Annotated in this window: 54 protein-coding genes, 1 tRNA gene and 1 pseudogene (1 of these 56 running past the window's edge); 30 read left to right on the top strand and 26 right to left on the bottom strand. The window is 66.8% G+C overall.

The genetic code is table 11. The features are described from left to right. The first annotated feature begins 500 nt into the window (after nucleotides 1–500). Nucleotides 501–944 (top strand): hypothetical protein, encoded by a 444-nt coding sequence (locus ABZ857_RS28530; RefSeq protein WP_357048407.1) that lies wholly within the window; start codon nucleotides 501–503, stop codon nucleotides 942–944. 114 nt (nucleotides 945–1,058) lie between these two features. On the opposite strand, the gene ABZ857_RS28525 is transcribed toward ABZ857_RS28530, so the two are convergent. After that, the gene (locus tag ABZ857_RS28525; protein ID WP_357048417.1) at nucleotides 1,059–2,669 is read right to left on the bottom strand and encodes a cellulose-binding domain-containing protein; all 1,611 of its coding nucleotides are present in this window, start codon (nucleotides 2,667–2,669) and stop codon (nucleotides 1,059–1,061) included. 757 nt (nucleotides 2,670–3,426) lie between these two features. On the opposite strand from ABZ857_RS28525, the gene ABZ857_RS28520 reads away from it, so the two are divergent. From ABZ857_RS28520 to ABZ857_RS28510, 3 genes are read left to right on the top strand one after another with little or no spacing between them, the layout of a single operon-like run. Then, nucleotides 3,427–3,678 (top strand): hypothetical protein, encoded by a 252-nt coding sequence (locus ABZ857_RS28520; protein ID WP_357048404.1) that lies wholly within the window; start codon nucleotides 3,427–3,429, stop codon nucleotides 3,676–3,678. A gap of 39 nt (nucleotides 3,679–3,717) precedes the next feature. Next, a complete protein-coding gene (locus ABZ857_RS28515; RefSeq protein WP_357048401.1) occupies nucleotides 3,718–4,593 on the top strand; it encodes an NUDIX domain-containing protein in 876 nt (291 codons plus the stop codon). A 48-nt stretch (nucleotides 4,594–4,641) separates the two neighbouring features. After that, nucleotides 4,642–5,742: a hypothetical protein gene (locus ABZ857_RS28510; protein ID WP_357048398.1), complete on the top strand. Its 1,101-nt coding sequence runs from the start codon at nucleotides 4,642–4,644 to the stop codon at nucleotides 5,740–5,742. Between the two features lie 61 nt (nucleotides 5,743–5,803). On the opposite strand, the gene ABZ857_RS28505 is transcribed toward ABZ857_RS28510, so the two are convergent. From ABZ857_RS28505 to ABZ857_RS28495, 3 genes are all read right to left on the bottom strand, one after another. Then, on the bottom strand, nucleotides 5,804–7,033 hold the full coding sequence (locus ABZ857_RS28505; RefSeq protein ID WP_357048395.1) for a family 16 glycosylhydrolase: 1,230 nt from the start codon (nucleotides 7,031–7,033) through the stop codon (nucleotides 5,804–5,806). A gap of 168 nt (nucleotides 7,034–7,201) precedes the next feature. Continuing rightward, on the bottom strand, nucleotides 7,202–8,047 hold the full coding sequence (locus ABZ857_RS28500) for an MBL fold metallo-hydrolase (RefSeq protein ID WP_357048392.1): 846 nt from the start codon (nucleotides 8,045–8,047) through the stop codon (nucleotides 7,202–7,204). 128 nt (nucleotides 8,048–8,175) lie between these two features. Next, nucleotides 8,176–9,216 carry an epoxide hydrolase family protein gene (locus ABZ857_RS28495; protein WP_357048389.1) on the bottom strand — a complete coding sequence of 347 codons (1,041 nt, stop codon included), beginning with the start codon at nucleotides 9,214–9,216 and terminating at the stop codon, nucleotides 8,176–8,178. A 37-nt stretch (nucleotides 9,217–9,253) separates the two neighbouring features. On the opposite strand from ABZ857_RS28495, the gene ABZ857_RS28490 reads away from it, so the two are divergent. Beyond that, nucleotides 9,254–9,814, top strand: a complete 561-nt coding sequence (locus ABZ857_RS28490) for a TetR family transcriptional regulator (protein ID WP_357048386.1) — start codon at nucleotides 9,254–9,256, stop codon at nucleotides 9,812–9,814. 130 nt (nucleotides 9,815–9,944) lie between these two features. Here ABZ857_RS28490 and ABZ857_RS28485 read toward each other — a convergent pair whose 3' ends face one another. Further along, complete coding sequence (locus ABZ857_RS28485) at nucleotides 9,945–10,625, bottom strand: alpha/beta hydrolase (protein WP_357048383.1); 681 nt, start codon at nucleotides 10,623–10,625, stop codon at nucleotides 9,945–9,947. Between the two features lie 138 nt (nucleotides 10,626–10,763). On the opposite strand from ABZ857_RS28485, the gene ABZ857_RS28480 reads away from it, so the two are divergent. Further along, nucleotides 10,764–11,963, top strand: coding sequence for an MFS transporter (locus tag ABZ857_RS28480; RefSeq protein WP_357048380.1), 1,200 nt, complete (start codon nucleotides 10,764–10,766; stop codon nucleotides 11,961–11,963). On the opposite strand, the gene ABZ857_RS28475 is transcribed toward ABZ857_RS28480, so the two are convergent. After that, entirely contained in the window at nucleotides 11,960–12,439 is a 480-nt protein-coding gene (locus ABZ857_RS28475; RefSeq protein ID WP_357048378.1) for a hypothetical protein, read from the bottom strand. The genes ABZ857_RS28480 and ABZ857_RS28475 overlap by 4 nt on opposite strands. An 80-nt stretch (nucleotides 12,440–12,519) precedes the next feature. Between ABZ857_RS28475 and ABZ857_RS28470 the strand changes: the two genes are divergently transcribed. After that, nucleotides 12,520–13,365 (top strand): PIG-L family deacetylase, encoded by an 846-nt coding sequence (locus tag ABZ857_RS28470; protein ID WP_357048375.1) that lies wholly within the window; start codon nucleotides 12,520–12,522, stop codon nucleotides 13,363–13,365. Nucleotides 13,366–13,399: 34 nt separating this feature from the next. Here ABZ857_RS28470 and ABZ857_RS28465 read toward each other — a convergent pair whose 3' ends face one another. After that, nucleotides 13,400–14,110, bottom strand: coding sequence for a helix-turn-helix domain-containing protein (locus ABZ857_RS28465; RefSeq protein ID WP_357048372.1), 711 nt, complete (start codon nucleotides 14,108–14,110; stop codon nucleotides 13,400–13,402). Nucleotides 14,111–14,334: 224 nt separating this feature from the next. On the opposite strand from ABZ857_RS28465, the gene ABZ857_RS28460 reads away from it, so the two are divergent. After that, nucleotides 14,335–15,153, top strand: a complete 819-nt coding sequence (locus ABZ857_RS28460; protein WP_357048369.1) for an oxidoreductase — start codon at nucleotides 14,335–14,337, stop codon at nucleotides 15,151–15,153. A 51-nt stretch (nucleotides 15,154–15,204) separates the two neighbouring features. Here ABZ857_RS28460 and ABZ857_RS28455 read toward each other — a convergent pair whose 3' ends face one another. Then, on the bottom strand, nucleotides 15,205–16,245 hold the full coding sequence (locus tag ABZ857_RS28455) for an alpha/beta fold hydrolase (RefSeq protein WP_357048367.1): 1,041 nt from the start codon (nucleotides 16,243–16,245) through the stop codon (nucleotides 15,205–15,207). A 13-nt stretch (nucleotides 16,246–16,258) separates the two neighbouring features. Next, entirely contained in the window at nucleotides 16,259–16,600 is a 342-nt protein-coding gene (locus ABZ857_RS28450) for a hypothetical protein (RefSeq protein ID WP_357048364.1), read from the bottom strand. 95 nt (nucleotides 16,601–16,695) lie between these two features. On the opposite strand from ABZ857_RS28450, the gene ABZ857_RS28445 reads away from it, so the two are divergent. Continuing rightward, nucleotides 16,696–17,217 carry a helix-turn-helix domain-containing protein gene (locus ABZ857_RS28445; protein WP_357048362.1) on the top strand — a complete coding sequence of 174 codons (522 nt, stop codon included), beginning with the start codon at nucleotides 16,696–16,698 and terminating at the stop codon, nucleotides 17,215–17,217. Here ABZ857_RS28445 and ABZ857_RS28440 read toward each other — a convergent pair. Beyond that, on the bottom strand, nucleotides 17,119–18,189 hold the full coding sequence (locus ABZ857_RS28440) for a WYL domain-containing protein (protein WP_357048359.1): 1,071 nt from the start codon (nucleotides 18,187–18,189) through the stop codon (nucleotides 17,119–17,121). The two genes, ABZ857_RS28445 and ABZ857_RS28440, sit on opposite strands and share 99 nt — an antisense overlap. Nucleotides 18,190–18,248: 59 nt before the next feature. Between ABZ857_RS28440 and ABZ857_RS28435 the strand changes: the two genes are divergently transcribed. Genes ABZ857_RS28435 through ABZ857_RS28425 form a run of 3 tightly spaced genes read left to right on the top strand, consistent with a single transcriptional unit; the run spans nucleotide 18,249 to nucleotide 19,404 of the window. After that, nucleotides 18,249–18,794, top strand: a complete 546-nt coding sequence (locus ABZ857_RS28435; RefSeq protein WP_357048356.1) for a DinB family protein — start codon at nucleotides 18,249–18,251, stop codon at nucleotides 18,792–18,794. Continuing rightward, a complete protein-coding gene (locus ABZ857_RS28430) occupies nucleotides 18,791–19,273 on the top strand; it encodes a hypothetical protein (protein ID WP_357048353.1) in 483 nt (160 codons plus the stop codon). Before ABZ857_RS28435 ends, ABZ857_RS28430 begins: the two co-directional genes overlap by 4 nt. Continuing rightward, complete coding sequence (locus tag ABZ857_RS28425; RefSeq protein ID WP_357048350.1) at nucleotides 19,270–19,404, top strand: hypothetical protein; 135 nt, start codon at nucleotides 19,270–19,272, stop codon at nucleotides 19,402–19,404. Before ABZ857_RS28430 ends, ABZ857_RS28425 begins: the two co-directional genes overlap by 4 nt. 70 nt (nucleotides 19,405–19,474) lie before the next feature. Here ABZ857_RS28425 and ABZ857_RS28420 read toward each other — a convergent pair whose 3' ends face one another. Further along, entirely contained in the window at nucleotides 19,475–20,209 is a 735-nt protein-coding gene (locus tag ABZ857_RS28420) for an alanyl-tRNA editing protein (protein WP_357048347.1), read from the bottom strand. Between the two features lie 347 nt (nucleotides 20,210–20,556). Further along, nucleotides 20,557–21,948 (bottom strand): MDR family MFS transporter, encoded by a 1,392-nt coding sequence (locus ABZ857_RS28415; RefSeq protein WP_357048344.1) that lies wholly within the window; start codon nucleotides 21,946–21,948, stop codon nucleotides 20,557–20,559. 788 nt (nucleotides 21,949–22,736) lie between these two features. Here ABZ857_RS28415 and ABZ857_RS28410 point away from each other — a divergent pair. The 3 genes from ABZ857_RS28410 (at nucleotide 22,737) to ABZ857_RS28400 (ending at nucleotide 25,791) form a co-directional block, all read left to right on the top strand. Further along, entirely contained in the window at nucleotides 22,737–23,906 is a 1,170-nt protein-coding gene (locus ABZ857_RS28410) for an endo-1,4-beta-xylanase (protein WP_357048341.1), read from the top strand. Nucleotides 23,907–24,238: 332 nt separating this feature from the next. After that, complete coding sequence (locus ABZ857_RS28405) at nucleotides 24,239–24,562, top strand: hypothetical protein (protein ID WP_357048338.1); 324 nt, start codon at nucleotides 24,239–24,241, stop codon at nucleotides 24,560–24,562. A 224-nt stretch (nucleotides 24,563–24,786) separates the two neighbouring features. After that, nucleotides 24,787–25,791 carry a hypothetical protein gene (locus ABZ857_RS28400; protein WP_357048335.1) on the top strand — a complete coding sequence of 335 codons (1,005 nt, stop codon included), beginning with the start codon at nucleotides 24,787–24,789 and terminating at the stop codon, nucleotides 25,789–25,791. Between the two features lie 41 nt (nucleotides 25,792–25,832). On the opposite strand, the pseudogene ABZ857_RS28395 reads toward ABZ857_RS28400, so the two are convergent. From ABZ857_RS28395 to ABZ857_RS28380, 4 genes and pseudogenes are all read right to left on the bottom strand, one after another. After that, nucleotides 25,833–26,166 (bottom strand): annotated as a pseudogene (locus ABZ857_RS28395) (NUDIX domain-containing protein). Between the two features lie 119 nt (nucleotides 26,167–26,285). Next, entirely contained in the window at nucleotides 26,286–26,681 is a 396-nt protein-coding gene (locus ABZ857_RS28390) for a helix-turn-helix transcriptional regulator (protein WP_357048332.1), read from the bottom strand. A 518-nt stretch (nucleotides 26,682–27,199) separates the two neighbouring features. Next, nucleotides 27,200–28,042: a hypothetical protein gene (locus tag ABZ857_RS28385; RefSeq protein WP_357048329.1), complete on the bottom strand. Its 843-nt coding sequence runs from the start codon at nucleotides 28,040–28,042 to the stop codon at nucleotides 27,200–27,202. Between the two features lie 203 nt (nucleotides 28,043–28,245). Beyond that, nucleotides 28,246–28,446: a tetratricopeptide repeat protein gene (locus ABZ857_RS28380; RefSeq protein ID WP_357048327.1), complete on the bottom strand. Its 201-nt coding sequence runs from the start codon at nucleotides 28,444–28,446 to the stop codon at nucleotides 28,246–28,248. Between the two features lie 308 nt (nucleotides 28,447–28,754). Between ABZ857_RS28380 and ABZ857_RS28375 the strand changes: the two genes are divergently transcribed. Together ABZ857_RS28375 and ABZ857_RS28370 are read left to right on the top strand one after the other, a co-directional pair. Further along, a complete protein-coding gene (locus ABZ857_RS28375; RefSeq protein WP_357048324.1) occupies nucleotides 28,755–29,006 on the top strand; it encodes a hypothetical protein in 252 nt (83 codons plus the stop codon). 514 nt (nucleotides 29,007–29,520) lie between these two features. Continuing rightward, nucleotides 29,521–32,427, top strand: coding sequence for an N-6 DNA methylase (locus ABZ857_RS28370; RefSeq protein ID WP_357048320.1), 2,907 nt, complete (start codon nucleotides 29,521–29,523; stop codon nucleotides 32,425–32,427). A 217-nt stretch (nucleotides 32,428–32,644) separates the two neighbouring features. On the opposite strand, the gene ABZ857_RS28365 is transcribed toward ABZ857_RS28370, so the two are convergent. The 4 genes from ABZ857_RS28365 to ABZ857_RS28350 all read right to left on the bottom strand — a co-directional run bounded on the left by ABZ857_RS28365 (nucleotide 32,645) and on the right by ABZ857_RS28350 (nucleotide 40,106). Next, nucleotides 32,645–36,058 carry a DEAD/DEAH box helicase family protein gene (locus ABZ857_RS28365; RefSeq protein ID WP_357048317.1) on the bottom strand — a complete coding sequence of 1,138 codons (3,414 nt, stop codon included), beginning with the start codon at nucleotides 36,056–36,058 and terminating at the stop codon, nucleotides 32,645–32,647. 45 nt (nucleotides 36,059–36,103) lie between these two features. Continuing rightward, nucleotides 36,104–37,213: a restriction endonuclease subunit S gene (locus ABZ857_RS28360; protein ID WP_357048314.1), complete on the bottom strand. Its 1,110-nt coding sequence runs from the start codon at nucleotides 37,211–37,213 to the stop codon at nucleotides 36,104–36,106. Next, on the bottom strand, nucleotides 37,210–38,727 hold the full coding sequence (locus ABZ857_RS28355) for a class I SAM-dependent DNA methyltransferase (RefSeq protein WP_357048311.1): 1,518 nt from the start codon (nucleotides 38,725–38,727) through the stop codon (nucleotides 37,210–37,212). Before ABZ857_RS28355 ends, ABZ857_RS28360 begins: the two co-directional genes overlap by 4 nt. A 653-nt stretch (nucleotides 38,728–39,380) precedes the next feature. Then, complete coding sequence (locus ABZ857_RS28350) at nucleotides 39,381–40,106, bottom strand: XRE family transcriptional regulator (RefSeq protein WP_357048308.1); 726 nt, start codon at nucleotides 40,104–40,106, stop codon at nucleotides 39,381–39,383. 164 nt (nucleotides 40,107–40,270) lie between these two features. On the opposite strand from ABZ857_RS28350, the gene ABZ857_RS28345 reads away from it, so the two are divergent. From ABZ857_RS28345 to ABZ857_RS28335, 3 genes are all read left to right on the top strand, one after another. Next, on the top strand, nucleotides 40,271–40,624 hold the full coding sequence (locus tag ABZ857_RS28345) for a hypothetical protein (RefSeq protein WP_142649213.1): 354 nt from the start codon (nucleotides 40,271–40,273) through the stop codon (nucleotides 40,622–40,624). Further along, a complete protein-coding gene (locus ABZ857_RS28340) occupies nucleotides 40,608–41,087 on the top strand; it encodes a GntR family transcriptional regulator (protein ID WP_357048305.1) in 480 nt (159 codons plus the stop codon). Before ABZ857_RS28345 ends, ABZ857_RS28340 begins: the two co-directional genes overlap by 17 nt. Nucleotides 41,088–41,151: 64 nt before the next feature. After that, nucleotides 41,152–41,703, top strand: coding sequence for an HD domain-containing protein (locus tag ABZ857_RS28335; RefSeq protein ID WP_357048302.1), 552 nt, complete (start codon nucleotides 41,152–41,154; stop codon nucleotides 41,701–41,703). Between the two features lie 158 nt (nucleotides 41,704–41,861). Here the strand turns inward: ABZ857_RS28335 and ABZ857_RS28330 are convergent, their stop codons facing one another. The 3 genes from ABZ857_RS28330 to ABZ857_RS28320 form a co-directional block, all read right to left on the bottom strand. Then, nucleotides 41,862–42,371 carry a hypothetical protein gene (locus tag ABZ857_RS28330; RefSeq protein ID WP_357048299.1) on the bottom strand — a complete coding sequence of 170 codons (510 nt, stop codon included), beginning with the start codon at nucleotides 42,369–42,371 and terminating at the stop codon, nucleotides 41,862–41,864. Nucleotides 42,372–42,517: 146 nt separating this feature from the next. Then, a complete protein-coding gene (locus ABZ857_RS28325; RefSeq protein ID WP_357048296.1) occupies nucleotides 42,518–42,994 on the bottom strand; it encodes an NUDIX domain-containing protein in 477 nt (158 codons plus the stop codon). Between the two features lie 2 nt (nucleotides 42,995–42,996). Further along, on the bottom strand, nucleotides 42,997–43,737 hold the full coding sequence (locus ABZ857_RS28320) for an XRE family transcriptional regulator (protein ID WP_357048293.1): 741 nt from the start codon (nucleotides 43,735–43,737) through the stop codon (nucleotides 42,997–42,999). Between the two features lie 150 nt (nucleotides 43,738–43,887). Between ABZ857_RS28320 and ABZ857_RS28315 the strand changes: the two genes are divergently transcribed. Beyond that, the gene (locus ABZ857_RS28315; protein WP_357048290.1) at nucleotides 43,888–44,106 is read left to right on the top strand and encodes a hypothetical protein; all 219 of its coding nucleotides are present in this window, start codon (nucleotides 43,888–43,890) and stop codon (nucleotides 44,104–44,106) included. 177 nt (nucleotides 44,107–44,283) lie between these two features. Here the strand turns inward: ABZ857_RS28315 and ABZ857_RS28310 are convergent, their stop codons facing one another. Then, nucleotides 44,284–44,640 (bottom strand): winged helix-turn-helix domain-containing protein, encoded by a 357-nt coding sequence (locus ABZ857_RS28310; protein WP_357048287.1) that lies wholly within the window; start codon nucleotides 44,638–44,640, stop codon nucleotides 44,284–44,286. Between the two features lie 107 nt (nucleotides 44,641–44,747). Here ABZ857_RS28310 and ABZ857_RS28305 point away from each other — a divergent pair, with 107 nt between their 5' ends. From ABZ857_RS28305 to ABZ857_RS28265, 9 genes are all read left to right on the top strand, one after another. Then, a complete protein-coding gene (locus ABZ857_RS28305; RefSeq protein WP_142649204.1) occupies nucleotides 44,748–45,089 on the top strand; it encodes a hypothetical protein in 342 nt (113 codons plus the stop codon). Next, entirely contained in the window at nucleotides 45,082–46,422 is a 1,341-nt protein-coding gene (locus ABZ857_RS28300; protein WP_357048284.1) for an FtsK/SpoIIIE domain-containing protein, read from the top strand. Before ABZ857_RS28305 ends, ABZ857_RS28300 begins: the two co-directional genes overlap by 8 nt. 15 nt (nucleotides 46,423–46,437) lie before the next feature. Next, entirely contained in the window at nucleotides 46,438–47,106 is a 669-nt protein-coding gene (locus ABZ857_RS28295; protein WP_357048281.1) for a DUF2637 domain-containing protein, read from the top strand. A gap of 17 nt (nucleotides 47,107–47,123) precedes the next feature. Continuing rightward, nucleotides 47,124–47,477, top strand: a complete 354-nt coding sequence (locus ABZ857_RS28290; protein WP_357048278.1) for a hypothetical protein — start codon at nucleotides 47,124–47,126, stop codon at nucleotides 47,475–47,477. Nucleotides 47,478–47,499: 22 nt separating this feature from the next. Next, entirely contained in the window at nucleotides 47,500–47,640 is a 141-nt protein-coding gene (locus ABZ857_RS28285) for a hypothetical protein (protein WP_357048276.1), read from the top strand. 97 nt (nucleotides 47,641–47,737) lie between these two features. Next, nucleotides 47,738–49,129 (top strand): replication initiator, encoded by a 1,392-nt coding sequence (locus ABZ857_RS28280; protein ID WP_357048273.1) that lies wholly within the window; start codon nucleotides 47,738–47,740, stop codon nucleotides 49,127–49,129. After that, nucleotides 49,126–49,317: a helix-turn-helix domain-containing protein gene (locus ABZ857_RS28275; RefSeq protein WP_357048270.1), complete on the top strand. Its 192-nt coding sequence runs from the start codon at nucleotides 49,126–49,128 to the stop codon at nucleotides 49,315–49,317. The genes ABZ857_RS28280 and ABZ857_RS28275 overlap by 4 nt, the downstream gene beginning before the upstream one ends. Next, the gene (locus ABZ857_RS28270; protein WP_357048267.1) at nucleotides 49,314–50,741 is read left to right on the top strand and encodes a site-specific integrase; all 1,428 of its coding nucleotides are present in this window, start codon (nucleotides 49,314–49,316) and stop codon (nucleotides 50,739–50,741) included. The genes ABZ857_RS28275 and ABZ857_RS28270 overlap by 4 nt, the downstream gene beginning before the upstream one ends. A gap of 464 nt (nucleotides 50,742–51,205) precedes the next feature. Further along, nucleotides 51,206–52,147, top strand: a complete 942-nt coding sequence (locus tag ABZ857_RS28265; RefSeq protein ID WP_357048265.1) for a hypothetical protein — start codon at nucleotides 51,206–51,208, stop codon at nucleotides 52,145–52,147. Between the two features lie 204 nt (nucleotides 52,148–52,351). Here the strand turns inward: ABZ857_RS28265 and ABZ857_RS28260 are convergent. Together ABZ857_RS28260 and ABZ857_RS28255 are read right to left on the bottom strand one after the other, a co-directional pair. After that, nucleotides 52,352–52,440: transfer RNA gene (locus ABZ857_RS28260), tRNA-Ser, on the bottom strand. Between the two features lie 98 nt (nucleotides 52,441–52,538). Beyond that, nucleotides 52,539–53,385: the 3' end of a MinD/ParA family protein gene (locus ABZ857_RS28255; protein ID WP_357048262.1), read on the bottom strand. It continues 1,742 nt past the right edge of the window; only the last 847 of its 2,589 coding nucleotides appear in the window; its start codon lies beyond the right edge, outside the window; it ends in the stop codon at nucleotides 52,539–52,541.

Raw genomic sequence — 53,385 nt, 5'->3', positions numbered from 1 at the left:
AGCTGGGCCCGCGTCATACACGACGACCTACCGGATCAGACCCTGCCGCAAGGGCGAATCCCAAATATTGATCACAACCCGATACGCGCCCTAGTGCGCTGTCCACCAACGTTCACCGGGGTGGAGGAGCGGAGCGGAAGGGAGCGAGGACCGCAGCGAAGGCCCACCCCGGGCCCCGCGGAAATTCCGAGCTCGCGAAGGAATTTTCGTGGGTGGAGCGGAGCGGGCTTCGCGAGGACCGGAGGTTCCTTCCGGCGCAGTGACCGACCCGGCCAAGGTTCGTGGACACCCCACTAGCCACCGGAAGGGGCCATCGAGCCGCCGTACAGTCCGTCGGACAGACCGGTGCGCTGCGAGGCCGCAGCGAGCAGAGTGGACACATGCGAAGTCGTTTCGTCATGGTCGCAGTAGTGACCGGGGTCACCGCCGCGTGCACGTCCGGCGCTTCGCCGACGAGGCGAGAGGCTGCGCCCTCGCTCTCTCCCGCAGCCGCTGCGACTGTGCGGTGCGACGACGCGATCGGCGGGCAACGCTCTCCCTCCGGCGATCTGCAGGTCGTCGGCGATGCTGTGGCCCTGCCGACGAGTAAGAGCAGGGCGCAGGCCCTCCAGGCGTCCGACGCGAAGTCGCCCGGCGGAGGTGCGGGGTTCTTCGCCAAGCAGGGCCTGCTCGTCCGGCGTGGAAGACATGTCGAGCTGACCGTGCCGGAGGGACTGACCGGCCGGTTCTGGCTGGTGTGGGGCAACCCGGGGTCGCCTGGTGCTCGTGTCGTCGTGGACCGCTGCGAAGCGCGGGACGAGTGGATCGCCTTCGCCGGGGGGTACATCGTCCGCGCGACCGGATGCCTTCCGGTACAGGTCCGCGTTGACGGCGGTGTGGCCCACGAGGTGCTCATCGGCGTCGGCGCGCCGTGCCCAGGGCAGCGGCCCGCTCCCCGGATCTGATGGCCCGGTCCGGCGATGGGCGGCTCGCCCCGCCGGTGCCCCTGGGAGAGGTCACGACCGGCAGGGCTGAGCCGTAGTCCGCCGGGGAGCGCAGCCGACTGACGAGACGACCGGTTACGGCGTGACCGGCCTGCCGCCGAAGGTCACGACGAGACGGCCGTCCGAGGCGTAGGACCAGCCCAGGGAGCCCGTGTAGGAGGAGCACCGGGATCCGTTCGAGCCGGACCAGAACTGGTTGGAGCTGTCGGCGTTACCGACGATCTTGTCGTTGGACCCGCTGCCGCTGCGGCAGGAGGTGTTGTTGCGGAACACCGAGGTGCCGGCGTCGAAGGAGAAGTTGCGCTCGGTGTTGTCGATGCCGACGTTGTCCGAGATCGACATCGTGCCGGGGTTGCTGTTGTAGGTGAACCCGTGGTGACCGTTGTGGTAGGCGATGTTGCGCCGGATGACGTGGTTGACGGAAATCTTGTCGCCGCCGAGCTTGTAGCCGTTGCGGTCGCCGTTGCCGGCCTGGCTGCCGTCGGTGAGGGTGCCGTTGTCGTAGGACAGGGAGTCCTCGATGGTGACCGGGTCGATGGCGCCTGTCTCCGTCTTGGTGTAGAGGTCCCAGCCGTCGTCGATGTTGTTGTGGGACACGGCGTAGCGGAAGACGTTGCCGGTGCCGGTGGTGAGCTTGGCGGCGAAGCCGTCGGCGTCCTCGCCGTCGGAGTCGGCGTTGTCGTGCGACTCCGCACTGAGGATGAGGTTGTTGGACGGCCACTGGTCGCGGGGAGTGTCGGAGGCGATCCGCCCGAGCTGCAGCCCGGTGTCGCGGTTGAACCGCGTCACGGTGCGCTCGATGATGTTGTTGCTGCCGCCGACGTAGATCCCGTTGTCACCGGCCCGCTCGACGACGATGCCGTACACATGCCAGTACGACCCATTCACGGCGAGCCCGCGGTTCGACGAGGACTCGCTCTGGGCCGAGAAGTTCAGCACCGGAGTCTCACCGGGGTAGGCGGACAGGGTCTTGCGGGCGTTCGAGGTGCCGTTGTTGCCCGGCGCGATGGTGACCGTCTGTGTGAGGTTGTACGTCCCGCCGCGCAGGTAGATCGTCCCTCCGGGGGCGACGCGGGTGATCGCCGCGGTGAGGGTCGTCGGGTCCGACTGCGTCCCCGCCGCGCCGTCCCTGCCGTTCGGCGACACGTACAGCGCACCACTCGACGGTGTGGTCGTGGGCGACGGCGAAGGCGAAGGCGACGGCGACGGCGACGGCGAGCGCGTGGGTGAGGGCGAAGGCGTGGGGGTGGGTGAGGGCGAGCGCGTGGGGGTGGCGGTCGGTGTGGGGGACGAGGTCGTGGTGGAGCCGGTGCAGGTGACGCCGTTCAAGGTGAACGAGGCCGGCTTGGGGTTGGACCCCGACCAGCTGCCGTTGAAGCCGATGGACAATGACGCTCCGGTCGCGATGGCGGCGTTGTAGTCCACGTTCTTGGCCGTGACGTTCTGCCCACTCTGGCTGTAGGTGGCCGACCACCCGGTCTCCACCTTCTGACCGCTGTCGGGGAAGGTGAACCCCAGGGTCCAGCCGTTGATCGCGCTGCCCAGGTTCTGGATCGTGATGGTGGCGGTGAACCCACCCGGCCAGTCGTTGGTCGTGTAGGTCACGGCGCATCCGGTCGCGGCCTGCGCCGTTCCGGCAGTGGCCACGCCGGCCAGAGCCGCGACTCCGGCGAGAGCGCCGATCATCCCGGCACCCGTTCTGATTCTGCTTCTCAAACCGAGCTCCTTGCAGGTCGTGCAGGGCCCCTGACCGAGGAATGACTCCTGGCCCCGCAAGGAATTCATCTACCTGAACTAAATCCATCTACAGGAACATCGCACATCAAGCTACGAGCCCATTGATCGCCGGTCAACGACGCGCCGCGACGGCTTTTCGCGTACGACGGCCCTCACTTGCGCAGAGACCGCCGCAGACGCCGAACGGGACAACGGGGCCGAGTGAAACGTTCAGGCGAGAAGCCGGAAGCAGGGCGGCGGCCGCAGGCGGACCGGCGTTCACCGGGCGACTGCCGTTGAAGACCCGAAGACCCCGCTCAACCGGGCGGCTGCTGTCGCGACACCTCATTCCTCACAACGGCGGCGACCCCCTGCCGGTACCGATGCACCGGCAGGGGACAGATCCGAGCCCATGGGAGACAGCCATCGGGCAACAGCCACCACCACCCGCACCGGCGACGGCGCGAGAAGGAGGAGAGAAAAGGGAGGACAACGCCCGCTCCTCCGGCCGCAGGAAGCGGGCGTCTCTCCAGATATGACATCTCCTGATTCTCCGGACAAAGGGGGAATCATGAGTGAGGGCTCAAACGCTAACGGGCTCCGGACTCCGCCTCGGAAAGGATCGCTTACCGGTTAATAACGATCGGCCTACGACCCCGTCACGCACTGGCGATCAACCACGGTCCACAGGTCAACTGCTTGTCCAGGATGGCGTGACGGGAGAGACATGTCCGGTTGGCAGCACTCCGCTCCCCTTCCCCCCGCTTGGCCCCCGGACCGGTTCGAGGTCCGCTCAACCCGGCCCGCTTCCGACAGGGGCGCGGCCGATCGCTACCACTTCGCGCTGACGGCCCACGAAGCCGCCACGCGCCTTCGGGACGTACGCCTCGCGACACAGATCCAGGTCGTCCGCATCGAGGACGGAGTGACCCTCTTCGATCTGGTCGCCGGGGTGGAGGTGCCCCTCGAACACTGGTGACCGTTAGAGCGATTCGGCAGGCTGCGGCAAGATGGGTGCATGGCGGCGAAGGACGGCGACGGCTGGGCCCTGTGCGCGCTGGGGCACCAGCACTGGGGACTGTACGGCGCCGCCGGCCTGCTCACCGTGCACCACACGCTCGACGGCATGCCGTACGTGCTGATGCAGAAGCGTGCCTGGTGGAGCCATCACGGCGGGACGTGGGGGCTGCCGGGCGGGGCGTGCGACAGCCACGAGGACGCCGTCACCGGCGCGCTGCGCGAGGCGCGGGAGGAGGCGGCGCTGGACGCCGAACTCGTCCGGGTGCGCGGGCTCTACGTCGACGACCACGGCGGCTGGTCGTTCCAGACGGTGATCGCCGAGGCCGAAGGGCTGCTCGACGCCGCGCCCGCCAACGGCGAGAGCGCGGACATGCGCTGGGTGGCGGCCGACGAGGTCGTGTCGAAGGAGCTGCATCCCGGCTTCGCCGACTCGTGGCCGAGGATCCGGCCCGCGCTGAGCCCGGTGGTCGTCGTCCTCGACCTGGCCAACATCATCGGCGCGCGCGCCGAGCACGGATGGTGGAAGGACCGTGCGGGGGCCGCGAACCGCCTGCTCAACGAGCTGATCCCGCTCTCCGGGCAGGGCCTGGGCGAGATGCCGGAAGGGATTCCCGCCCTGACCCGATGGTTCCCGCGCATGGTCGTGGTGCTCGAAGGGGCGGCGGCCCGCGCGGCCGATCCGGGGCCGGTGACCGGAGACCTGACGGTGGTGGTGGCCGGAGGCAGCGGAGACGACGCGATCGTGGAGACGGTGCGCGGCGTGCGGTCCTGGGAGACGGCCCTCGTCGTCACCGCCGACCGAGGGCTGCGCGAGCGGGTGACGGCCCTCGGCGCCTTGGTCGCCGGCCCCCGCTGGCTGCTCAAGCAGCTCTGAAATCCACAAATTCTCTACCATTCGTCCCATTTGGGCAGGATGGACCACATGATCCTGCTCTTCCGCCGACTGGCCACTACCTGGACCGCGACCATTCCGATCCTCGCCGTGGTGGTGCTCGCGCTGGCGTGGGGGCGGACCATACCTCCCGTCGTCGTGGTGATCGCGGCGCTCTTCCTCGCGAGTTCGGTGCTCGCGGCCGTGCACCACGCCGAGGTCATCGCCCATCGCGTGGGCGAGCCGTTCGGGTCGCTCGTGCTCGCCGTGGCGGTCACGGTGATCGAGGTAGCGCTGATCATCAGCCTCACCGCCTCCGGAGGACCGGCCGCGTCGTCGCTCGCCCGCGACACGGTGTTCGCCGCCGTGATGATCACCTGCAACGGGATCGTCGGCCTGTCGCTGCTGGTCGCGGCGCTGCGGCGGCGGGTGGCGGTGTTCAACGCGGAGGGGACCGGAGGCGCGCTGGCCACCGTCGCCACGCTGTCGACGCTGAGTCTCGTCCTGCCGACGTTCACCACGAGCACGCCGGGGCCCGCCTTCGCCCCGGCCCAGCTCACGTTTGCCGCGCTCGCCTCGATCGCGTTGTACGGCCTGTTCGTGCTCACCCAGACCGTGCGGCACCGCGACTACTTCCTGCCGGTGGAGCCCGGCGGCCAGGACGCGGACGCCGCCGAGCACGCCGACCCGCCGAGCACGCGCGCCGCCGTAACCAGCCTGGCGCTGCTGCTGAGCGCCCTGATCGCGGTGGTCGGCCTGGCGAAGGTCGAGTCCCCCGCCATAGAGGTGGCCGTACGCGCGGCGAGCCTTCCCCAGTCCGCGGTGGGCGTCGTGATCGCGCTGCTGGTGCTGCTGCCGGAGACCCTCGCCGCCGTACGGGCGGCCCGGCGCGCCCGGGTCCAGGTCAGCCTGAACCTCGCCTTCGGCTCGGCCATGGCCAGCATCGGGCTCACCATTCCGACGATCGCCGCGGCGTCGCTGTGGCTGGAGGGGCCGCTGCTGCTCGGGCTCGGCCCGGTGCACATCGTGCTGCTCGGGCTGACGGTGGTCGTGGCGACGCTGACCGTGGTGCCAGGCCGGGCCACCCTCCTGCAGGCGGGCGTCCATCTCACGCTGTTCGCCGCATTCCTGCTGCTGGCGGTGAGCCCATGAGCGAGGGTGACGTGAGAGGCGCCGGCCGAACAGCGCCGGGCCTCTCACGCCGGTCACACCCTCAACCGCGGGTCCACTTCTGGTTCGCTCCGCCGGTGCAGTCCCACAGCTGGAGGCGCGCGCCGTTGGCGGGGTTCACGTCCACGATGTCCACACATCGGTTCGCGGGGATGTTGACGAGGTCTCCGGCCGGGGTGAGCGTGAAGCGCTGGGCTCCGGTGCCGTTGCACGTGTAGAGCTGGATCGGCGTGCCGTTGGCGGTGCCCGCAGCCGCGGCGTCCATGCACTTGCCCATCGCGCGGACCGTGCCGTCGCCGTTGATCGTCCACTGCTGGGCGGGGGTGCCGTTGCAGTCGTACATCTGCAGCCGGGCGCCGTCGACGGGATTCGCGCTCGGGATGTCGACGCAGCGGCCGTTCAGGTTGGACTTCAGGGCGCCGCCGGTCCCGGATCCCCCGTCGTCGTTCCACGCGGAGACGCGTACGTAGTCGATCAGCATCGTCTGCGGGAACGACGTGGTCGAATCGGGGTCGCCCGGCCAGTAACCGCCGACCGCCACGTTCAGGATCAGGAAGAACGGGTGGTCGAACACCCACTGGTTGCCGCGGATGTCGGCCGGGGTGACGCGGAAGTACTCCGAGCCGTCGAGGTACCAGACGATGAGGTTGGGCGACCAGTCGACCCGGTAGTTGTGGAAGGCGTCGCCGAGCGGCGCGCCGATCGTCCGGTTGCCGCCGACGCCGCTGCCGCCCGAGTAACCGGGGCCGTGCACGGTGCCGTAGACGGTGTTGGGCGTCTTGCCGACGTTCTCCATGATGTCGATCTCGCCGGTGTTCGGCCAGTTGCCGCCGCCGAGCATCCAGAACGCCGGCCAGATGCCCTGGCCCTTGGGGATCTTGATGCTCGCCTCGAATCGCCCGTACGCCTGACTGAACTTGTCGGCGGTCAGGATGCGGCCGGAGGTGTACTGGCAGGTGCCGTAGTGGCACTGGTAGTTGGCGGGGTTCTCCTTGCGGGCGGTGATCGCGAGGTGTCCCTGCCCGTCGTGGTACACGTTGCGGGTCGAGTTGGTGTAGTACTCCAACTCGTTGTTGCCCCAGCCGCCGCCGCCGATGTCGAACTTCCACTTGGAGCCGTCGACGGACGTTCCCGCCGCGCCGTTGAACTCGTCCGACCAGGTGACGGGGCCGATGGCGGCTTCGGCCCGGTCGGCGCCCGTGCCGGCGACCAGGCCGCCGGTCAGGGTGACGACCATGGCCGCGGCCATGATGAGGAGCCGGGGTTTGCGCATGGAGATCTCCGGTTGGTGGGGGGATGCCAGCAGGATCTCCGGCCCGCGCCGTCGCCGTGTGCGGGGGCGCGCGCCGGGGTGTCCAGCGCTTCAGGCAAGCTTTAGAGCTTGAATTAAGATGCAACACCGTCACTGCGCGGGCTGTCAAGAGGCCTTGACTTGAACCTGTCAGCCGGGCCCGATGACCGGGCGGTGCGGGCGCACGCCGGCCCGCCGTACGGGAAGGCGGTAGGTCTCGCCGCGCATGAGGTAGTGGACCAGGTGCGACAGCCCCGCGCGCCGGACGTGCTGCTGGAAGTCCTTGAGCGGGGAGGCGAACGCCTCGTAGTCGTCGTAGTGGACGGGCAGGGCCGACTCCGGCTGCATCAGCCTGAGCCACTCCGTCCCCTGAGCGCCGTCCATGGTCACCGTCAGCCCGAGGATTCGCGTGCCGCCGAGGTGGACGATGCCGACGTCGATGTCGGGGAAACGGCGCGGGATCTCCGACAGGCACTCGTCCATGACCGTGTCGCCGCTGATGTGCAGGCGCAGGTCCACCTCGCCGGCGTGGGCGAAGTCGAGCACGCTCCCCATCACCGGCGGCATCAGCGCGTCCGCCGGGCCCGGCGCGTGCCGGGCGGGCGTGGCCGTCACCGTCAGCGTGCCGTCCCCGTGGCGCTCGTGGTAGTACTCCCAGGGTTCCAGGCCGATGGCGTGGCCGAACCCCTGGCGGCGCAGCCGGGCCGCCGCGTGGCGGGTGGTGACGATCGGCAGATCCTTGTCGAGGCCGTTCCTGGCGATCCTGTCCCAGTGGTCGCCGTGCATGTGCGACAGCACGACCAGATCCAGCGGCGGAAGCTCCGAGACCTCCATCGCCGGCTCGGTGCGGCGGCGGGTGCTCACCCCCCAGCCGAGATGGGCTCGCTGTCCCTGGTGCAGGAAGTTCGGATCCGTCAGCAGGGTGAACCCGTGAGAACGGATGATCATGGTGGCGTTTCCCACGAAGAACACGGTCGCGTCCGCTGGATCGGGCATGACGCCTCCCCTCTCCCAGACTTTCAGGCTACGTAAACCGCCACAAATCACCCGAAAGCGGGGGGCGGTTACCTAGCTGGCCCGTCAGCACATCAGCTGGTGGCGGCGACGGCGGCGCGAGCGCCGTTTCAGCCGCCCAGCTTGACCGCACGGTGTACGTCCCCGGCGTAAGCCTCGGGCTGTTCCCAGGCTGCGAAGTGGCCCCCGGCAGGGTGTTCCACATAATCGCGAACGTTCAGGAACGCCTCGGCGTAGCTTCGCGGCTCCGGTTTGATGTCGCGCGGAAACACGGAGAGCACGGTCGGCGTGTCGATCCGGTCAGGGAGGGCGACCGGTTCGACATAGGTGGCGAAAGAGGTGCCGATCGTGCCGGTGACCCAGTAGGCGGTGACCCAGGTGAGAAGCTCGTCCGTCGTGAAGGCCGACTCGTCGGACCAGGACTGCAGTTTCTCGACGATCCACGCCGCGAGGCCGGCGGGTGAGTCGCCGAGGGCGACGGCGAGCGTGTTCGGCCGCGTCGACTGCTCCGCGATGTACCCGCCCTCGCTACGGAACCACTGTGCCGACCGGCCGAGGTAGGCCGCCGCGTCGGGCGCGAGCTTGGCCGGGTCCGCCGTGAGCGCACGCTGCGGGGCGATGTTCGTGAGGTGCAGGGCGGCCACCCGGTCCGGGTGTTCGGCCGCGAGGACTTCCGCGACGGCGCCACCCACGTCGCCGCCGGACACGGTGTAACGCGAGTAACCGAGCTCGTCCAGAGCGTCCGCGACGATCCCGGCGATCCGGTTGACCGACATACCGGGAACGGTGAGCGGGGCCGCGAATGGGAAGCCCGGCAGCGCGGGAACCACCACGTGCGTGTCCGCGAGCAAAGGCAGGACGCGCTCGAACCGCAACACCGAGTCCGGCCAGCCATGCAGCAGCACGACAACCGGGGCGCCGGGATCCGCGGACCGCTGGTGGATCACACGCAGGTCGGTGTCGCCCGCCTGCACCGTCACCCAGGGGAACGCGCCGATGCGGCGCTCGTGCACGCCCCAGTCGTACCCGTTCGCCCAGCGTTCGAGCAGTTCGTCGAGGTGGGTGCCGCTGATGCCGCGCGTCTCGTCGTCACTCCAGGGGATCGTGACACGCCGCGTCCGCTGGAGTCGTTCCCGCATCTCGTCGTTCATGTGTATCAGCGTACACATGATGTGTATGCTCGTACACATGACCTCGCGCAATGCGGCCGCCACCAGGCAGCGGATCCTGGAGCACGCGCAACGCCAGTTCGCCCAGCACGGGTACGCGGCGACCACGGTCAAAGGCGTGGCCGACGCGGCCGGCGTGTCGCCCAACCTCATCACGCGCTATTTCGGCGGCAAGGATGGCCTTTTCCTGGCGGCGACCCGGGTGGAGATCCCGGTCTCCGGCTCCTTCGACGGCGACCGTTCCACACTGGGTTCGCGCCTCGCGGCGAGCATCGTCCAGCGCTGGTTCTGTGCACCCGGGGAGGATCCGCTGCTCGTGCTGCAACGCGCGTCCGGCGAACGCCCGGAGGCGGCGGAGGCGCTGGCCGCCTTCCTCGACACGAACTCGCTGGAGCCGCTGCACCGCTACCTGCGCGACAGCGGCCTGGACGATGCGGAGGCCCGCAGCCGAGCCGCAGCGATCGACGCCTTCGTGCTCGGCGTCTCGACCCGCCGCCGGGTCCTGCGTTCCGAGCTCGGCGACCCCGCTGATCTCCAAGCATGGCTGAGCGCCACCATCCAACGCCTCGCCGGCGGATGATGCACGACGGCAAGAATGACGGCGCGACCAAGAAGGTTTGAGGTGCGGGGGTCGGGCCGCCGCCACGACACCGCCCATCCGACAGGCCGGACGGCGTGTCATCCAACACCTGAACGTTCTTGGCCAGGCGCTAGCCGAGGAAGGCCGCGACCTCGCGGACGAAGGCCTCGGGGGCGTTCTCGTGAATCAGGTGCCCGGCCGGGATCGTGACGTGCTCCGCGCCGGGGATGCGGCGGGCCATCTCGGCGACCCGTTCCTGGGGGATGTGGCTGTCCGGCCCGCCGCCGATGACGAGCGTGCGGGCGGTGATCCGGCCCAGCCGCTCCAGCCACGCCGGGTCGGGGCGGTCGATCTGGGGCCTTGTCGCCTCCACCATGGCCCAGTCGAACGGCAGGGGCTCCTCCGGCCGTACGAGCGGGGGCGGCTCGCGCGGCACGGGGAGCGGGACGTCCTCCAGGACCAGCGTCCGCACGCGGCCCGGCCGCTCCGCGGCGAGCAGGTAGGCCACGATGCCGCCCATCGAGTGCCCGATCACGTCCACCGTGCCCAGCGACAGCGCGTCGAGGAAGGCGAGGACGTCGTCGCGCATGAGTTCCAGGCCGTAGTCTCCCGGCCAGTCGCTGGCACCGTGGCCGCGCAGGTCGAGCGCGTACACGCGGCGGTCGGCGGCCAGCGCACCGGCCACGCCGTCCCAGCCGGCCATGCCCTCGCCCAGACCGTGCAGCAGGATCAGCGGCGGGGCGTCGTCCGGGCCGTACGTCCGGTACGCGATCCCGATGCCGTCGGCCTGAACCACCGCGTGATCCGTCACATCGCGACGATAACCCCCTATGGGAGTAATAGGCACACCAAGTAGCATGACGCCGGAAAACGGGATCACCGTTGATCACGGATACGGCCGATCCCGCATGCCGGGTGGCCGGGAGGCTGCTCGTACGCGGGAGGTCAGGTGTCCGCACTGCGGCGTGGACTGTGGGCGCCGGTCGCCCTCTCCTACGTCACCTTCATCCTCGTCGGCCTGAGCGCCGGCGTGGGCGGGGTGCTGCTGCCGGCGCAGATCGACGACTACGGCCTCGACAAGGCCACGGTCGGCACGCAGTTCTTCACCTTCTCGGCCGGGTTCATGCTGGCCGGGTCGACCGCCGGCCCGCTGATCCACCGCTTCGGGATCCGGGCCTCGCTCATCCTCGGCGGCGGCACGTTCGTGCTGGCCGGCCTCTACTCGGCCGTACGCCCGCCGTTCCTGGCCTTCGTGGCGGTCCAGATCCTGGCCGGGTACGGCACCGGCATCCTCGAATCGGTGCTGAACGCCTACCTCACCGATCTGCCGGGAGCGACGACGCTGCTCAACCGCCTGCACGCGTTCTTCGGCGTCGGCGCGCTGCTCGGGCCGCTGCTGGCCACCTGGATCCTGACCTTCCTGCCGTGGACGGCCGTGTGGCTGGTCCTGGCCCTGGTGTGCCTGCCGCTGCTGGCCGGCTTCCATCTGACCCTGCCCGCCCGCGAGGCCCCGCCGCCCGCGTCGGCCGAGGAGCAGGCGGAGCGTCCGGGCCTGCTGGCCACCGCGTCGCGGCAGCCCGCCGTCCTGCTGGGCGCGGTGTTCCTGGCCGTGTACGTCGGCCTGGAGCTCAGCGTGGGCAACTGGGGGTTCACCTTCCTGGTCGACGAGCACGGGCAGGGAAGCCTGCTGGCCGGATACACCGTCTCCGGCTACTGGCTCGGGCTCGCTCTCGGGCGCTTCCTGATCAGCCCGGCGGCCACCAGGCTCGGCATGACCGCGACCGGGATGACCTTCGTCTGCCTGGCCGGCATCACCGTCAGCACGGTTCTGGCCTGGATCGCGCCGGGCGGCGTGGTGGCCAGCGTGAGCTTCGTGCTGCTCGGCTTCTGGCTCGGGCCGATCTTCCCCACGACGATGGCCGTCGCGCCGCGGCTCACCGTGACCCGGCTGGTGCCCACGGCGATCGGGCTGCTGAACGGAGTGTCGGTGGTCGGCGGCGCGGTGTTCCCGTGGCTGGCCGGGGCGATCGCGCAGGGCGTCGGGGTCTGGACGCTGCCGCCCTTCGCCGTGGCGCTCGCCCTGCTGCAACTGCTCTTCTGGTGGCTGGTGGTGGGCCGCATGAACCCGGCCCCCCGCACCGCCTCCTAGCGGCGGCGGGACGACCTGGTCAGTTCGAACGCGGCGACCGTGGCGAGGCCGTACCCGAGGTGGGGGACCAGGTCGGCCAACCAGCCGCTGACGCCCCACTCACGCGGGTCGGTCAGCCCGAGCGCGGTCATCGGCGCGCTGCCCGCGACCGCCGCGGCCATGCCCACCCCGGTCGCCGCGGCCGGGAGGCTGACCCCGCGCCGTACGGCGTGGCGGAACAAGCCGTAGGCCAGGCCCACACCGACGCCGGTGAGGATGCCGAGCATCGGCCCGAGCCCCTGCTCCCGGTTGCGGGCGTCCTCCTCCTCGCCGAGGTCGACGTGGAGCCGCTCGCTGACGGCGCCGGCCGCCTGCTCCGGCAGCGAGCTCGCCGGCCGCGCGCGCACCGCCATGTCCAGGTAGGTGATCGCGTTGAGCACGGTCGTCCCGGCCGCTCCCGCGACCGCTCCCGCCACCATGTCCCTATAAATCCCCATAGCGGTCGCCTAACCGGGCCGGGGCGGCTGAAACGGCACGCTCCCGCGCGCGGGTCAACGGGCGATATAGGGTCGTGCGGGTGACGGTAAACGACACCCCGGGGGACGGAATGGACCGAGAGCTCACCCTGATGGCCGTGCACGCGCACCCCGACGACGAGGTGATCGGCACCGGCGGGATCCTCGCCAAGTACACCGCCGAGGGGATCCGTACGGTCCTGGTGACGTGCACCAACGGCGAGCAGGGGGACGGCCCCGGCGGGGTGAAGCCGGGCGAGCCCGGCCACGACGACGCCGCGGTCGCCGAGCGGCGGCTGGCCGAGTTGCGCGAGTCGGTCGCCCACCTCGGCATCGATCACCTGGAGCTGCTCGGCTACCGCGACTCCGGCATGGACGGCTGGGACGGCAACGGCCACCCCGACGCGTTCGCGAACGTCCCGGTCGAGACGGCCGCCGCCAGGCTCGCCGCGCTGATGGAGCGCTACCGTCCCCAGGTGATCGTCACCTACGACGAGAACGGCAACTACGGACACCCCGACCACATCCAGGCCCACCGCATCGCGGTCGCGGCGGCCGAGATGACCGGCATTCCGGACAAGTTCTACTACACCGCCGTGCCGCGTGAGGGCATCCGGCAGATGTTCGAGTTCATGCGGGCGAACGGCATGGCCCCGGACGACTTCGAACTCCCCGACGACTTCGGCACGCCCGACGAGCTCATCACCAGCGTCGTGGACGTCTCGCCGTACGTGGAGAACAAGCTGAAGGCCCTGCAGGCGCACGCGAGCCAGGGCGAGAACATCCCCTTCCTGAAGATGCCGCCGGAAGCCCAGCACCAGGCCTTCTCGCGCGAGTTCTTCATCCGGACGACGTCCCGGGTGGCCGCCCCCGACCGGGAAGACGACCTGTTCGCCGGCCTCCGCTGAGTTCGCGCCCACTCGGCCGGCTCCGACCGGTCTCTCAAGGCCGGTGCCGGAGGGAGAGGACCTGCCGCCAGTGCTCGGCGGCCTGCGCCATGTCGTGGCTGAGGAGCTCGAAGAACCTGCTGGTCGTGTGCAGCCGCAGGCCCACCGGCGTGCCGGTGCCGAAGACGTCCGCCCCACGCCGTGTGGTGTCCGCCCACAGCGCCATCGACCTGGCGCTCTCCGACCAGGTGCGGTACCACACGTCGACGTCGACGTCGTAACGCTCGCGCCGAGCCTCACGTGTGCGGCTGACCAGGCCGCGCTGCTCGAGCCAGCGGATGGCCCTGGAGATCGACGCCGGGCTCACGTGGAGACGTTGGACCAGCTCCGCGGTGGTCAGGCTGGCGCCGTCGCTGACGAACAGCGCGGCGAACACCCTGGCCGTCAGCGGTGACATCCCCGTCTGGACCATCATGCCGGTGAAGTCCTCGGTGAACTCCTGGACCGTGCGGGCGTCCCGGTCCCCGTACGTGTCCGGGGGTTCGGGCGGGGAGACCGGCCGGCGACGGCGGGCGCGCCAGTTCGTCGCCTGCTGGGCGCGGTGGGCCCGATAACCGTGCGGGCCGCCATTGCGAGAGATCTCGCGGCTGACGGTGGACCTGGGCCGCCCCAGCCGCCGGGCGATCTCCGCGTAGGTCAGCCCGTCCCTCAGCCCTTCCGCGATGCGGCGGCGGTCCTCGAAGCTCAGGCGGCTTCGTGCGGCCATCCGATCCCCCTCGTCGTTCACCGGATCGTCCTGATCGGCTGCGGCCGGATGCGACACGACGGAGCATCCGGTGCATTCTGCGACAGCTCTTTGCACCAATCAAACGTCGCCCAGCTGCGCATACATGAAGAGCTCGTTGCCGTGACACAAAAGGCGTCCGTAGCCTCCCCAGTCGTGAACGGCGTCCGTGCCGATCCACGGAATCCCATCCGGGAGGTTTGATCATGAAGGTCGTACTCGTCACCGGAGCCTCGTCCGGCATCGGCAGGGCCACCGCGCTGGAACTCCTGCGGGCGGGCCACATCGTGTACGGCGCGGCCAGGCGGGTGCGGAACATGGACGTCATCGGCGACGCCGGCGGCCACGTTCTCCCGATGGACGCGCGCGACCCCGCCGACCTGGAGCGGGTCGTCCGCACCGTCGTCGAGGAGCAGGGCCGGATCGACGTCCTGGTCAACAACGCCGGCACCGTGGTGCACGGTGCGGCCGAAGACGTCCCCCTGGAGCTGGCGCGCGACCAGTTCGAGGTGAACCTCTTCGCACCGGCCAGGCTGATCCAGCTCGTCCTGCCGCACATGCGCGAGCGGGAGTCCGGCACGATCGTCAACGTGTCGTCGATCGGCGGCGAGATCGCGTTGCCGCTCGGCTGCTGGTACTACGCCGCGAAACACGCTCTGGAGGCGTACTCCGACTCGTTGCGCATGGAGGTCGAGCAGTTCGGCATCGAGGTCGTGATCATCCAGCCCGGGATCATCAAGACCGGGTTCGAGGATCGCACCGCGCAGGACCTGCGGGAGATCTCCGGTGCGACCGCCTACGGGTCGATGGCCGAGGCCATGGCCAGGCGGAGCGAGACGCAACTCGGCGTGGACAGCCAGGCCTCCGATCCCGGCGTCGTGGCCGCGGCCATCCGCGAGGCCGTCGAAGCCGGCAAGCCCAGGACCCGCTACGCCGTCGGCTGGATGGCCGACAAGCTGCTCGAACTCAACAGGACGCTGCCGGACCGCGAGTTCGACAAGCTCGTCACCGGCTCCATCAGGTAACCGGCCCCGCTTCGCGGTCGATCACTGCCCGGCGGGACGGCCGTACGGGGCTCACGGCGCGTCTCGCGCCGGGGACGACAGCTCCGCCGCGAGCCAGCCGGTGACGAGCTCCCTGACCTGGGCGTCGATCGGCTCGCGCGCCTCACGCCGGTACGCGCGCAGCGACGGCGATCCGGGCTGCCTGCGCAGGATGTGGCTGAGATCGGCGATCACATGGGTCTCGATCGGTCCCGGCACCAGCTCCGCCATGCGGGCCAGGTCCTCCGGGTTCACCTGGAGATCCTTGTCTCCCGTGAGGGCCAGCACCGGCGCCTGGATCCGGGCGAGGTCGGCCGCGGGATCGTGGTCGAGGAACTCGCGGGTCCACCGGGCGTTCACCCGGACTCCGCCGATGCGGGCGACGTCGGTCGTCGTACGGCGGATGCGCTCGTGGTTCTTCGTCACCTTGGCGACCAGGTCGGTGCGGGTGAGGCGCAGCACGGCGCGGACGAACGCCGGCAGGGTCGGCGCGAGACGCGCGGCCTGCCAGCGCAGCGTCTCCGCGCCGCTCCTGGCGGTGCCGGCCAGCAGCACGACCGCCGCCACCCCGGGGTCGTGAGCGGCGGGGTCGTGGGCGGCGGGATCGTGGGCGGCGGGATCGTGGGCGGCGGGATCGTGGGCAGCGGGATCGTGGGCAGCGGGATCGTGGGCAGCGGGATCGTGGGCAGCGAGGTTCGCCGCGATCAGCGCGCCCTCGCTGTGCCCGGCCAGCGCCACGCGCCCGGAGTCGATCTCCGGGCGTCCGCGCAGCGCGGCCAGCGCGGACCGGGCGTCGTCCATGTTGTCGCGCAACCCTGCCGCCAGGAAATCGCCGGTGCTGGCCCCCACCCCACGCTTGTCGTAGCGGAGGGACGCGATCCCGGCCACCGCGAACGCCTCGGCAAGCTGACGGGTCACCCCGAGGGGGAGGCGCCGGTGATCGGAGTCACGGTCGACCGGCCCCGAGCCGGGAACCAGCAGTACTGCGGGGAAGGGCCCGTCGCCGTCGGGCAGGGTCAGCGTGCCGGCGAGCCGCTCGCCGCCCGAGGCGAAGGCGAGGCCGATGTCGCGCATCATGTCGACCGTCTCAGGAGCAGGCGAGGGCGGCGACCACGGTGTGCGGGTCGTCCACGCCCAGCAGCAGGGAGGCGTAGCCGTGCCCGTCGAGGTGGATCCGCACCGCCGGCTGACCGTCGCGCACATCCACGAACTCCCTGCCCATCCGGCTGTGCCAGGTGCCGAGCTTGCGCCGGCCGGGCACGCCGAGGCCGGTCCGTACGCCGCGGGCCGCGCCGAGCGCGTCGTCCACGATCTCCGCGGACCGGACCATCGACCGCGGAACATGCAGGTCGGCGCGCAGGGCGGCGGCCTTCTCCACGGTGGTGAGCCGCACTTCGACGGCGTCGGCGGTGATGGTCACGGTGCTCATGGCACTCCTCGCAGGTTGTCGCTTCGGTGAGGACGATTGTTCTCGTTTATGAGAATGATGTCAAATGTGAGAACCATGTGTGGGAACATGGAGCCATGACGACGGCCGAGTTGCTGCTGCACCCCATCCGGCTGCGCATCGTCCAGGCGCTCCTGGGCGAGCGGATGCTGACGACGGCCGACCTGCGCGCGGAACTCCCCGACGTGCCGCCGGCGACCCTCTACAGGCAGGTCGCGGCGCTGGTCGAGGGCGAGGTTCTGGAGATCGCGGAGGAGCGCAAGGTGCGGGGCACCTTCGAACGGACCTACCGGCTGCGTACGGCCAACGCGAACGTCAGCGCCGAGGAGGCGGCCGGGCTGGGCGCGGAGGAGCACCGTCAGGCGTTCATGACGTTCGTCGCACTGCTGCTGGCCGACTTCGACCGCTACCTCAGCCGCGACGAGATCGACATGGGCCGTGACGGCGTGGGGTTCCGGCAGGCGGCCATGTATCTCAGCGACGAGGAGTTCCTGGACTTCCTACGGGATCTCAAAGAGGTGCTCGTCCCGAGGCTCGCCAACCAGCCCGCACCGGGCCGCACCCGGCGCCTCCTGTCCACCATCGTCATGCCGGCCTGAAACGTCCCCCGCCGAGGAGCGAGCGCCGGCCTGGAGGAGGCGCCGTCCCAGGGCTTCGGCGGCCTCCCGCAGTTCGCGTGACCCGACGATGCGGAAGGGCGCCCGGATCGCCGTGAGCTGCCGGACGTACCAGTCCGGTTCGTCCGTGCTGCCGACCAGGCGCGTGCTGGTCGCGTCGATCGGCTCGCGGCGGCCCAGGCTGCGCGGGATCCACTCGGCCACGGCGTCGGCGGGCGCGTCGACGACGACCTCCACCTTGTAGCGCCACCCCGCCGAGAGATGGTCTTCCAGCATCTCCGCCGGGTCGAGATCGGCCGGAGGGGCGACCGGAGCGTCGAGAACCTCGACGCCCGCCACCTTGTCCACCCGGAGCACCCGGCGGGCGTTCTTCGTGTGCGACCAGCACAGGAGATACCACCGGCCACGGCGTACGACGACGGCCCACGGGTCGACCTCCATGACCCGCTCCTCGCCTGGGCGGATGCGATATCCGAGCCGCAGCCTGCGCCGCGCGGCGCAGGCCTGGACGAGGACGGCGGTGCTCTCGGGGCTGGGAGTCCTGGCCCCGGGCTCGGGGTGTCTCGTGCTCAGGCTCCGCACCGCCTCGGCCGGCCCGGCGACCGCCTCGGGGAGCACCCGCATGATCTTGCCGAGCGCGCTGCCCACGGGATCGGCCGGGTCCGGCGAGTCACTGTGTCCATCCAGCACGGCCATGACCAGCCCGAGCGCCTCGGCCGGCGTGAACATCAGGGGAGGCAGCCGGAGCCCCCGGCCGACGCGGTATCCCCCGTAGGGGCCGCGTTCGGACTCGATCGGGATGCCTGCCTCGCGCAGGATGCCGACGTAACGCCGGGCCGCTCGCTCGGAGACGCCGAGCCGGCCGGCCAGCCGTTCCGCCGTGATGCCCGGGCTGTTCTGGATCAGTTCGAGGAGCAGGAGTGTCCGGGCGGTCGGGCTCTCGTCGTGTGTCATTCGGCAACCCGTCACATTCCGGAAGTGGATCGTCCGGAATGCACCGTAGCCTGTCCGCCATGACCGAAAACGTCCTTTATGAGCCGCCGGTCGCGGGCGACGAGATCGACACCTTGCTGGGCTCCCTCGAACGCCAGCGCCGGATATTCGCGTGGAAGTGCGGCGGGCTCGACGCGGCCGGCCTGCGGGCGACCGCCGCCGCGTCGTCCATGACCCTGGGAGGGCTGCTCAAGCACTTGGCCCTGGTGGAGGACGACATGTTCTCCCAGAAGCTGTTCGGGCGGCCGCCGTCGCCGCCCTGGGACACGGTGGACTTCGACGCCGACCCCGACTGGGAGTGGCGCACGGCCGCCGATGACACTCCCGAGCAGTTGACCACCTTGTGGCAGGACGCGGTGGCCCGCTCCCGGGCCGACGTACGGCAGGCACTGGCCGAGGGGGGCCTCGGACGGCTCGCGGCCTACACCAACTCCCGCGGCGAGACGCCCAGCCTCCGCCGCCTGCTGATCGACATGATCGAGGAGTACGCCCGCCACATCGGGCACGCCGACCTCATCCGCGAGTCCGTCGACGGCCTGGTCGGAGAGGACCAGCCGGCGGAATGAGGCAGGACATCCCTGAGCCGATTCCCGCCGAGCAGCTCGTCATCGTCCCCGCCAACCAGGCGTCGTGGGACGACCTGCAGGCGATCTTCGGCACGACGGACTGCCATTGCCAGCGCTACAAGATCTTCACCTACCGGTGGGGCTCGGTCTCCGACGCGGAACGTGCCGCGCGCCTGCGCGAGCAGACCGGCTGCGGAACCCCCGGAGCCCGGTCGACCAGCGGTCTCGTGGCCTACCTGGACGGTGAGCCGGTCGGGTGGTGCGCGGTCGAGCCCCGCACGGCCTACCCCCAGCTGACCCGCACCCGCGTCCCCTGGACCGGACGGCAGGAGGACCAAGCGGACGACAGCGTCTGGGCCGTGACCTGCTTCGTCACCCGCAGGGGCTTCCGCGGGCGCGGGGTGACGTACGCGCTGGCAACGCCACGATCGACTTCGCCCGCGGACGGGGAGCCCGGGCCCTGGAGGCATACCCGATGATCACTTGGCCGGGGGTCGAGATCACCTGGGGCGAGCTCCACGTCGGCAGCCGCGATGTCTTCCTCGACGCGGGCTTCACCGAGGTGAGCAGGCCGACCCTCAGGCGAGCCGTCGTGCGGATCGACTTCTGACCGTCCTGCGGCGTACGGCCCGGTCAGCCAGAGGTCCGGTCAGTCGGAGGGCTGCTCAGCCAGAGGCCGGTCAGTCGGAGATCGCGATACGGAGGCGGCGGAAACCGCGACCCTTGCTCTCGATCTTGGCGACCTTGATCCTGCCGATCTGCTTGGTCGAGGCGACGTGCGTGCCCCCGTCGGCCTGGGTGTCCAGGCCCACGATGTCGACGATCCGCACCTCCGGGATGTGCTCCGGCACGAGGTTCGTCGCGGTGCGGATGATGTCGGGGATCGCGAAGGCCTCCGCACGGGGCAGCACCCGTACGTCGATCCGGCGGTCGGCGGCGATCTCGGCGTTGCACGCGTCCTCGACCGCCTCCTTGAAGCCGGGCGGCACCTCGGGGAGGTTGAAGTCCATCCGGGCGGTCATCGGGTCCATGTTCCCGCCGGTGACCAGGGCCCCGTAGTCGCGGAACACCACGCCGCACAGCACGTGCAGGCCCGAGTGGGTGCGCATGAGCGCGGAGCGCCGCTCGTCGGCGACCGCCGCCCTTACGACGGTTCCGGCGGGCGGGATCGGATCGTCCGGCGCTGGGACGAGGTAGAGGTCGTCCCCCTTGCGCACGCCCTCGATGCGGGTCTCAACGCCCTGCCACAGCAGCACGCCATGGTCCGGCGGCTGGCCTCCGCCGCCCGGGTAGAAGGCCGATCGGTCCAGGACGATCCCGTCCGGCGTGGCCTCCAGCACGACGGCCTCGAAGGACCGCAGGTCCTGGTCGGCCAGCTCCAGCCGCCTCGTCCGCCCGTGAAGATCGAACGTCACCTCACCAATTTTAGGTCGTGTAGGGCATCCCAAGCCCCTGCCGCACGACGAGCAGATTCGCGAGCTCCGGCCAGGCCGGTCCGCAGAGGGCGTCGAAGACCAGGGAAAGCAGGGCGGCCCGGTTCAGGGGATCGACGGATTCGGGGGAAACGGCAGTTCACCCCGGTCGGCACGGGCGAGCAGGCCGGCCCGCAGCGCCCGTACGTGATGGCCCGGTGCGCGCCCGGCAGTCCTCGCGCGACCGCTGGTTGAAGGCGACGAGAGCGGCGAAGTCGGCCTGGCTCCGCACCGCGAGCGGGTCGGGCGCCCGGCAGGCGATGTTTCGCCCCACCACCGTCACGCCGCTTTCATCGGCCGGGTTCCTCGCTCTCGGCGACGCTGTCGGCACGAGCCGGTAGGAGCACGGCGGTGACGACCACGACCAAAGACAGCACCGCACCGATGATGAAGGCCAGCCGCATGCCGTCGAGGTTGGCGAGCGCCTCTGCGACTCCCGCGGATTTCAGGGCATCGGCTCGCGCGCTCATCACGGTGATGACGAGCGCGGTGCCGAAGGCCGCGGCGACCTGCTGCAGCGTGCTCAGGATCGAGCTGCCGTGGGAGTAGAGGTGTGGAGGAACCGCTCCGAGCCCGAGGGTGAACACCGGGGTGAAGGCCGCCGCCAGACTCACCATCAGCAACGCGTGCAAACCCAGGAGCTGCCAGTAGGGCATGGTCATCGTGACCTGCGTGAGGCCGGCGAGCGCGAGCGTGATTCCGACCGCGCCGGGAATGACCAGAACCCGGCCGCCGAAACGGTCGAACAGGCGGCCGACCGCCGGACCGAGCAGCCCCATCGCGAGGCCGCCCGGCATCACGAGGAGTCCGGTCTCCAGGGGGCTGAGCCCGCGGACGTTCTGCAGGTACAGCGGCAGCAGAATCATCGAACCGAGCATCGCCATGAAGGCCACCGACATGAGGATCAGCGCGACCGTGTAGGTGCGGTGGCGCAGGGTGCGCAGGTCCATCAGCGGCACGCCGCGCTTCTGCAACGACAGCTGGCGGACGACGAAGACGACGATGGCGACCAGGCCCGCCGCGACGACCGAGGCGGCAACGCGGACGTCACCGCCCTCGAACCGGCTGAGCCCGTATACCAGGCCGCCGAAGCCGCCGGCGGCGGTCACCACGCTCAACCAGTCGATGGAGCTGACCTGGGGATCTCCGACATTCTTGAGCTGCTTCAGGCCGCGCCACGTGATCACCGCGGCGATGGGGAGCACCACGGCGAACAGCAGCCGCCACGACCCGAATTGGAGGATCAACCCCGAGACCGTCGGGCCCATCGCGGGCGCGACCGAGATGGCCAGGCTGACGTTGCCCATCACACGGCCCCGGTCCGCCTCGGGCACCACCTGCATCAGTGTGGTCATCAGCAGCGGCATCATCACGGCGGTCCCGGACGCCTGGATGATCCGGGCGCCCAGCAGCACCTCGAACGACGGCGCCACGGCCGCCAACGCCGTGCCGAGCAGAAACAGACCCATCGCGGTGGCGTACGCGCGGCGGGTGGTCACCCGCTGCAGGAACCATCCGGTGATCGGGATGACAGCGGCCATAGTCAGCATGAAGGCGGTCGAGAGCCACTGCGCGGTCTGCTCGGTGATGTGCAGAGCGCCCATCAGCCGGGGGATCGCGTTGATCATAATCGTCTCGTTGAGGACGACCACGAACGTGGCGAGCACCAGCAGCCGGATCACGGCCGGGGTGCCTCTTGAAACGGCCGTCGCGGTTTTGGGTGAATCAGACAGGGCGATGGACACGGCACCTCGATCAGGGTTGTCGGGACATGACGAGGCCATTGCCGGCCCCAGCCTCGGGTCTCACAAGAAGTTGTGGGCGTAGAAAGCCTGACAGGCGCCACCGACAAAACTCATCGTTCGCAGCCAGCATCCCGGCAAGTCACCCGAAATGTCACTTGGTTTTCACCCGCACACGATGCGGCTACACACGGTAATGACCAACGGTGTCCGACGGGTGAACCCGCTGGTGAGGTACTGCTTCCGCCGGTCGAGCCGAGAGCGTTGGCTTCGACGTTCTCGGCCGAGACGCCGCAGTGATCCTGCCCGGCAAGGCCACCTCACACGATCGTCTCCCTTGCCCGACAAGGAGGGAGTCGCCGAAAGGTTTCGGAACGGCTGCTGCTCGCGTCACGCCAGAAGGAGAGCCGACCCTCACATCCCACTCCATGGAACCCGCGCCGTCCGTGAACATCGCTGGTGGTTGTGACTCTTGACGTACAACAGACGGGTTCCTATGGTCGGCATTGCTTTCGTAACACTGCCGAAACTTTCGGACAGCCTTCATTGGCCGAAGAGGAGTCGTCGTGGTCAACCGAAGCCGGCCCCCACGCCGGTCACGTCTTCTCCCCGTCCCACCGGCCGCCACAGGTCTGGTGCCGGGCGCTGTGCCGCTGCCCGCCCGCCGCGGCTGACCTGATCGCACCACCCGTCACGCTCCCGTTTCCCCCCAACCCGAGGAGTTCCCTGTGCTTCGCTCCGCACTGTCCATCGGCCTCGTGAGCGCCACGGTCCTGCTGGGCGGGGTGGCTCTCACCGGCCCGGCCTCGGCCGAGCCTGGCGCCGCCCCCGCACAGTCCCAGGCCACCAGGTATCCCGCGGACTCGCTGCGCGCCCTCGGCGACCGGGTCGGTCTGCGTATCGGCACCGCCGTGAACACGGACGAGCTCGGCGGCAACGCCGACTACACCCGGATCACGGCCGAGCAGTTCTCCAGCGTCACTCCGGAGAACGTGATGAAGTGGCAGCTGGTGGAGCCCACCCGCGGCACGTACGACTGGGCTGCCGCCGACCGGCTGGTCGCCTTCGCGAAGAAGAACAAGCAACTGGTCCGCGGCCACACGCTGGTGTGGCACAGCCAGCTGCCCACCTGGCTCTCCTCCGACGGCTACACCACCACGCTGTCCAACGACGAGCTGAAGGCCCTGCTCAAGAAGCACATCCAGGATCAGGTGAAGCACTTCAAGGGCGACATCTGGCAGTGGGACGTGGTCAACGAGGCGTTCGACGACAACGGGCAGCCCCGCCAGACCATCTGGTACAAGGCGTGGGGCGGCCTCGGCTACATCGCCGACGCCTTCCGCTGGGCCCGCGAGGCCGACCCCAAGGCCCTGCTGTTCTACAACGACTACAACCTCGAGTTCACCGGGCCGAAGAGCGACGCCGTGTACGCCTTCGTCCGGACTCTAAAGGCCCAGCGTGTGCCCATCGACGGCGTCGGCTTCCAGGGCCACCTGGACACCCAGTACGGCTTCCCGGACCTGCAGAACAACCTGCAGCGCTTCGCGGATCTCGGCCTGAAGGTGGCCGAGACCGAGGTGGACGTCCGCACGTTCACGCAGGCCCCGCCGAACGAGAACACCCCGACCAACCCGCTGGCCGGGTACGCCCAGGAGAGCTACTGGTCCCGCGCCCTGAAGGCCTGCCTGGCGGTGCGCGAGTGCATCTCGTTCACCCCCTGGGGATTCGGTGACACGTACTCCTGGATCCCCGGCTGGTTCGACGACCCGCAGGAGGGCGCCGCGCTGCTGTATGACGGCAACCTGCAGCCCAAGTCGCAGTACTACGTGCTCCAGCAGGACCTCGCACTCGCCGCGGGCGCACCGCACCGCTCCGGCCCGGGCGCGGGCCGCAACTGACCCACACCGGCACGCACGGGGCCGCCCTGGCACCACCGGGGCCGCACTCCACGAGGCGGCCCCGTCTGCCGTGATCTGTCCTGGATAAGGAGAAACCCCCGAACCCTGGGCTCGGGGGTTTCCGATGTCCTGAGACATCACGTGATTGCCCTCGGCAGGATTCGTACCTGAACCGCCCCGGCTTCGGTGGAGACCTTGATGTGCCTCGGGTTCTGTGGAGTCGGGAGCGCTTCACCGACCTCCTACGGGGGTAGCTGTCAACCTCATCTCCGTCGGAGGGCGGGGTTGGGGCGGAGCCCCGCATGCTTGAAGGTGAGCGGTATCGTCCGGGCGTGGTCGAGCAGGTCTGGCAGCTGCGTGGTGGTGGGGAGATCCTCGGCGAGATCCGGGTGGACGAAGGCCACTTCCCCTGGTTGTCGGGGCGCTTCGTTGCCCGTTCCGGGTACGCGGCTGTGGAGCCGCTGTTCGTGGAGGAACTCGCCCTCATAGAGGCAGACGGCGAGCTTGACTACGACGCCTGGAAAGCGGCGTATGCACGCATCAGCGACCAGGTGGAGTTGATCGCCCCGGACGGCCGCCCAGTGGCGGACTTCCTCCTTCACATCAGTGGCCAGGACGCGTGGTTCCGCTGGAGCGACGTCCCGTTGGAGGAGTAGTAGACCGCATCGCAGCGCCCACACGCTCTTTCGAGCAGAGAGCTGCGGGGAAGGCTATGGCCTCGTCGTAGGTCTGGCCGGTGGTCAGGCAGTGGTGGACGATGCGGAATCCACTCCTTGTACGGCTCCGAGCACCTGGTGAGCCACTCGATCACCACCTCGACGCCGTGCATCATGGACACCGTTGAAGCAATCTAAGCGCGGCTGGCACAAGGAAGCATCGCATGATCGACCAGTTCGACTGGGCACACCTCACGCACGCCTACGGAAAGGCCACCGACATACCCGGGCACCTGGCGGCCTTGACGTCTTCCGACGAGAAGGCGCGCGCGGATGCCCTAACGCACCTGGACAGCGCGGTTCTGCATCAGGGGTTCCCGGGCGAGGCAACCGCCCCTGTGGCGCGTGTGGTCGGCTGGCTGATCGCTACCGGTGCGGTCGACGGCGACGTCCTTGGCGAGCTCGTCGAATTTTTGGGAGCGGTGGCCAGTGCTACCTATGAGCTGCGGGAAGACTCGTCCTTCGCTCCGTGTATCCCGGAGCTGGAAGCGTCGGTGGTCGAGGCCTACCACCAGATCGTCCGCCTGCTCGACTCTGATTCGCGTAGCTTACGGACACGTGTGGCCGAGGCCGTCGTCGAGCAACTCCGTCTTCCGCAGCTCGCATCGGAACGCCCGTCGATGGCACATCGGCTTCGTCGCTGGCTCACCCATGAGAATGAAGACCGGCACGTACGGGTCAGATTGCTTGGCGAACTCGGCGAGGATGTACAGGAGTTCCTCGATGACCCTGACCGCGCTGTCCGTCTCCGCGCGGCGTTGGCACCGTCGTCCCGGCACAGCGCCCGGGCTGTCGCCATCCTTGTCGATGCGCTGGCCGACTCCCTGCCAGCCGGTGTGCATCGCACCGAAGTGGTCACCGCGGTCATTGATCGGGTCGATGACTTCGACCGCATCGCTGAACCTGCGACGGCCATAGCCCAGCAAGCCCGCTGGACCGGCTTCCATTCCGATTGGGGGCCGCTGCTGACCTTCGCCTTCCGCGAGCCCTACCGCCCTGGAACGCCCCTGTCACCAGGCCAGAAATCGCTTCTGCGTGCGCTCACTCACAACGATGACCTCTGGGATCCCCGCAACGGGAGCATCGCCCTTCTCTTCGAAGAAGCAGGACTCCCGCGCGATCGAGAGCAGTGTGAGCGCATCCTCACCGAGGCGCCCCACGAAAGCTGACGCACCTTTCCACGCTCTCCTCATCTGACTGCGCAGGCGCGCTATCCGATGTACGGCAGGCCGGTGCCGGCGAGGTAGTGACCGATCCGCAGAGCCATCGAGCGGTCCATCGGCAGCATCTCGACCTCGGCACCGGGCACCCATCGGACCCTCGGTGGATTCACTGCTCGGGGTGGGCTGGCCGCTGACGTGGCAGGCAGTGAGGACGATGGAGAACTCTTGGCGGGGGTCGGTGTAGGTGCCGATGAGGCCGGTGATCTCACAGACGATGCCCGTTTCTTCGAGGGTCTCGCGTACAGCGGCCTAGGGGAGGGATTCGCCGAGGTCGATGGCACCACCGGGGACGGCCCAGTTGCCGTTGTCGCTGCGGCGGATAGGCCGGTAAAGGACGAGGGCGTTGTGTACGCGGGCGGCCGTGCCATCGTCGACGCCCTCGTCTGCGCCGCGTTGGGCGACCTCGGGGCTGTCGGGGTCACCGAGCAGGATGCGTACCCTCACTCCGGCTGCGGCCTTCTCGCCGAGCATCCGCACGATCCCGGCATCGTCGGCGAGAAACAGGCCGATGTAGACCAGGACGCCGATCTCGTCCTGGGCCTGGGCGAACAGACGTCCCCATGCGTCCCAGGGACGGCCCAGCGGTGCGGGTAGACGGTGACGATCTCGCTCTCGGACGCTGAGGCGACCTGTTCCCGCGTCAGGGCCTCGGGCCATAGGTAGCCCTCGTCCATCCCCAGGTGGGTGGCGACGGCGTACCTGTGCTTTCGGTACAGTGCGCGGCCTTTGGTGATCCAGCGTTCGACGGTCTTGGGGTCCACCTGGATCGCGGTCGCCAGCTCGGCGATGCTCACCCCGCGTTCCAGAAGGGCCGCGCGTAGTCGCTCGTTGGCCATTTCACCTGCCGCGTCAGGACGTCCAGGGACGTGGCAATCGTAGACGGGACGTCTTGAACATGTCCCGTCGTGTAGTGATCTCGTCCTGCCCTCCCGTCGCACTCTCGGTGTCACAACGCACCACTATCTGCGACGGAAGGAGAACATGACTGAAACGCTCAACGGCGTCTGAACCGAGCGGAACCGCCGGTCAGACGCCGTCCGTTGTGGCTGGTTGAGCGGAGAGCGTGGGATTCGAACCCACGAGACCGGTCACCCGGCCTAGCGGTTTTCAAGAGCACTACGGTTTCTCCGGCTGTAACGGCTCTGACCTGCGGCTCAGCATCAAGCGGAGGCGTAGCGCACGGAGATCATCCCGCGCATATCCCGCACTGGCTCATGCTGTCGGGGCGCCGCCGGCAAGCTCGGCGACGCACGCGGTTCCCTCACGCACTGCGGTTCGCACGATCGGCATCTGATCGTCTGTTGCAACGCGACGTGATCCTTCAACATCCGGCTTACCTTGAAGGGGCGCAAGGTCACAACATCACGGCGCGCCGGGCGATCACGAGCCACACCGCGAGCGGCGGCCCGAGCACCGCCATCGCCACGTACAGGTTGAAGCGCACCTCATTAGTGTCGTCGGAGATGGACTTCTCGCGGAACCACGTGTACGCCTTGAACCCGGTCGATGCGCTGCTGACCAGGATCGCCGCCGCTATGAACCACAGGCTGACGGACAGTTGCGCGCGGTCCGTGGGTGTCGTGACGCCCTTGGCCAGGTCGTCGTATCCGAAGATCCAGCCGAGGGCGGAGAGGCTCACTAAGCCCCCGACCGCCGGCGGGATGTAGGCCAGCAGAACTGGGATGATGCCGCGCGTGTCCTCGACCGGGGTGTCGGCTGGCGGGGAGGGGCACGATTCCCCTACCTCCTCTACCTGCGGATCGGGGCGCGGATGGGACTCAGGGGCGCGGCGCTGACGGAGCGCTGCGGGCGGGGTTTCGGCAGGGGCGTCGTGGGGCGGCGGTGCGGGGCCGGGGGAGGGCGTTGGCTCGGCGCTCGTGGCGGGCGGAGGCGACGCGTTCTCGGCCGGGCCCGCCTGTTGGGGCGTCGCCTGATTGCGTGAATGACGTAGCTGCAGCCAGGCGAGGTATGCCTGTGCAACGCCGATTACGATCGTGACAACCAGACTGATCACGCCTAAGTCCACCGCTCCAGCGTGCCGCCAATGCTCGGGGCCTCGCAAGCGGAACGGGTTGCCGTCACCATAGATAAAAAAGCCCCGAACGACAATCCGTTCGGGGCGTTCTTGCTGTTCAGATCTGGCGGTCAGGGAAAGGGTCGAACTGCCGACCTTCCGCTTTTCAGGCGGAACAATCACCCTGCTTCCCCTGCCCGTCCCGTGGTCAGCGGTGTTGCAAGGATGCCGCTGTTCGCTGCTGGTGACCGACGTTGTCGTCACTGTTGTCGTCAGAGTTTGCGGCCGCTGGGCCAGCATCTGCCCTTTCGATCGTACGGACGCTACTTGGACCCGACCGCAGGGACGAGCGCTCTTCAGAGTGTGGCCGGGCGTGGTAACCGCTGTCACTCCAGCACCTGCGCCTCCTCGAACTGGCCTAGATCTCTAAGTACGTCTGCCAGGTTATTGCGGCTGTTTAGGGTGTCGGGGTGTTCCTCACCCAGCACACGACGGCGGGCTCCCAGAACCGCACGCTGTTCAGCCTCGGCTTCCTCCAACCGCCCTAGTTGCCGCAGCACGACCGCCAGGTTGGCCCGGCTGGCCAAGGTGTGCTCTGACGATGGTTGTCCTCTGGCAAGTGATCTCGACTGTTTGACGGGCGAGTTTCACCGGCTTTCCTTTGGCTGTTCCTGAACTGCACCGACCGGTCCTGGACGATCAGGAGGTACTGGCGCATGCCGAGCAGGCCCAACTGTGCCGGAGCGTCTACGGCGGTAGAAAGCTGGCGGGCACCCGTGCAGGGCACAGGCTGCTGGGGCGAGCGGTAGGCTGCTCGCACCCATACGGTGCATATCCATGCATGTTCGCCACAGAAGTGCGTTAACTTCGCCTCACCGAACCGAGGAACAGCACGATGACGAAGCGCGGTCTCTCCCATCCCGAGCACCTACGCATGGGCCAGGTCCTTTCCGGCGTGCGGGACCAGTTATTGCACGAGCGGGTTGCGTTGCTGAACGCGTACCCGCGGACAGGGCCGAGGGCGTTTCCGGCGGAGCAGCTGGAGGTGGCGATCGAGGCGTTAGATGCGGCGCGCAGGGCGCTGGAGAATGCCGTGTTCGAGGAGCACCCGGCACTGGCCGAGACGTCCGACTACTTCCCGGATTAGGAGCATCGGGCGGAGGTAGTGGTGCCGGAGCAGCCGGGCAGCACTGCGGGCCGGGTGCGCTTTGGGTTTGCGAACCGCCCCCATGGCGACAACGCACACGTCCGTGTCGATGCGCCTGTCGTCGGAAAGTCCGCACCGATGAATCGGCCATTCCCACGCAGCGCGGTCCACGCCGTGTGCCCGCTGCAGACACCGCCAGCATCGAGGTCACACTCGCCGAGCGCGCCCACCAGCGGTCCGCCGGCAGCCCGATCGGCGACTGTAGGTAGCCGAGTTCACGTTGCGGTACAGCACTCGGCCCCAATGGTCTGCTCGTCGAGCTGATGCGGGCACAGCGGAGCTCGCCACCACTCGTCCGCACTGATCACGGCCCAGTGATGGCTAACATCTGTACGGCACGGGTCGGCGTACAACCGCTTAGCCCTCCTCGCGACGTTGGCGAGAGTTACCCGATACCACGCAAAATGGCTCGAAAGTAGCGACGGAGATCGTCGCAGCCGGTAGCTTCTGCTCTGTGGTACTAGATGAGCTCAAGAGCAAGATCGACAGGTTGTGGGACGCCTTCTGGTCCAACGGAATCTCTAACTCCATAGAGGTAGCCGACCAGGTCACGTATTTGTTGTTCTTACGAAGGCTGGATGTCATCCAGGCCTCCGAAGAAGAGCAGCATGAACGCACGGGTACGCCGGCAGGGAATTTCATCTACACCACGGAGACGGACCACCTCCGATGGGACCGGTTGAAGAAGTTGCCGCCGGACAGGATGTATAGCGTCGTTCGAGACGAGGTGTTCCCGTGGCTCCGGTCTATAACTGGGTCTGATATCAACTACACCCATCACCTGCGAGACGCACGGTTCACCATCCCTACACCTAGCCTGCTGGCCAAAGTTATAGACCTGCTCGACGAACTTCCCCTTGTGGAGGGCCACGCAGGAGGCGACCTATACGAGTACATGCTCAGCAAGAACACCATCTCTGGGCAGAGTGGGCAGCTCCGGACCCCTCGTCACATCATCCAGTTGATGGTCGAACTGATGGCTCCCAGCCCTGAAGATGAAGTGTGCGACCCTGTCTGCGGCACGGCCGGCTTCCTAGTTGCCGCGGCCGAGTACATATCCCGTGTCGACAGCGAGGCACTGCGTGGTTCAGCTGAGGCGGAACACTTCAACCACAGCATGTTCCATGGCTTCGACTTCGACAACACGATGCTTCGCCTCGCGAGCATGAACATGCTGCTGCGCGGGATCGAGCAGCCGGACATCCGCCACCGCGACTCTCTGGCTCAGAACGTCGCCGACGAGACCGAGCGATATTCCCTGATCCTGGCCAACCCGCCGTTTGCGGGTAGCCTCGATTATGAAACCACCGCCAATGACCTGCTCCAAGTCGTCAAGACCAGGAAGGCTGAATTGCTATTCCTGGCCTTGTTCTTGCGCCTACTCAAGCCCGGTGGGCGCGCTGCTGTCATCGTGCCAGACGGCGTGCTTTTTGGTTCTAGTACAGCACACAAGGAGCTCCGTCGGGTTCTACTAGAGGACCACAAACTCGACGGGGTAATCAAGCTACCAAGCGGCGTCTTCAAGCCGTACAGCGGAATTTCCACGTCGATCCTCCTCTTCACTAAGACCAACAGTGGCGGCACTGACAATGTCTGGTTCTACGAGGTGACCGCCGATGGCTTCAGCCTCGACAGCAGACACGCTCCACTGCTGGGCGAGAACAAGACTGGCCCACGCCCTACTGCGGCACTGGAAGACGGCGAAAGCGCGCGCAACAACCTTCCGGACCTAATTACGCGCTGGGCGCACAGGAACGATAGCGAACGGAAGCGCAGACGCTCAGAGCAGAGCTTCTGCGTAGCCAAGAAAGAGATAATCGCTCAGGACTACAACCTCAGCATCAACTGCTACCGAGAAATCGGGGAGGGAACGAGGAGTGGGCGCGTCGAGGACTGGCGACTTGGCGACTTCACCGAGATCCATACTGGGTGGATACCCGCACAGGAGATTCAGTGGGATGCACATCCTGACAAGATTCTAAATGAGCAAAGAGTCCTGCATGCCTCAATGCTGACGTCTCCACTGCCGAGCATTGAGGACCTTCCAATTCACATCACCGATCGACGAACAAATCGTCTCCGCGAGGGAGACATAGTCGGTCGAGCCATGGGGAGTAATCGCAACTGGACCATACTCCCCAGCGAGTACGAGGGGATTCAGGCTGGTCAAGGGGTCCTGATAATTAGAATCATTCGCAATATAGCTCCAGCAGAGTATATAGTCTCATATCTATCAACCCCGCAAGCAGAGCGAGCTATTTCGCGTCGCGGCACAGAGATCCCACACGTCAGCACAAACGACCTGGCAAATCTGGCGATCCCGGCTTGCGAGGGAGATTTTGAGTCAATTCGTTCCGCTGTTTCAGTTCTCAATGAGGGCGCCGACGAAATACAGCGGATTAAAGACTCGCTCGACAAGTCCCGAATGAGCATCTTCGAAGACGGCACCAAAGGGGACCGTCGAATTCGACTGGAACAGGCAGCGGACCTAGGCTCTCTGATTAGCCAGACTCTCTCGAAGCAGACCGAGCCATATCACGTTTTTCGGCAGACCTATCCCTATGCAATCGCACGCGCCGTTCGCAAGTTCCAGCATAGTCAGACCATCACAGAGAGGCACGAAGCAGCGCTGCAATGCGCCGAGACTTTGATTACTTCCCTGGGGATAATCTCCCTAGCCCTCGCAGCATATAAAGACCGGAAGGACGTAAATGAAATAAATAATTGGACGGATGCCGTACACGCATCAGGCGTCTCGCTAGGCCACTGGGTCGGAGTAACAAGGGCAGTTGGAAATGAGCTGAGGAAAAGCGGCGATGAGGTGGCCGGCCTCGGCCAAGCTACCATCGCAAAGAAAGGAGGAAAGGGCCTTAGTGCAGACCTTGCAGCTCTCACCAGCATCCGAAACAAAATCAGACATGGTGGCGGGCCCCGAACTAAGGCAGAGATGGAAACGAGCCTAGCAAAGGTAGAGCCGCTTCTATCTAGCGCCCTCACTGGCAGCGCATTTCTCGCAAAGACGAGATGGGTATACAGTGAGAGGCTTAGCTGGCAGCCAAAGCGTGGGAACTACCGGGTATCTGGACTGCTCTTGATGGGGGACCACCCCGACTTTGAGCCAGTCGCCTTCGAAACAGGAAAACCCGTGTCCGATAACAATCTCTACATGCTCACGCCGCAGCGCGAAGTGATACCACTTTTTCCCTTCTGCATTCTGGCCGACTGTCCTATATGCCTCGCAACAGAACTTTACTATCCGGACCAGATAGTCAGAACTGTAGCCAGACTCAAGAGTATCGATAGGGGTCACGATTTGGATAGCGAAGCCATCTTCGAAGGGCTCGCAGAGTTTATGGAGTAAACCACCTTTTGGCAGCCTCGGTAGTGAAACACATAGTTGAAGATATACTGCAAGGACGTTCTTTGTCCGCTGCCACGACCTGCGTCTCATCGTCTGTAACAAGACGCAGGTCGGTATAAGCACGGTTTGGCGTTGGGCGATCTCTCGCGCACGCCTACGCTTCACTGGGCCTGACTACCACAGAGGAAGGGGTAGTCACCCGACCGCGGCGTGCGTGTCAACACGCCTCCGCATCCGCCGGGATCGCGGTCTCTTTCACAAGCTTCAGGACATCGGCGATGACGTGTACGTCAGCGGTGTTGTGGAACACGACGTCGGGATCACCAAGGCGCTTGAAGGGCGGTTCATACAGGTCTCCGGCGTCCAGATAGCCGTTCTTAGCGAGCGAGTCGATGATGAGCTCGATGAAGCTGTACTCGGCGGGAGAGAGGTTGCGGCCCTGCTGGAAGCCATCGAAGGCACGTACGGCGGTCTCACGGCTCAGGCCAGTGATGGAGCGCAGGAAGAGGCCGAATCCTTCATGCTCTTCGGCAATCTGGTCGATGTCGGCCTCCGTGCCGAAGCCCAGGTCGAGGAAGACGGCTTTGAGCTCGTCGAGGTCTGAGCTAGTGATCTGGCGGCCGCGCAGGAGCTTCTGAACGACGAGGTTGTCGCTATGGCTGCGTAGATAGGTGCGAACTTTCCGTTCGAACTTGGTGCGGTCGGTGCCGATTTCAAGGCCCTTGAGCTCGGAGTGGGTGAGGTTGCCGAGCTCGTCTTCGAAATCCGTGTAGATGATGGCGCGGCGCCTGGTCGGAATGAGCCGGACCAGGCCGCGCATGGTGCGGCGCATCGTCTCCAGCATCGACAGGGTGATGTCCTGCCACCAGTCCTCGCCCGCGACGTCGGTGAGGAACTCGGTGTGCCGGGCGACGACGGGATTGTTGAGCGTGGTCGGGTCGAGCAGGTCCTCGGCGATCCGCTGAACCTGAAGCCTCAGCGCGTCATACCCAGGATCGCCTACGAGCAGCCCAAGTTGCAGCCGCAGCGCGAGCAAGTCGAACCGCTTGGCCTCCTCGCTGGTGTCGTCGTCCTTGTACGTCGAGGGCAGGCCGGCCAACTTCTCCTTGAGATCATCACGTTTCTCCGTCGTAATCTGCTTCCACGACTCGGGGTCAAGAAACGTTTCCACCTCGCGCAGATGCCGCCGTACCTCAATGTTGTTCCGGTTCATCCCGGCGACTTCACCTTGCAGACGGGTAGCCACGTCGTTGCGTACGGTGGCATCGCTGTCGGCCGCGAGTTGCTCCTGGTCCAGGGCGTACAGGAGGTCGGCGCGCTGGGCGAACAGACGCTCGCTCAGCGACTTTTGTGCGCGTCCTTGGGTCTCGGGGATGTCGGCGTTGAAGTACTCCACATTGCGGGCAAGGTCGAAGACAAGGAACTGCTCCTTGTTCTGCCCGGGACCGAACAGGTCCTTGCAGAGGCGCGTACCGCGGCCAATCATTTGCCAAAACTTCGTTTTTGAGCGGACAGCCTTAGCCAAGACCAGGTTCACGACCTCGGGAATATCGATGCCAGTGTCAAGCATGTCTACCGAGACTGCCATGCGCAACGCTGAGTCCTCGCGCCGGAACTCGTCGATCAGTAGCTCTGGACTGCTCGTCTGGTGACTGATCACCCGGGCGAACTCGCCTCCGTGCTCGGGATAGAGCTTGTTGAACCGCTCGACGATGAACTCGGCGTGCCGCTGATTGCGAGCAAAAACGATTGTCTTGCCGAGCCGGTCACCGCCATCGATACGGTAGCCGTACGTCATGACGGTCTGGAGCATTTTGTCGATGGTGTCTTCGTTGAACAGGAACCGGTTCACCTCGTCGGCGGTGACCTCGGTTGGGACTCCGCCCTCCTCGTCCCAGTCGAGCTCGTCCCAGCGCGCTTTCTCCTCCTCCGAGAGGTCGTCGTAGCGAACGCCGCGCTGCGGGAACTTCAGCGGCACGTTGATGGTGAATGGGCCGACCAGGAAGCCGTCCTTTTTGGCCTGCTCCAAGTCGTAGACGTCGGTCGGGTTACCCTCCTCCAGATTGAAAACTCGGTAGGTGTTTCGGTCGATCTCATTCTTGGGAGTGGCGGTGAGCCCGACCAGCAGTGCGTCGAAGTAGTCGAAGATCGCCTGGTACTTGTTGAAGATCGACCGGTGTGCCTCGTCCACGATCAGCAGATCGAAGTAGCCTGGCCCGAACTTGCGTTCGCCGCTGTCCGATACATTGTTGATCAGGTTAAGCATGGTCGGGTACGTCGAGACGTACACCCGGGCACTGTCGTTCTTCTCCGTCAGGAGATTGATCACAGGTGTGCCCGGCAGGTGCTGCTTGAAGACATTGGTCGTCTGCGTCACCAATTCTTTGCGGTCAGCAAGGAACAGCACCCGCTTAATCCAGCCGGCCTTCTGCAGCAGGTCGACGAGCGCGATGGCGGTCCGTGTCTTGCCGGATCCAGTTGCCATTACCAGGAGTGCTTGGCGCTGATTGTCCCGATCGAAACGTTCGCCGATCTTGCGGATGGCGCGGCTCTGGTAGTAACGCTCGACGATTTCCTCGTTGATCGGCGTGCTGCTGAGTGCCTGTCGGGACGCGCGCCGAGCGATCAGCGAGCGCAGCTCATCCTTCGTGTAGAAGCCCTGGACCGGTCGGGGCGGGTATCTGTTGCCGTCGTCCCAAATCCAGGTCTCGTAACCGTTGCTGTAGAAAATGACCGGACGTCGATGGAACCTGCGTTCTAACGCATGGGCGTACTGCCTGGCCTGCTCCTGCCCCTCCATGGCCGAGTGAGTAGTGGCCTTGGCCTCCACCAGCGCCAACGGCCTGCCGTCGTCGTCCCACAGGACGTAGTCCACCTTGCCCTTGCCGGACTTTGTAGAAGGCAGGCCGTCCACCGGGTACTCCCGGTTCTCGTCCTTGTCCAGTGGCCAGCCGGCTTCCTGGAGTAGCAGGTCGATGATGTGGGCGCGGGTCTCGGCCTCGTTGTAGTCGTGGGTGTCGTGTCGCTGAGCATTGAGGAGCTTGGCCGCCTTGATCTGCTCCCGGAGCCGCTGTACTTCGGCGTCAAGGTCCTGGCTGCGTCTCCGCTCCTTAGCGAGCTCACCCTGTTGTTCGGCGAACCGAGCGGCCATTGCCTGCAGCTCGGCCAGCTTCTTCTGCCGTACTGCGGCGGGCTCGGGCACTGGGATCAGCGAAGCATCAAACGCCAACCCGGGCGGAGGGGCGTCCGCGTCATGTTGTGCGTAGTTGCGGGCCAGCCAGTACAGCACGTGAAACAGTTCCGCCACGGTCCGCGTCGCGTCCCTGCTGTGCACCTGCCTGTTCGAATGCACCGCAAGATTTCCCTGCCTACGGATCACATCCATCTTTGTCCGCAGTGCCGGACCTACTAGGTTGACCAACGTCGGCTCGTTGATCATCGCGCTCAGGTCGCGGTGATAGGGCTCCCGAAGCGTGTCATCGACCTTGTAGAGCCAATTGAGCGCCAGCTCAATGGTTCGCCGCGCATAGAAGCACGACGTGCGAGGGTCCGCAATCGCCAACCGCTCCGCTCGGATCGCCTCGCCGTACAGCTCCGGCCACTCCGCCTTCATGAACCCGAAGTTGCTCACGACAACCGCCTAACTACACCGGCATCGGTAGATGTCGCGAGTCTCTCACAGCCTCCCGTGAAACGCATGGGCCTCCAACGAGGCATAGCATTCATCGAGGCGGAGGAGCTGCCCTTGCATCTGCAGCACTTGCCCTTGGACTTCACGCAGAACGGCAACAAATTTCCGCTGTTCCTTAATAGGAACTTTGGGGATTTCGAAAGCCCTAATCTGGTCAAAATTGAGGCCGGGCTTCGTTTGCCCATACTGCATTTTTCTAATCTGACGCTGCCCTCCAGAAGGAAGGCTCAGATAGAAGGCAAGGAAATGCGGATCAAGCTCGCCTGGATTTGGGCGGAGGATTGCGACATGCTGGCTGATGTAGCTTCCATCGTGCTCCTGCCCGGCGGCTGACACTCTACCTATGAGAGATCCTGTAATGGTGAGAAGAACGTCTCCTGCAGCAACTCTTGTACGTCGAGCTTCGGCGTTATCGGGAGCTTTTACATACACTGCGTCCCGGCTTGATATGTGGTTCATGCGAACGTCTAGCGATCGAATAAATCTCGACCCGGATGGGGCATAATACTTTGCCCAACCTCGGCCACCGCTAGTTACGAAATTTAGCACCGCCCCAAGAGGGAGTAGCGAGTAATGGCTGTCTGGCCCGAACATTTCGAGGAATATGGACTGCGCAAGGTCGTCGAGGAGGGTAATAGCCTGGCGCCGGTTCGCCCGTAGTTCATTCGCCTGATCAAGCACCTGCGCGATCCGACGCTGCTCCTCTGGTGGCGGCAACAACAGTCGCTTGCTGTAAGCGTCATCTCGATTCAGTCCTGGGATGGCGGCAGCTCGATTAAGCTCCTTGAATCCAAGGCCTCCGAGCCGATAGTAGAGCCAACGGAGATCAACACTAGTGGCGGATGAATCGATATAGTACGTAGTGTCGATTGGCCAGCAGCCGCCCGCCGCATAGCTAATCTCGCCGAAAGAGCCCTTGCGGCCGACCACAATCGTGGGCCCATATGTCAAATAGCGATCATGGGTCCCCACGGGGCCATTTGATCCATATACGGGAGCAGGGCCCGGTGCTCGCTCTGCAGCAGGGAGGCTCTTTCCATACTTAAACTCACAAATGTCTCCGAGCTTGACCTCTGGCCATTCAGCTGTTTTCATCCGAGGGCCGCCTTCAGTGCGGAGAGTCCAGCCTGGATTTCGGTTTCGAGGGATTCAAGGTCAGCGATTATATCGAGCGGTGGACGGTGTTCGACCTCCTCATGGACGATTTCCTTATAGCGATTGAAGCTGAAGTCGTAGTTTTGGGCGACGATGTCGGCCTTGGGGACTGTAAAACTTTGGGCGGTGCGGGAGCGCTCCAGCTCGGAGCCGTCGCGGCGAGCCCATCGGGCAAGGACGTCGGGGAGGTTGTTCTTTTCGTGGTCAGCCTCGTCGAGGGCGACTTTAGGGCGCGGCCCCTGCTTCTCCTCGGGCAGCAGCGGGGCCCTTTTGTCATCGAGGCTGTAGCCATCGGCCGTGACGTCATAGAACCAGACATTATCGGTGCCTCCGGCGTTGGTCTTGGTGAAGAAGACGATGGCGGTGGAGACCCCGGCGTACGGCTTGAACACCCCCGACGGCAGCTTCACAATCGCATCGAGCTTGTGGTTCTCAACGAGCATCTTGCGTAGACCCACGTGGGCCCTAGTGGAGCCGAATAGCACCCCGTCCGGGACGATGACAGCAGCGCGACCGCCAGGTTTGAGTAGCCGAAGGAACAGAGCCAGGAACAGCAGTTCAGTCTTCTTAGTCTTGACGATCCGGAGCAAATCCTCGGCGGTGGTCTCGTAGTCGAGTTTGCCAGCGAATGGGGGGTTCGCCAAGATCAGGGAGTACCGCTCAGTCTCGTCGGCCACGTTTTGTGCTAGGGAGTCACGGTAGCGGATGTCGGGTTGGTCGACCTCGTGCAGCAACATGTTCATACTTGCGATCCGCAGCATCGTCGAGTCGAAGTCGAACCCGTGGAACATGCTGTTGTGGAAGTGCCGCTGTTGATTGCGTTCGAGAAGCGCCTCAGAGTGCTCGCGCTGGACGTATTCGGCGGCGGCCACCAGGAACCCAGCGGTCCCGCAGGCCGGGTCGCAGATCTCATCCCCTGGGCTCGGGTTCATCATCTCGACCATCAGTTGGATGATGTGCCGAGGCGTGCGGAACTGACCGTTCTGCCCGGCTGTGGCGATCTTACTGAGCATGTACTCGTACAGGTCGCCCTTGACGTCCCCCTGCTCAAGGGGCAGCTCGGCCAGTATGTCCACGGCCTTGGTGAGTAGGTTGGGCGTGGGAATAGTGAAGCGAGCGTCCTTCATATGGTGGGAGTAGGTCGACTCTTTGCCGCCGAGCTCACGCAACCATGGGAATACCTCGTCGTCGACGATCTCGTACATATGGTCCGGCTGCGTCTCGGTGAATACCGACCAGCGCAGATGCCTGGTATCGGCCGTGTAGATCGGGTTCTCGATCGGCTTGCCCGTGAGGTTGGCCTTGCGTTCCTTACTGGTCTGAATGCCATCCAGCCGCTTGATGAACATCAGGTAGGTGATCTGCTCGATCACTTCTAAGGGGTTGGAGATCCCGCCGGACCAGAACGCGTCCCACAACCTATCGATCTTGCTGCGCAGCTCACCCGTAATCACGCTGCGGAGCATAGTGCACGCCAGTCACAGCAGACGGTTGTTCGCAACCCGCCGATCCCGCCCCTGGTTCTCCCTACCCGGTGCGAGGGGATCAAGATCCCTCAATGGTGAAGCATCGCGGTCATCTCCTCGTCGGGCAGGCGTAGCTATGCCGGGCCGGACGCCTGGGGTCAAGCCGTCGTTCGCGTGTACATGCCCCCCGGTGACCTTCCGCGCTTGCTGGTTGTCCTGCCCGCACTTGACGGCTTGACCTTGGGCGGCTGGTCTGGCATCCCTTCGGGGGTCGACGAGGAGATGACCGCCCTACCACCTGTACTGTCCTCGGCTCATCTTCGAGACCTCCCACAGGGGTTGGCTGTCAAGCGCATCTCCGTCGGAGGGCCGGGGGGGCAGGGGGCGGAGCCCCTTGCGGCTCTTCTCTTCAGATCGTCTCGGCGAGTTGGACCGCGTCGCCCTGGTCGCCGTCCTGGCCACGGTGGTCTTCGACCGGTTTGCGTTCCGGATCGGTGTTGGAGCACGCGGGCGGCGCCGGCCGGGACCGGCCGGAGAGCCGCAGCCCGGCCGGCTGGCCGACCGGCGTGCTGGCGGGCCGCCGCAGGCGGCTCGCCCTTGATAGCGAGAAGAAAAGTAGCTTCCGACAGCGAGGCCGATGGTCAGCGGAGCGGTTCGGCGGTGGCCCAGATGCGTTCGAGGCTGGTGAGGTAGACGGCTGTGCTGTCTTCGTCCTTGGTGGCCGTTAGGTTCAGTACGGGGGCTTGAGCTGCCGGAACGCCGTAGGCGTGGACGTTCACGAGCAGTTCGGCGTCGGCCCGGTAGATGGAGTTGTAGAGGGTCGTGCGGTGGAGGCGGATCTCCACACTGTCGACCTGGTGAAGCGGCCGGTACAGCATGAGAGCGTTGCGTACTCGGGCGGCCATGACATCGGCTCCGATGCCTTCTTCGGCTCCTCGTGCGGCTACCTCCGGGCTGTTGGGGTCGCCCAGGAGGACACGGACCCTTACGCCTGCGCGGGCTCGGCTGGCCAGCAGGCGGATCATGCCGGTGTCCTCGGCGAGGAACAGGCTGCTGTAGGTCAGGATGTCGATCTCGCGGCTCGCGCCCTGGAAGAGCCGACGCCAGATGTTTTGCGGTACAGCCCACCGGTGGGGGTAGACGGCTCTCACCTCGTGAGAGATGGTTCGCCGCGGTTGGGCGACGTCGGGCCAGAGATCGCCTTCGTCGAGTTGCAGGAGGTCGGCCAGCGCCCAGCGGTGACGCGGGTAGGGGATGCGGCCCTTGAGCCAGCGGTCGACGGTCTTGGGGTCCACTTCGAGAGCGGCGGCGACGTCGACGGTTCCGAGCCTGGCCCGGGCGAGGGCATGGCGCAGGGTGTCGCTCACGGGGGTGTACCTCCTGGGGGCGGCTCTGCCTGGGACGCTAACACAAGACGTCCCCAGACGTCCCTTAGTCGCGGTGTAGAGGTTCCCCTGCTTCGACGGAAGCTCGTTCGGCACGGGCGCGACCGAGCGCCCACCATCAACGCCGGAAGGAGCGCGATCCGGACATGGAACCGATGCGGCCGATCCGCCAGCGACAGCGCGAGTATCAAGAACAGCTCTTAACAGAACTGCGAGATGAGCTCGAACAGCGCGGGATCACGGCAGTCCTGATCGTGGATGAGAAGAACCGGCCCGCCCTGGACGTGACCGATAGCCGGCTGCGGCCCCGCCGGGTCTACGTCCACCTCGCGTTCCTGTGGTTCTACTGGGGAGACCAGCACGACGAACGGGTCTCATGCCTGAAGCTGGGCCCGGCGGCCGACCGGATCGAGAAGGCGGCACGGGACGGCTGGCACGAGGGCGAACAGGGCGAACTCGGCGTCGACCTATCGAAGATTCTCGATGCGCACCGTTCCTGAACGGCGCAAGGCGTGGCTGACCGGGCAGCGCGTCTCGGGCAAGCTGGCCGAGCGGTTGCGCGAGCGGATCCGGGCGGGTGTCTATCCAGCGGGGCGGGTGCTGCCCTCGGAAACAGCTTTGACGGCGGAGTTCCGGGTTGCACGCAACACGGTCCGTCGCGCGCTGCGGGCCCTGGAGGCGGAGGGGTTGATCGTGACAGTCCCGTCGAAGGGGCGGCTCGTACAAGGCACTGATCACCCTGTCGACGCCTCCTACCGTTACCAGGTCATCGCCCGCGAGCTGCGGCGGCGGATCGAGCGGGGCGACCTCGGCCCCGGCGACGTGCTGCCCAGCGAAGCCGAACTCCGGTGGCTGTATGAGGCGTCGCGCAACACGGTGCGGCAGGCGTTCGCGGAGTTGGAGCAGGAGGGGCTGATCGTGTCTCAGCAGGGCAAGGGCCGGTTCGTGCAGCACCAGGAGTGAGACGTCCTGGGACGTCCGGGTTGGAGCTCTAGGTCGGGGCCGCGGAGTGCTTATCGTCTGTCTCATGGGACAAGCCGAGTGGGCGCGTGATCTGGCCGAACGACTCCTTGCCGAGCCGCTCCCTCGGCGCTGGGCACACACGCAGGGTGTGGCGGCGCGGGCCGCTTCGCTGGCCCCGATCCTCGGCGACGAAGCCGACACGCTGACCGCCGCCGCCTACCTGCACGACATCGGCTACTCCCCTGAGCTGGTCGACACCGGGTTTCATCCCCTCGATGGCGCCCGCTACCTGCGCGATGTGGCGGGCGCCGACGAGCGGCTGTGCCGCCTGGTCGCCCATCACTCCTGCGCGGTCAACGAGGCCACAGAACGCGACCTGTTTGACGCCTTGACCAGGGAGTTCGCCCCGGAGCGGCGGGAGCTGGCCGATGCGCTGACCTACTGCGACATGACCACCGGCCCCGACGGCCGGCACCTCGACGTGCGTGAACGACTGGCTGAGATCCATTCTCGGTACGGCCCCGATCACCTGGTGAGCCGCTCGATCACCGCATCGACACCGTGCATCCTGGCCGCCGTTCAGGCAATGCAAGGACGGCTTTCACGAGGCACATGACGTGATCGACCACTCCGGCTGGGAGCACTGGAGATACACCTATGGGGCGGCGAGTGATACGCCGGATCTCCGGGCCGCCTCGACTTCGCAGACGAGGAAGCGCGGCGGAGTGCCCCAGCGGGATGGACCGTATTCGTGGAGGCGACCGGGGCGATCAGCTATACGCGGCCCTGAAGGATCTTGCTAAGTCGGAGGGCGGTCTCCTGGCGGCCGTCCGGGCTGGCGGTTCTCACCTTGACCCCGCAGTAGTCCCCGCCACGGCAGGGGAACCACAGCTCGCCGTGCGTCTCGTCGTACGTGGCGCCGTCGACGAATCCGCTCACGGGCTGTCCGATCTCGGCCACGGACTCGTACTGGGCCTTGGGCAGCACCGCCGCGAAAATCGCCTCGTTGATTCCGTCCTTGGCGCTCGAGGCCGTCCAGACGCATCCGCCGAATGTGTAGTCCTGCTGGCCGCCGTCATGCGGGCCGATCGCCTCAGCGACCTCCTCCTTGGTAAGGAACTTGCAGCTGTCGCTGTTGCCGGAGCCTTCTCCCGCGGGGGCTTCTGCACCGGGAAGACCCACCGAGCTGGAACCATCGGACTCGGCGCCTCCTCCGCAGGCCACGACCAACGCCAGCGCACTGCCAAGAATCGCAATGAGCGTGCACTTCCTGAGAAGCTCCATGAATCGTCCCTTCGCATATGGGGCGTCATGGCGGTGAGAATCGCGCAGGGTCGATAACGACTTCAACACGGCCAGAGCCTCCAGTCACGAGCAGTTGCGTTCTCGGTCCCCTTCACTGTCGCTGCTCATCAACGTTTTTGCACGCCCTACCCGATATGGGGCCGGCCGACATCGGCAAGATAGTGGCCGATCCGCAGGGCCATTGACCGATCCATCGGCAGCGTCTCCACCTCGGCACGTGGCACCCAGCGGACCTCGGTGGATTCGCTGCTGGGGGTCGGCTCGCCGCTGACGGCGTGAGCGGTGAGGACGATGGAGAACTCTTGGCGGGCCTCGCCGTTGCTGGTGTAGAAGATCACGTGGCGGGGGTCGGTGTAGGTGCCGACGAGGCCGGTGATCTCGCACAGCACGCCGGTCTCTTCAAGGGTCTCCCGTATAGCGGCCTGGGGGAGGGATTCGCCGAGGTCGATGGCACCACCGGGGACGGCCCAGTTGCCGTTGTCACTGCGGCGGATCATGAGGATGTCCCCGGCGTCGTTGGTGACGACGACATTGACGGACGGGACGAGGCTGTTCGGCTTGGGTGCGTCAGGGTCGTCGTAGTAGTCGATCCGGCGGGCCACGATCACGACCCTACCGGCGTGGCCTGCTCCCACACCCGCTCGAAACTCTCTACGTAGGTGGTGACCATGTCCCCGCCTAACACCTTTCGCAGGTGCAGGACGGGCGCGTTGCCGGCGGGCACGCCGTACACGTGGGTGTTGACGAGCATCTGATCATCGCCACGGTAGATGGAGTTGTACAGCACCGTGCGGTGTAGTCGGATCTCCACCCCGTCCAGGCCGCGGATGGGCCGGTAGAGGACGAGGACGTTGCGAATCTTGGCAGCCATGCCGTCATCGATGCCTTCGTCGGCGCCGCGCTGGGCGACCTCGGGACTGTCGGGGTCGCCGAGCAGGATGCGCACCCTCACTCCGGCTGCGGCCTTCTCGCCGAGCATGCGCACGATGCCGGCGTCGTCGGCGAGGAACAGGGCGCTGTAGACGAGGATGCCGATCTCGTCCTGTGCCTGGGCGAACAGACGTCCCCAGGCGTCCCGGGGGACGGCCCAGCGGTGCGGGTAGACGGTGACGATCTCGCTCTCGGACGCCGACGCCACCTGCTCGCGCGTTAACGCCTCAGGCCACAGGTAGCTCTCATCCATCCCCAGGTGGGTGGCGACGGCGTACCTGTGTTTTCGGTACGGTGCGCGGCCTTTGGTGATCCAGCGTTCGACGGTCTTGGGGTCCACCTGGATCGCGGTCGCCAGTTCGGCGATGCTCACCCCGCGTTCCAGAAGGGCCGCGCGTAGTCGCTCGTTGGCCATTTCACCTGCCGCGTCAGGACGTCCAGGGACCTGGCAATCGTAGACGGGACGTCTTGAACATGTCCCGTCGTGTAGTGATCTCGTCCTGCCCTTCCGCCGCACTCTCGGTGTCACAACGCACCACTACCTGCGACGGAAGGAGAACAGACCATGACAGAGACCACGATTGCCCCACCGGAGGAGAACCCCGACTGCGCCTGCGGCGCGCTCCTGAAGCCCGGACAGATCCACTGCAGCAAGTGCCTCGCCCGTCAGCGCTGGGAGCGGCGCGAGAAGGCCCAGCACAGGGCCGCCCGGCGTCGCGCCATCACCCGCCGTCCCCCGCGCGGCCCGCGCAGCGCCGCCGCCCTGGGGGTGATCTGGTCGTGAGCTCGCTGCCTCTGATCATCGCCCTAGCGCTCAGCGCGGTCGTGGCCGTCGGCTTCGTGGCGGTCCTGGTCGGCATCCGGCGAGAGGACAAGGCCATGTTCCGTGGCAGCGCCTCCGGGGATGCGTCGGCACGGCTGGCCCGTCACGTGACGGGCTTGAAGGTCCGGAACGGCGGCCCTACGTCTCGGATCGCTGAGACAAGGTCGCTTCGACCCGCGCCAGGCGTTCCGACAGGTCCTGTACGGCGGTGCGTAGCGCAATGACCTCGCTCGCCAAGTCGCCCGCCGGCCTCGGCTCGATGTCGGGGACGTCTTCCCGGACGAACACGCCCTTGCCCTGCTGGCCGATGACCAGGCCCTCGGTCCGCAAGATCCCGACTGCCAGCTTCACCACGCTGAGCGAGGCGTCGTACCGGGCGGCGAGCTGGGTGGTCGACGGCAACGGGGAGCCGGGCGGCAGAGATCCGCCGCGGATCTGCTCGCGCAGATCGTCGGCGATCTGGAGGTAACCGGGCCGTCCCGTCTTCTTGACCATCGCCCCTTATCTCAGCACAGCAACACGACCAAGCCAACCGAGAGAACATTGACAACCAGGCCAACCTAGTTGACTATGTTGGCCACGAGACTAAGGAGGTCCACAAGATGCGCACCATTCCAATCCCGGTCGACGTGACCAAGCTGCAGTTCGTCTGCGTCCGCGCGCCCCGCCCGCGCGTCCTCAACCAGGACACCGGCGAGATCAAGACCGACAAGAACGGCAACACCGTCTACGAGATCGTCCTGTCGGTCGAGGACGAGTTCGGCCGGATCGAACTCGTCAAGGTCGGCACCTCCGGCGAGCCCCAGGTGGCCGCCGGACAGGACGTCACCCCCATCGGCCTGGTCGGCTATGTCTGGGAGATGTCCCGAGGCGGCGAGGCCCGCTGGGGCATCAGCTACCGGGCCAGCTCCATCGTCCCGGCAGGCGTGACCGCCCATGCGTGACGCCCTGCTGATGCTGCTCCCGGGCCTGGCCGCCTCGGCGGCCGGCCTGTGGGCCTGGCGCCACCTGCACTACCGGTCGTACTGGCTGGCAGTCGGTTTCCCGCTGATGGCCATCACGATCTGGGCGACCTGGCGCAAGGTCGCCCTCGGCTGCGGCCTGACCAAGAAGCGCCAGCGCTGGTGGTTCACCACCGTCCCCGGCGCGATCGCCTCGACCGGGCTCGTGAAGGTACGGCGGCGCTTCCAGCGGGTCGCGGTCGACACCAAGCCCTTCATGCGGCTACCGCTGCCGACCCGGCACGGCTGGCGCGTCACCGTCCACACCCTCGAAGGGCAGATCCCCGCCGACTACGCCCAGGCCGCCGAACGGCTCGCGCACTCCTGGGGCGTCCACGCCGTTCGCGTCTCCTCCCCGCGGCCCGGCCGCGTGGTCCTGGCTGCCACGGTGCGGGACCCACTCGTCCGGCTCGACCACCTCCCGGCCTCCGGCGACCTTCTCACCGTCCATGTCGGGCGGCTTGAGACCGGCGGGCTGTGGACAATCGACTTCCGCACAGTGCCGCACTGGATCAACGCCGGCGCCACCCAGTCGGGCAAGTCCAACCTCGCGAACGCCCTGCTGGTCGGGCTCGCCCCGCAACCGGTCGCACTGGTCGGCATCGATCTGAAAGGTGGCGTGGAGTTCACCCCGTACGCGCCCCGGCTGTCGGCCCTGGCCACCACGCGAGCTGAGAGCGTGACCCTGCTGGATGACCTGGTGGCGCTCATGGTCGACCGGATGGGGCTGTGCCGTACGGCCGGCGCCCGCAACATCTGGCAACTGCCGCCCGGCGTGCGGCCGGTGCCGGTCGTGGTGCTGGTCGACGAGCTGGCCGAGCTGTACCTGATGGCCGACAAGTCCGAGAAAGACGAGATCGCCCACACCTCCACTGCACTGCTGCGGGTGGCCCAGCTTGGACGGGCGTTCGGCATCTACCTGTTCTGCTCCGGCCAGCGGATCGGCTCCGACCTCGGCCCTGGCGTCACTGCACTGCGCGCCCAGTGTTCGGGGCGGATCTGTCACCGGGTCAATGACCCAGAGACCGCGACCATGACGCTCGGTGACCTCGACCCCGCTGCTCTGGTCTCCGCCCGTGCGATTCCCGCCGAGACGCCCGGCGTCGCGATCGTCGCCTCCCAGGACGGCCAGTGGTACCGCGCCCGCTCCTTCTACGTCGCCGAGCAGACGGCCGAACACGCCGCCTGCACCTACGCCCACCTCACCCCGGACTGGGCCGACATCGTCCGGCCCGACCGGGACGGGGCTGACCTGTCCGAACTGCTGTCCGCCTAACGAAAGGGGGTAACGATGCGACGCCTCGCCTCATGGCTACTCGACACCGGGCCGGTCCTCGTCTTGGCCGCCATCGCGGGTGCCGGATCGTTCACCCACATCCGCGACACAGCCACCGACCACGGACAGACCGGCTGGATGTCGTGGGCCGTGGCCGTCTGCGTCGACCTCACCTGCGTCATGGCCGCCCGTGAACGCCAGCGCGACAAGAAGACCGGACGCCAGCGCAACGGGTGGGTCTCCTGGCCGACGTTCGTCCTGGCCGGCGGGATCATCCTGTCCCTGGCCGCCAACCTGCACCAGGCCGAACCCACCGTGTGGGGCTGGCTGACCGCCGCCACTCCCGCCGGGGCGTTCCTCATCGCCGTCTCGATGCTCGAACGCCGCGCCGCTGTCCCTCGTCCCGAACGGTCCGCGCCTGTCCTGACCGTCGACGCCGTCCCGTCCTCGCCGTCCCCGGCCCCGGCGCTCGTCCCCGCCGTACAGGACGGGCAGGACGGGCAGGACGGCGAGCCGGGACCGTCCCCGGCACTGGTCGACTACGCCCGCCGCGTGGCCGACGAGCACCAGGCCAAGCACGGCAAGCCGATCACTCGCGACCTGCTGCGCGCACGACTGGGCGTGTCCAATCAGCTCGCCTCCGACCTGCTGCGCACCCTGCGCACCGCATCCGAACCCGCCTAGTGAAAGGAGATCACCACGTGACCAACGATGACCACCGTTCCGCCCTCATCGCCGGGCTCCGCGCCCTGGCCGACTTCCTGGAGGCCAACCCGGCCGTCCCCGTCCCTCGCTCGGTCAACGTGCTGCACTTCCCGCATCGCGCCACGGACGCCGAGATGTGCGCCGAGGTCGACCACATAGCCGAGCTGCTCGGCGCTCCGATCAACCAGGAGTTCGGCCACTACGACGCTTCGGTCCGCTTCGGACCGGTGGAGTACAAGGCCGTCGCCATCCTCGCCGCCCGCCGCGCCCAGTACGAGGCCGATCGCAGCTATGAGGGCTGCATCCAGCCCGACCCCGTCCCCAACGCGAGCGCGGCCCAAGCCGCCTGACCACGAAAGGAGGTGACACGCCATGCCCGACGCCGAGCAGGCCCCGCCCACGGAACCCGCGCCGATCACACCGCGGCGGTGGCAGTGCTGCCACTGCGGCGGAGGCGGTCTCGACTCCTACGGCGAGACCTGCCGCCACTGTGACGGGCTCGGCTTCTGCTGAACCCCGTCAGCGCCCCCGGCCTGGCCGTACATCCGCCAAGACAACCGCCAGGTCGGGGGCCATCCCTCCACCCATCGAGTGAAAGGAGGTCTCCATCTTGCCCGTAACATCCGCCAACGCGCACGCCATCCGCGGCGCCATCGCCCGGCTCAACGACCCCAACTGCTCCCGCTTCACCTCCCAGATCCGCCGAACCCATGGATGCCGGCAGCCGATTCACCTGCGTGGCAACGTCGAACACTGGGATAAGGCCACCGGTACCCTGCTGCACCGCTACAGCACCCGCCTCGAACCCGACGGCGTCCTTCGCGTGCCGTGCAAGACTCGTCGCGCGTCCCGCTGCCCGGCCTGCGCCGAGACCTACCGGGCCGACACCTACCACCTCATCCGCGCCGGCCTCGTCGGCGGCAAGGGCGTCCCCACCTCGGTGACCGCGCACCCATGCCTGTTCGCCACCCTCACCGCACCGTCCTTCGGCCCGGTCCATACCCGCAGGCAGCACAACGGGAGCGTCCTGCCCTGCCACCCCCGCCGCGACGCCGAAACCTGCCCGCACGGGCGCGTCCTGTCCTGCACCGCCCGGCACGGGACCAAGGATGAGTGCCTCGGCGAGCCGCTGTGCCCCGACTGCTACGACTACACCGGCTCAGTGCTGTTCAACGCGGTCGCGCCGCTCCTGTGGAAACGCTTCACCGACGCCCTTCGCCGACACCTGGCCAAGCTCGGCGGACTAACTCTCCGCGACATGCGTGACCAACTCGTCGTGTCCTTCGCCAAGGTGGCTGAGTACCAGCGGCGCGGCGTCGTCCACCTGCACGCCGTGATCCGCCTCGACGGCCCGGCCGGACCCATCTCCCCGCCACCGGCCTGGGCCACCCTCGACCTGCTCACCCAGGCCGTAGAGCACGCAGCCTCCGTGGTCACAGCCAAGGTGCCCGCGTACGACGACCAACCGGAACGGGTCTTGCGCTGGGGCACCCAACTCGACGCTCGCCCGATCGCCTTGGACGGCGAGCTAACCGACCAGGCCGTAGCCGGGTACGTGGCCAAGTACGCCACCAAGGCCGCCGAATGCGTCGGCACCATCGACCGGCGCATCGTCCCCGGCGAGGACCTGACCGCCCTGCCCGTCCGCGACCACGCCCGACGGCTCATCGCCGAATGTCTCCGCCTCGGCACTTTCGAGGAGCTGACCGTACTTCGGGTGACCCGGTGGGCTCACATGCTCGGCTTCCGCGGCCACTTCTCCACCCGATCCCGCCGCTACTCCACCACCCTCGGCGACATCCGCGCCGACCGCCAGAACCACGCCCGCGACGAGGACATCACCACCGGCCGCCTGCCCCTCCTCGACGAAGACACCGTCCTCGTCATCAGCGAATGGGAGTACGCCGGAAAGGGCTACTCCCCGGGTGACGCCCTCGTTGCCGCACTCACGGGTTCGCCGACGCTGCCGTCGCAGTCACTAGTCGGGGATGGCGCCCGATGAGGCGCAACGACCGGCTCCTGACCGTGCCTGAGGTACTCGCTGAGCTCGGCGGCGTTTCCCGCCGGACGTTCTACCGCTGGCGTGAGCTCGGCCACGCGCCCAAGTGTGTGAAGCTCCCAAACGGCGAGCTCCGCGTCTGGTGGAGCGATCTCGCAGCCTGGCTGGAATCCCTCCGGGAGGCGGCGTGAGTAGCTCGTACGACGTCAGGTTCTGGGAAGTCCGGCGGAATCAGTCCAGCAAGACTGCCTCCTATGAGGTCCGCTGGAAGGTCGGCGGTCGCCAGAAGTCGAAAACGCTGAGGACGAAAGCCCTGGCCGAAAGCTTCCTGTCCGATCTCCGGCAGGCGGCCAAGCGAGGTGAGGCGTTCGATACGGAGACGGGGCTACCCGTGTCCATGTCGAAGGCGAAAAACACCATCACCTGGCTCACCCTCGTCTTGGCCTACATCGACATGAAGTGGCCTCACGCTGCGGCAAAGACGCGTGACAGCCTTACCGACGCTCTCGCCACGCTGACCCCGGCACTCGTCGACGAAAACGCGCCAGGCAAGCCGGACGAGTTGGTCCTCCGGGAAGCACTTCGCCAATACGTGCTTCCACCAGCATCTCGGCAACTTGCTCGTCCGGCTGGCATCGCGGCTGCTGTGACGTGGCTTGAACGTCACTCACTTCCCGTAGCCGACCTGGCCAAGGTCCGCAACGTACGGCTTGGCCTCGACGCGCTGACAACCCGACTCGATGGCGGGGCGGCTGCGGCCACGACGATCGCCCGGAAGCGCTCAGTCTTCTACAACGTCCTGCAGTACGCCGTAGACCTCGAAGAGCTACCCTCCAACCCGATCGACAAGGTGAAGGCGTGGAAGCCGCCCAAGGTACGCGAGGTTGTGGACCGGCGGGTCGTAGTGAACCCGGCCCAGGCACGGGAGTTGCTCGCCGCGGTGACCTACGCGGGCCGCCTTGACCGCGGCCGGCACCTTCGGGCCTTCTTCGCCTGCCTCTACTTCGCCGGTCTCCGGCCCGCTGAAGCGCTCGGCCTCCGCATCCAGGACTGTCACCTTCCCAAGTCTGGATGGGGCCGCTTGATTCTCTCAAAGTCCAAGCCCCAAGCGAACAAGCGATGGACGGACAGCGGAGAGGCGCACGACGATCGCGGCCTGAAGCACCGTGCACAAGACGAGGGTCGTCCCGTGCCGATCCCACCGGAACTGGTGACGATCCTCCGCGAGCACATCGACGAGTTCGGCGTCCACGATGACGGGCGCCTCTTCCGGACGTCCCGAGGCGGTGTGATCTTCATTGGGACGTACTGCGAGGCGTGGCAGAAGGCCCGAACGCTGGCGCTAACGCCGGAACAGGTCGTCTCCCCGTTGGCAGCGCGGCCGTACGATCTGCGGCACGCGGCCGTCTCGCTGTGGCTCAACGCCGGGGTAGCCGCCCCCGAAGCCGCCGAACGCGCAGGCCATGGAGTGGATGTGCTCCTCCGGGTCTACGCAAAGTGCATCGACGGTGGTGCCGAAATTGCTAACCAGAGGATCGAAGGAGCCCTTCTACAGCAAACCTCACCAATCGAGGCGTTTCCACAAGAAGGGCATCACCTTTTATTTCGCCACTAATTTATGCACCAGAGACGAGAAGGGTCTCCCGCCAACCGCGATCTCAGGCAGGAGACCCGTCGCCCCTAAGACTACTTGCCGCGGAGGATCTCAAAGAGCACCTGAAGCATCACCCAAAGGGCCAGCTTGATGACCTCTATACACGTGCGGGTGCGCCAGTACTTGGAGACATTCCTACCGCGCCCTTCATCACCACCGAGAAAGTCCCTTATACGTGTGTTCACATTCTCCCCATCATTTAGGTGACCGGACGCCCTGCGGTGAGCCATTTGCTCGCCACAGCTCAAGGAGACCAGCTAGAAACCGGTGTCCAGCAGGCCTATGGACAAGTTCGCCCGAACTCGCGACAGCTCACGTCCTAAGCGTGACAAGGGATGTTTGAGGTAGGACGATCACAGGCACCAACCTGCCGCCGGCCGTACGCTGTAGGACACAGCCGGACATCGACGGACAGGGGTTAGGCCGTGACCGAAGCGCCGTACACTGATGATCTTGTCAAGGCGCTGGAGTCAGTCACTGAGCGCGAAGGTCTCGCCGATTTACTGCGCCAGTTACGTGCACGGGCGGACAGTCCGTCGCTACGCAGCCTCGAGAAGTTGTCGGTCAGCAAGGAAGGCGCCACGCCACTCTCCAGGTCGGCTGTCAGCGATATGCTCAGGGGCATCCGCTTCCCAAGGAAGGGAGTGGTCCTCAGCTTCGTGCAAGCATGCGGAGGCGGTGACGTCACACCTTGGCTACGAGCCTGGGAACGTATCGCCGCATCAGAACAACGGCGCAGGCAGACCGAAGACCCAAGCTCGGTGTCCGAGCAAGTGCTAGCGACTGCTAGGCAACAAGCTGATCTGATCGTCGCTGAGGCCAAGCATCAGGCCGCTCAGATACTTGCCCGCGCCGGGCATCGAAATATACCTGGACAACAGACCGGGCAAATTCAAGAGTGTGCAGAATGCGCGGCGATCCCATGGACGCGCCCTTCACTCCACCCAAATTACGACCACGTGCATGGTGTTAACTCTCTTCCAAACGCGGAACAGTACGCTGACATCGAGAGCTATTCCGTCACCTATGGCTACGCCGTTGGCTTCGACGGAAGAGTCCCACAAACGTGGGTGTTCTTCGAACATCTTGAGCCAGCGCTTGTATTTGGTAGAGCTGGACGTATGTCGACCCGAGACATCAGCAGTTACGGCGTTTTCGCAGCAGTCCGGGAAGTCCGCTACAACCATGACCTCAAGCGGGAGGTGATCACGCTGCTTGTGAGCGGGACTGCCTTCGACCGCGAGGAAGACGAAGCGGAAGCTTTCGTCCGATGGCTGGAAGGGTGCCGTCCGGAGTCAGCTGATTTCGAACCTGGCGACGACACAGCCGCAGCGCCCCTGGCAAGAAGAGTCGCCCCTTACGAGTAGTGGCACAAACTGGACACTACTCTCCTGGCCTTCCTCTTGCCTGTGCTCCCAACTGCAGAGACGCTCCGTGATCCATCCCGCGAATATCCCGCAGACAGCGGCCGAGGGCTGCTCAGGGTGGCGTACGGCTGCGCATGGCCGGAACGATCAACGGCGTCTGAACCGAGCGAACCCGCTGGTCAGACGCCGTTTTGGCTGGTCGAGCGGAGAGCGTGGGATTCGAACCCACGAGACCGGTCACCCGGCCTAGCGGTTTTCAAGACCGCCGCCATCGTCCACTAGGCGAGCTCTCCCCGGCGCCCCGCACTGGAGCGCCACGCAGCAGCCTAGTCCCTCACTCTCCCGTACGTGACCGCGACCGCGAAAGAGATCATCCCGCCTCCGCGATCACCTACAGGTGGTCCGGGATCTCCGAGAACCTGGGCTCGGCCAGCGCCTGCGGTCCGGCGAAGCCGTCGCCCACGGAGGCGGCCAGGCGGAGGTAGGCGTCCCGGGTGGCCTGCTGGAGCCGGTCCAGGTCGATCTCCGCTCCCTCCTCCAGGTGGGCGTCGTACGGCACGCGGACCACGGTGCGGCAGCGGGCCGCGAAGTGTGCCTCCAGCTTGTCGAGGTCCACGGTGGACTTCGACCGGGGCCGTACGCTGCAGAGCACCACGGTGGCGGCCCGGACGAGGTCGCCATAGTGGTGCGCCTCCAGCCAGTCCAGCGTGGCCGAGGCCGCCCGGGCGCCGTCCACGGACGGCGAGCTGACCAGCACGATCTGGTCGGCCATGCCGAGCACGCCTGACATGGCGGAGTGCAGGAGGCCCGTTCCGCAGTCGGTGATGCAGATGGAGTAGAAGTTCTCCAGCACCTGCGCCACCGCGTGGTAGTCCTTGGCGCTGAACGCCTCCGACACCGACGGGTCGCGGTCCGACGCCAGGATCTCCAGTCGCGAGGGCGTCTGCGAGGTGAAGGCCCGGATGTCCACGTATCGCTTGATCTGCGCGCGCTCGTTCAGCAGGTCGCGTACGGTGGCCGAGGTCTCCAGCTCGACCTTGTCGGAGAGCGTTCCACGATCGGGGTTGGCGTCGACCGCGATGACACGGTCGCCGCGCACCTGCGCGAGCGTGGCGCCGAGGCCGACGGTCGTCGTGGTCTTGCCCACCCCGCCCTTGAGGCTGAGCACGGCGACCCGGTGGTGGCCGGTGGCGACGGGTGTGCGGGCGCGCTGCACGAGTTCGCGGCGCCGCCGCACC

The sequence above is a fragment of the Microbispora sp. NPDC046933 genome (assembly GCF_040644635.1).
In the GTDB taxonomy this organism is placed as follows: Bacteria; Actinomycetota; Actinomycetes; order Streptosporangiales; family Streptosporangiaceae; genus Microbispora.
The sequence above is the reverse complement of the archived record's forward strand: the minus strand, read 5'-3'. Positions and strand labels throughout refer to the sequence as shown.

Excerpts from the sequence above, each read along its gene's own strand:
- ABZ857_RS28525 (WP_357048417.1), bottom strand. The coding sequence starts at position 2,669 with ATGATCGGCGCTCTCGCCGGAGTCGCGGCTCTGGCCGGCGTGGCCACT.
- ABZ857_RS28520 (WP_357048404.1), top strand. The coding sequence starts at position 3,427 with ATGTCCGGTTGGCAGCACTCCGCTCCCCTTCCCCCCGCTTGGCCCCCG.
- ABZ857_RS28515 (WP_357048401.1), top strand. The coding sequence starts at position 3,718 with ATGGCGGCGAAGGACGGCGACGGCTGGGCCCTGTGCGCGCTGGGGCAC.
- ABZ857_RS28510 (WP_357048398.1), top strand. The coding sequence starts at position 4,642 with ATGATCCTGCTCTTCCGCCGACTGGCCACTACCTGGACCGCGACCATT.
- ABZ857_RS28505 (WP_357048395.1), bottom strand. The coding sequence starts at position 7,033 with ATGCGCAAACCCCGGCTCCTCATCATGGCCGCGGCCATGGTCGTCACC.
- ABZ857_RS28500 (WP_357048392.1), bottom strand. The coding sequence starts at position 8,047 with ATGCCCGATCCAGCGGACGCGACCGTGTTCTTCGTGGGAAACGCCACC.
- ABZ857_RS28495 (WP_357048389.1), bottom strand. The coding sequence starts at position 9,216 with ATGAACGACGAGATGCGGGAACGACTCCAGCGGACGCGGCGTGTCACG.
- ABZ857_RS28490 (WP_357048386.1), top strand. The coding sequence starts at position 9,254 with ATGACCTCGCGCAATGCGGCCGCCACCAGGCAGCGGATCCTGGAGCAC.
- ABZ857_RS28475 (WP_357048378.1), bottom strand. The coding sequence starts at position 12,439 with ATGGGGATTTATAGGGACATGGTGGCGGGAGCGGTCGCGGGAGCGGCC.
- ABZ857_RS28465 (WP_357048372.1), bottom strand. The coding sequence starts at position 14,110 with ATGGCCGCACGAAGCCGCCTGAGCTTCGAGGACCGCCGCCGCATCGCG.
- ABZ857_RS28460 (WP_357048369.1), top strand. The coding sequence starts at position 14,335 with ATGAAGGTCGTACTCGTCACCGGAGCCTCGTCCGGCATCGGCAGGGCC.
- ABZ857_RS28455 (WP_357048367.1), bottom strand. The coding sequence starts at position 16,245 with ATGCGCGACATCGGCCTCGCCTTCGCCTCGGGCGGCGAGCGGCTCGCC.
- ABZ857_RS28450 (WP_357048364.1), bottom strand. The coding sequence starts at position 16,600 with ATGAGCACCGTGACCATCACCGCCGACGCCGTCGAAGTGCGGCTCACC.
- ABZ857_RS28445 (WP_357048362.1), top strand. The coding sequence starts at position 16,696 with ATGACGACGGCCGAGTTGCTGCTGCACCCCATCCGGCTGCGCATCGTC.
- ABZ857_RS28440 (WP_357048359.1), bottom strand. The coding sequence starts at position 18,189 with ATGACACACGACGAGAGCCCGACCGCCCGGACACTCCTGCTCCTCGAA.
- ABZ857_RS28435 (WP_357048356.1), top strand. The coding sequence starts at position 18,249 with ATGACCGAAAACGTCCTTTATGAGCCGCCGGTCGCGGGCGACGAGATC.
- ABZ857_RS28430 (WP_357048353.1), top strand. The coding sequence starts at position 18,791 with ATGAGGCAGGACATCCCTGAGCCGATTCCCGCCGAGCAGCTCGTCATC.
- ABZ857_RS28425 (WP_357048350.1), top strand. The coding sequence starts at position 19,270 with ATGATCACTTGGCCGGGGGTCGAGATCACCTGGGGCGAGCTCCACGTC.
- ABZ857_RS28400 (WP_357048335.1), top strand. The coding sequence starts at position 24,787 with ATGATCGACCAGTTCGACTGGGCACACCTCACGCACGCCTACGGAAAG.
- ABZ857_RS28390 (WP_357048332.1), bottom strand. The coding sequence starts at position 26,681 with ATGGCCAACGAGCGACTACGCGCGGCCCTTCTGGAACGCGGGGTGAGC.
- ABZ857_RS28375 (WP_357048324.1), top strand. The coding sequence starts at position 28,755 with ATGACGAAGCGCGGTCTCTCCCATCCCGAGCACCTACGCATGGGCCAG.
- ABZ857_RS28360 (WP_357048314.1), bottom strand. The coding sequence starts at position 37,213 with ATGAAAACAGCTGAATGGCCAGAGGTCAAGCTCGGAGACATTTGTGAG.
- ABZ857_RS28345 (WP_142649213.1), top strand. The coding sequence starts at position 40,271 with ATGGAACCGATGCGGCCGATCCGCCAGCGACAGCGCGAGTATCAAGAA.
- ABZ857_RS28340 (WP_357048305.1), top strand. The coding sequence starts at position 40,608 with ATGCGCACCGTTCCTGAACGGCGCAAGGCGTGGCTGACCGGGCAGCGC.
- ABZ857_RS28335 (WP_357048302.1), top strand. The coding sequence starts at position 41,152 with ATGGGACAAGCCGAGTGGGCGCGTGATCTGGCCGAACGACTCCTTGCC.
- ABZ857_RS28330 (WP_357048299.1), bottom strand. The coding sequence starts at position 42,371 with ATGGAGCTTCTCAGGAAGTGCACGCTCATTGCGATTCTTGGCAGTGCG.
- ABZ857_RS28320 (WP_357048293.1), bottom strand. The coding sequence starts at position 43,737 with ATGGCCAACGAGCGACTACGCGCGGCCCTTCTGGAACGCGGGGTGAGC.
- ABZ857_RS28315 (WP_357048290.1), top strand. The coding sequence starts at position 43,888 with ATGACAGAGACCACGATTGCCCCACCGGAGGAGAACCCCGACTGCGCC.
- ABZ857_RS28310 (WP_357048287.1), bottom strand. The coding sequence starts at position 44,640 with ATGGTCAAGAAGACGGGACGGCCCGGTTACCTCCAGATCGCCGACGAT.
- ABZ857_RS28305 (WP_142649204.1), top strand. The coding sequence starts at position 44,748 with ATGCGCACCATTCCAATCCCGGTCGACGTGACCAAGCTGCAGTTCGTC.
- ABZ857_RS28300 (WP_357048284.1), top strand. The coding sequence starts at position 45,082 with ATGCGTGACGCCCTGCTGATGCTGCTCCCGGGCCTGGCCGCCTCGGCG.
- ABZ857_RS28295 (WP_357048281.1), top strand. The coding sequence starts at position 46,438 with ATGCGACGCCTCGCCTCATGGCTACTCGACACCGGGCCGGTCCTCGTC.
- ABZ857_RS28285 (WP_357048276.1), top strand. The coding sequence starts at position 47,500 with ATGCCCGACGCCGAGCAGGCCCCGCCCACGGAACCCGCGCCGATCACA.
- ABZ857_RS28275 (WP_357048270.1), top strand. The coding sequence starts at position 49,126 with ATGAGGCGCAACGACCGGCTCCTGACCGTGCCTGAGGTACTCGCTGAG.